Here is a 53,767-nt window from a genome sequence, read left to right on the forward strand (position 1 = left end):
ATCGAACAGGCCAAGCATGTCCTCCCCCACCAATACCTGCCCGTCGCACTGCGCCGAGGCGCCGATGCCGATGGTCGGGCAAGCGACGCGGTTGGTCACTTCGATCGCGATCGGCTCCAGCACGCCCTCGATCACGAGCATGAAGGCGCCTGCCTCCGCGACCGCGACGCCGTCCGCGACGATCTTGGCGGCTTCCGCCTCGCTGCGGCCGCGTGCGCCATAGCCGCCGAGCAGGTTCACCGCCTGGGGCGTGAGGCCGACATGGCCGATCACGGGGATGCCGCGTTCGGTGAGGAAGCGCACGGTCGGCGCCATCGCCTCCCCGCCCTCCAGCTTCACCGCGGCGGCGCCGGTCTCCTTGAGCAGCCGCGCCGCGCTTTCGAACGCCTGGGCGGGGCTCGCCTCATAGCTGCCGAAGGGCATGTCGATCGCGACCAGCGCATGGCCGCTGCCGCGCACGACCGCGGCGCCATGGGCGGCCATCATCTCGAGCGTGACGGGCACCGTCGAGGGTAGGCCGTAGATCACCTGCGCGAGGCTATCGCCGACCAGCAGCACGTCGCAATGCGGATCGAGCAGCTGCGCCATGCGCGCGGTATAGGCGGTGATCATCACCACCGGCTCCGCGGCCGCGCCCTTGCGGGCACGCAGGGCGGGTACGGTCAGGCGCCTGGGCAGCGGCGCGGCGGACTGCGCGCCCTGAGTCTCGATGGTGGAGGTGGTGGACATGGCGGCGGAATAGAGCGTGCCACGCCGCCGCGCCAGTCACCCCTGTCGATCAGCTCCAGTGCTGGGCGTAGCTCTCGGGCTTGAAGCCGACGAGCAGCGTGTCGCCGTCCTCCAGCACCGGCCGGCGGATCGCCGACGGATTGGCCAGCATGATCGCGATGGCGCGTTCCCGGTCGAGGTCGGCCCGCTGCTCCTCCGGCAGCTTGCGGAAAGTGGTGCCGGAGCGGTTGAGCAGCGCTTCCCAGCCCAGCTTGTCGACCCAGCGCTCCAGGGTGGCGCGATCGATGCCGTCGGTCTTGTAGTTGTGGAAGGTGAAGGCTACCCCCTTCTCCCCCAGCCAGGTGCGCGCCTTCTTGATCGTGTCGCAGGCGGGAATTCCATACATCGTCAACGGCATCGGCAGTCCTCAATCTCACGCGAAGCCGCGAGATAGCGTCTGCCGCGCGGGAATGCAGCCGCGCACGTTCAGGGAAGTGCGGCGGCGGCGGCGGCCGCGGCCCCTTCGCTGGCCGCATCGGCGTGGCCGGGACCGGTGCGCGAAGGGTGCACGATCGGCACGATCAGCACCAGGCTCTGGGCGGGCAGCACCTCCCGCCAGTCCTGGATCAGCTGCTTATAGGCCTTGCCGACCGGGCGGATCTTGCGGTCGAGGTCGTAGAGGCCGACCGGGGTGACGCGGCCATTCTTTTCACGAAGGGCCGTGTCCCAGTCCATCTGGTCGGTCAGCGAATACCAGGTGAAACCGACGGTGGGGATGCCGGTGTTGCGCAGCCGCAGGACGTTCGCCCACTCCTTCCACAGCCAGTTGACGCCCTCGTCGCCGTTGGGCCCCTGCGCGACATTGGTCTCGGTATGCATCACCGGCAGGCCGTAGCGGTTATGATACTGGCGGGTGATCTCGCTGTATCCGAACACCTCCCCCGATGCCCAGGTATGGCCGTCCTGATGGACCCGATGCTCGTTGGTCCAATAATAGTCGGTTCCGAGAATACAGTGTTGTTTCAATCGGTTGCCAAGGAAAAAATGATATTCCTCCCGCGACATGCCGTTGTCCATCAGATACTCGTACATGGTGCTGTTGACCCGCCGGCCATAGTTGAGGTCGAGGCTGAGGAAGCGGCGGGCGTTCATCACCTCGGCCGGGCCGATCGCGGCCGGGCTGTCGGCGTGGAAATATTCGGACGACTCGCTCTGGATGAAGATCGCGTCGCGGCGGTGCTTCAGGATCTCCTGCATCGCGCGGACATTGGCGCGGACGATGTGCTTGAGGGCGGTGACAAATGCGCGGTCGCTGGCGAGCTGCTCGTTCCACCAGCCATAGAGCGCGGAGAAGACCGCGCAGATGAACATCTCGTTGATCGGCGTATAGAGCTGCACCCACGGGTAGCGCTGCGCAAAGGCGGCGGCATAGTCGGCGAAGAGCTCGGGAAAATCGGGGTTCTGGAAATTGCCGATGAAGTCGGGAACGCCGAAATGGCAGAGATCGACGATCGGGAGGATGCCGCGCCGCCGGAGATCGCCCAGCGTCAGGTCCGCGAACTCCCAGTCATATTTGCCCGGCCCCAGCAGCGTCTTGTGCAGCGGCGGACCGAAGCGGAGGAAGCGGGTGCCGAGATCTTCGACCAGGTCGAAATCCTCACGCCAGCGCTGGTAATGGCCGCAGGACTCCATCTGGTCGACGCGGGTTCGTCCGTTGTCGATCGTGGGGATACTGTTCTCGATCCCCGTGCAGAACATGAAGTTCGCCATGAACCCTCCCACGCCGGGACCGGATCGTGCCGGATACGGCGGGCCACAGCATGAAAGTCGAACGCAAACTTCTCCGCAAAGGTTGCGGGGGCGCGTCGCGATGCCGTCTCAGCTTTCCTTGGGATCGAGAAAGCGGCCGAGAGTCACGGCGTCCTGCGCGGCCAGGCCCAGACGCTCGTAGAAGGCCAGCGCCTTGGCATTGCCGGTGCGCACCATCAACTGGATCTTGGGGCATCCGCGGGCGCGCAGCCATGCCTCCGCAGCCGCCATCAGCGTGCGGCCGAGGCCCTGGCGCCGGCGATCCGGCGCGACGGCGAGGTAATAGACCCAGCCCCGGTGTCCGTCATAGCCGACCATCACGCTGCCGATCAGAGCCGTGCCGTCGCGTGCGACCAGCACCGCCGAGTCGGCGGCATCCAGCGAGCGCGCGAAGTCGGCGGCCGGATCATTCCACGGCCGCGTCAGCCCGGCCGCCTGCCACAAGGCGATGACCTCGGCGGCGTCGGCGGGCCCGGCCTCCTCCACCGTCACGGGCAGCGGACCCGCGTCGTGGTGACGCCATCGACGGTGACGGCGAGCCGCTCCCCCCGCGGGTTCGCCAGGCGATAGCGCCGGCCGGCGGTGATGCCGTTCACCTCGGACGAGGTATCCACGTCGACCGCGCCACCGGCAGCGGTGGTCACCGCGTCGATGCGCGCGCCGGCGATGCGGTCGGCCGTCACTTCCAGCGGGCGGGAGCAGGCGCCGTCCTCACCCCAGCGGCCCAGCATCGTCGGCGGCATGCTGGTCGCCGTGGGCAGCGGCTGCCGCGACTGGGGCTCTCGCCGGGGCGCCTCGTCCGAGCAACCACCCAGCGCCACCAGCAGCAGACCCGCACCGCGAATCCACCCGTTCCACCCGTTCATGACTTCCCCCTAAGTCCCTGCAGGCCGGTGACATAGCCAAGCGGCCCCGCCGCCGCCAGAGCAGGACGGATCGTATCGCGGTGCGGCTCGTTCCCTGCCGCGGACGGCCGCAGCCGCGCGCCGCGCAACAAGCGAGAATCGATGAAGGCTCAGCTGAAGCCGCTCTCCGAGCAGGTGATCGTCATCACCGGCGCAAGCTCCGGGATCGGCCTGGAGACCGCGCAGCGCGCCGCCGCTGCAGGCGCACGCGTGGTGCTGATCGCCCGAGACGGCGCGACACTGGCGCGGGCGTGCGATGGGATCCGCGCGGCCGGGGGGACTGCCGTCCCATTCGTGGCGGACGTGAGCCGGGAGGAGGAGGTCGAGCGCGCCGCCGCCTTTGCGATCGAACGGTTCGGCGGGTTCGACACCTGGGTCAACAATGCCGGCACCGGCGTCTACGCGCCCCTGCTCGATACGCCGACGGCCGATCACCGGCAGGTGTTCGAAACCAATTATTGGGGGGTGGTGTACGGGTCGCTGGCGGCGCTGCGCCACCTGAGGGACAAGCCGGGCGGGGGCGCGCTGATCAACATGGGGTCCGTCAATTCCGACATGCCGGCGCCCGTGATCTCTTCCTACACAGCGTCCAAACATGCGGTGAAGGGCTTCACCGACTCGCTGCGGCTGGAGATGATCGCCGCCAAGGCGCCGGTGTCGATCACCCTGATCAAGCCGAGCCCGATCGCCACCCCCTTCCCCCAGCACGGCCGCAACCTGACCGGGTACAAGGCGCGGCTGCCACGGCCGCTCTACGCGCCGGCGCTGGTGGCAAAGGCCATCCTGGATGCCGCGCAGCACCCACGCCGATCAGTAACCGTGGGCGGCGTGGGCAAGATCCAGGTGCTGGGGGCGGCGCTAATGCCGCTGCTGTTCGACCGGATCGCGAGCAACATGGGCCCCCTGCTCGCCGACCCCGCGCGGCCGGTACCGGAGATTGCAGGCAACCTCTACGCACCCGACGGCAAGGATGGCCGGATCGAGGGAGAGCAGAAAGGCCGGTCACTCAGCGCCTTTACGGCCGCCCGCACCCATCCGGGCGCGGCGCTGGGCATCGGTGCGGTGCTGGGCGCCGCGGCGGGGTTCCTCGCAATGCGGAGCCGCCGCGGCGCCTGAGGCGAGAGTCCCGCCTTATTCCCACTCGATCGTGCCGGGCGGCTTGCTCGTATAGTCGTAGGTGACGCGGTTGATGCCGCGCACTTCGTTGATGATCCGCGTCGTCACGCGCGACAGGAAGCCGCCCGGGAACTCGAACGCCTGGGCGGTCATGCCGTCGGTGGAGGTGACCGCACGCAGCGCCAGCACGCTGTCATAGGTGCGGCCGTCGCCCATGACGCCCACCGAGCGGACAGGGAGCAGCACCGCGAACGCCTGCCAGATCGCGTCGTAGAGGCCGGCGTTGCGGATCTCCTCGAGGTAGATGGCATCGGCCTTGCGCAGGATGTCGCAGCGCTCCTTGGTGACCTCGCCCGGGATGCGGATCGCAAGGCCGGGCCCCGGGAACGGGTGGCGGCCGACGAAGGCGTCGGGGAGCCCCAGTTCGCGGCCGAGCTCGCGGACTTCGTCCTTGAACAGCTCGCGCAGCGGCTCGACGAGCTTCATGTTCATGCGCTCGGGCAGGCCGCCGACATTATGGTGGCTCTTGATCGTGACCGAAGGACCGCCGGTAAAGCTGACGCTCTCGATCACGTCGGGATAGAGCGTGCCCTGGGCCAGGAACTCGGCACCGCCGATCTTGCGGGCTTCGTCCTCGAACACGTCGATGAAGGTCTTGCCGATGAACTTGCGCTTGGCCTCCGGGTCGGTGACGCCGGCGAGGCCGTTCAGGAACAGGGTCTCCACGTTCACATGGACGAGCGGGATGTTGTAGTGGTTGCGGAACAGCGAGACGACCTGCTCGGCCTCCCCGGTGCGCATCAGGCCGTGGTCGACGAACACGCAGGTGAGCTGCTCGCCGATCGCCTCGTGGATCAGCACTGCGGCCACTGCCGAATCGACGCCGCCCGACAGGCCGCAGATCACCCGGCCCTTGCCGACCTGGGCACGGATGTCGGCGATCTTGGCTTCGCGGAATTCCGCCATCGTCCAGTCGCCGGTGAGGCCGCAGACGTGCCGGGCGAAGTTGCCGATCAGCCGGCCGCCATCGGGGGTGTGCACGACTTCGGGGTGGAACTGGGTGCCGTAGTAGCGGCGGCTGTCGTCGGCGATCACCGCAAAGGGCGCGCCGGGGCTGGTCGCAACCACGCGGAAGCCGGGGGCGAGCTCGGTGACCTTGTCGCCGTGGCTCATCCAGACCTGGTGGCGATCGCCCTCTTCCCACAGCGCGTCGAACAGCCCGCAGCGGTCCTCGACGCCGATATAGGCTTCGCCGAACTCGCCGCTCATGCCCTTTTCGACCGTGCCGCCCAGCTGCTGGGTCATGACCTGCTGGCCGTAGCAGATGCCGAGCACCGGCACGCCCGAGTCGAAGATGACCTGGGGTGCGCGGGGACTCCCCTCCTCCGGGACCGACGCAGGGCCGCCCGACAGGATGACGCCACGCGGGCGCATCCGCTCAAAGGCTTCGGCGGCCGACTGGAAGGGCGCGATCTCGCTGTAGACGCCGGCCTCGCGGACGCGGCGGGCAATCAGCTGCGTGACCTGGCTGCCGAAGTCGACGATCAGGATGGAGTCTGTGGGATGTACGGTCATGGCAGCGCGCGATAGCAGAGGTTCCGCGCGCTGCCAGCCCCCCGATGCGTGTGCACCGGGGGACCGCCGCGGTTATTGAACCGGCTTCACGTCCATGCCGGTCCAGCGGGCGGCGAATGCCCAGAGGTCGGCATATTCCTCGATCACCTTCTCGGTCGGCTTGCCCGAGCCGTGGCCGGCGCGAGTCTCGATGCGGACGAGGTGCGGCTTGTCGCCGATCTTCGCCGCCTGGAGCGCCGCGGTGTATTTGAAGGTGTGGCCCGGGACCACGCGATCGTCGGTGTCGGCGGTGGTGGCGAGGATCGCGGGGTAATCCTTGCCCTTGCGGATGTTGTGATACGGCGAATAGGCGCGCAGCACCTTGAAGTCCGCTTCCTTGGACGGATCGCCATAGTCGTCGACCCAATAGCGGCCGGCGGTGAAGCGATCGAAACGCAGCATGTCCATGACGCCCACCGCCGGCAGCGCGGCAGCGAACAGGTCCGGACGCTGGTTGACGACGGCGCCGACCAGCAGCCCGCCGTTGGAGCCGCCCTGGATGACCAGCTGCTTCTTGGTGGTGTCGCCGTTGGCGATCAGATCCTCGGCCGCAGCGATGAAGTCGTCGAAGACGTTCTGCTTGTTGGCGAGGCGACCGCCGTCGTGCCACGCCTTGCCATACTCACCGCCGCCACGGATGTTGGCGACCGCGAGCACCCCGCCCTGCTCCAGCCACGCCAGGCGGTTGGAGGAGAAGGACGGCAGCACCGACGAGTTGAACCCGCCATAGGCGTAGAGCAGCGTCGGCGCGGGACCGGTCGTGCCCTTCTTGCGGACCAGGAACATCGGCACGCGCGTGCCGTCCTTGGACCCGTAGAAACGCTGGGCGACCTCATACTCGGCGGGGTTGAAGGCGACCTTGGGCGTCTGCCACGGCGTCGCCTGACCCGTGCGGACGTCGTAGCGATAGATCGTCGTCGGGGTGGCGAAGCTGGTGAAGGCGAAGAACGTCTCCGGATCGTCCTGATCACCGCGGAAGCCGCTGGCCGTGCCGATGCCGGGCAACGCCACCTCGCCGTCGCGGGCGCCGTTCAGGGTGTAACGGCGCACTTCGGTCTTCGCGTCGACGAGATAGCGGGCGATCAGCTTGCCGCCGGTGATCTGCGCACCCTGAAGCGTGGCGGAATCCTGCGGCACGACTTCGCGCACGCGGCCGGTCGAGGCGGCAGCGTCGACCACGACGATGCGGCCACGCGGCGCGTCGGAGTCGGTCACGAAGTAGAAGTCGGTCCCGACATTTCCTGCCAGATCCCAGCTGTGCTCGAGCCCGCGCACCAGCGTGCGGGGGCGCATGCTGCTGTCCGTGAGGTCGACCAGCGTGATCTCGTAGCGGTTATCGGTGCCCTCGGACGAGGTGATGACCAGCCACTTGCCGTCGTCGGTGACCTGGGCGACGTGGCTCAGCTTCGGCCGATCCGGCGTCGCATAGACCTTGATGTCGGCCGACTGGGGCGTGCCGATCTTGTGGAAATACAGGGCGTGGTTGAGGTTGAGCGCCTGGAAGGCCGCACCTTCTTCGGGCTCCGGAAAGCGCGAGTAGAAGAAGCCCGAGCCATTGTGCGCCCAGGAGATGGCGGTGAACTTCGCCCACTTCACCTCGTCGGCGAGCGGCTTGCCCGTGGCGACGTCGAGCACCTTGAGCGTGCGCCAGTCGGTGCCGCCGTCCTGGATGCCATAGGCGATGTAGCGGCCGTTCTCCGACGGCACCCATTCCGCCAGGGCGGTGGCGCCGTCCGCTGACCAGCCATTGGGGTCGATCAGCACCCGGCCTTCGCCGCCGAGCGAATCGCGGACGTAGAGCACTGACTGGTTCTGCACGCCGCTGTTGCGTTCGTAGAAATAGCGGCCGCCCTTCTTCACCGGCAGGCCGAAGCGCTCGTAATCGATGAGCGTGCGCAGCCGGTCCTTGAAGATCCCGCGGCCCGGCAGCGTCGCGAGATAGGCATCGGTGACGCGGTTCTGCGCCGCCACCCAGTCGGCGACCTCGCGGTCGCTGCGCACGTCGTTTTCGAGCCAGCGATAGGGATCCTGGATCTTCTCGCCGAACATCTGGTCGACCTGATCGACCCGGCGAGTTTCAGGATAGGACATCGTTACCTCGGCTTTGTGGGACGGCGACTGGGAGAGGCCGGGCATGCCTGCACGGAAGCCCGGGTCGGACTTTCCGCAGCCGGCAAGCGCCAGCGATACCAAAGTCATTGCAGTCGCGCAGACGCGTCGTGACACCAGGGAGATCTCCGGAAAAAAAGAAAGGGCCGGTGCCAAATTGGCCCCGGCCCCCCGTGTTTGCAACCGCTTAGAAGCGGTAGCGACGTCGCTGCTTATGCGGCTTCGTCGAAGTCCTCGTCGGTCATCACCGGACCCGAGTCCTGGCCCTTGGCCGAGACGTCGCGGTCGACGAATTCGATGATCGCCATCGGCGAGGCGTCCGACGCGCGGATGCCGGCCTTGATGATGCGGGTGTAGCCGCCGTTGCGATCGGCATAGCGCGCTGCCAGCACGTCGAACAGCTTCACCAGCTGTGCGTCGTCGAGGAGACGCGAGTGGGCCAGACGACGGTTGGACAGGCCACCCTTCTTCGCCAGCGTCACCAGCTTCTCGACGTAGGGACGCAGTTCCTTCGCCTTGGCGACGGTGGTGGTGATCTGCTCGTGCTTGATCAGCGCTGCCGACATGTTGCGGAACAGGGCCAGACGATGGGCCGAGGTACGCTGAAGCTTACGACCGCCTACGCGATGACGCATGATATTTTCCTTCGTTCGTTAAGGGGCCGTGTCACGGAAACCCCAGACCAGGCAGTGCTCGCGGCCACCGCCCAAGAACCGGAAGGTCGGATTGGGCGAACACCCTCTCCATAAGGCCGACGCGGCAAAGCCGCGTCGTCGGTCGGCACCTTCGGGCCGCCGGCCGGACCTCGCGATCAACCCGGGATTGGCATCGCCAATCCCGGGCGCGAGGCTCAGCCCATGATTTCCTGCTCGAGCTTCTTGGCCATTTCCTCGATGTTCTCGGGCGGCCAGCCCGGGATTTCCATGCCGAGGCGCAGGCCCATGGACGAGAGCACTTCCTTGATCTCGTTCAGGGACTTGCGGCCGAAGTTCGGGGTACGCAGCATCTCTGCCTCGGTCTTCTGAACCAGATCGCCGATGTAGATGATGTTGTCGTTCTTCAGGCAGTTCGCCGAACGCACCGACAGCTCCAGCTCGTCGACCTTCTTGAGAAGGAAGCGGTTGATCTGTGCGGTATCGCCTGCCGCCTCGGCAACCTGTGCCGGAGCCGCAGCGCCCGACGGCGCCTGGCGAGTGATTGAAGAATCGTCGAAGTGCACAAACAGCGACAGCTGGTCCTGAAGGATGCGGGCCGCATAGGCGATCGCGTCCTCGGGGGTCACCGTACCGTCGGTCTCGACGGTCAGCGTCAGCTTGTCATAGTCGAGCTCCTGCCCGACGCGGGTGTTCTCGACCTTGTACGACACCTGCCGAACCGGAGAGAACAGCGCGTCGACCGGGATCAGGCCGATCGGCGCATCCGCCGGACGGTTGCTCGCAGCCGGGACATAGCCCTTCCCGCTCTCGGCGGTCAGTTCCATGTTGAGGGTCGCGCCCTCGTCCAGGTGGCAGAGCACCAGCTCGGGGTTCATCACTTCGATGTCGCCGGAAACCGCGATATCGCCAGCCTTGACTTCGGCAGGGCCGGTCATCGACAGCTGGAGGCGCTTGGAACCCTCGCCCTGCATGCGCAGCGCGATCTGCTTCACGTTGAGGACGATGTCGGTCACGTCCTCGCGCACGCCCGCCAGGCTCGAGAATTCGTGCAGCACGTTCTCGATCTTGATGGAGGTGACCGCAGCGCCCTGCAGGGAGGACAGCAGCACCCGGCGCAGCGAGTTGCCGAGCGTCAGGCCGAAGCCACGCTCCAGCGGCTCGGCAACGAACGTCGCCTTGCGCTTGGAATCGCCACCGGCCTTTTTGTCGAGGCCGCCGGGCTTCTTGAGTTCCTGCCAGTTTTTAGCGTTGACAGACACGGGCTTCCCCTAGTTGTGGGCGCAGGCGAGGGCTGCCCGCACCGAATGACGATCCGGCCGCGCAGCCATCGATGGGCGCCGCGGCCGGACTGGGATCGATCAAACGCGGCGACGCTTGGAGGGGCGAACGCCGTTGTGCGGGATCGAGGTCACGTCGCGGATGGACGTGATCTGAAAGCCAACCGCCTGCAGCGCGCGCAGCGCCGACTCACGGCCCGAACCCGGGCCCTTCACTTCGACTTCCAGGGTACGCACGCCGTGGTCGGCAGCCTTGCGGCCCGCGTCCTCGGCAGCGACCTGGGCCGCATACGGAGTCGACTTACGCGACCCCTTGAAGCCCATCATGCCGGCCGAAGACCAGCTGATCGCGTTGCCCTGCGCGTCGGTGATGGTGATCATGGTGTTGTTGAAGCTGGCGTTCACGTGCGCGACGCCTGCAGTGATGTTCTTGCGTTCGCGCCGCCGAAGGCGCTGTGCTGCCTGTGCCATGGATATTCCTGACCTGAAGTGCGTGATCCGAAGGGCGGGAGGCGATCAGCCCCGCACCACCCCCCGGCGAGAGAAGAAAGCGCGGCGCGCTTACTTCTTCTTGCCTGCGATCGGCTTGGCCTTGCCCTTGCGGGTGCGCGCATTGGTGTGCGTGCGCTGGCCGCGGACCGGCAGGCCCTTGCGGTGACGCAGGCCGCGGTAGCAAGCCAGGTCCATCAGGCGCTTGATGTTCATCGCGGTTTCGCGACGAAGGTCACCTTCCACGGTGTGGCTGGCGTCGATGGTCTCGCGGATCTGCAGAACTTCCTGATCGCTCAGGTCCTGCACGCGACGCTCGGCAGCGATGCCCAGCGTGTCGGTGATCTGCTTGGCCTTCGTCGGGCCGATGCCGTGGATGTACTGAAGCGCAATGACGACGCGCTTGTTGGTCGGGATGTTAACACCCGCGATACGTGCCATGAAATTTATTCTCCCAGCTCCACGGGGCACTGCATGGCTAGCCAAGCACCCCATCTCGTAGCGTTGACCCGAAACGCACGATTGCGGCGGACACGCGTGCGCGCCGCCGGGACCGGTGTGTCGGGGTAAAGCGCAGGTAAGCGCAGCCGGGAAAGCTGTCAACCGCCCTGCGGAACCAAATTTGGGGTGAAGCGTGCCCACTGCAGCGCAGGGGCCCGCCCCCTGCGGCAGCGCAGCGGCATGGTGCAGGCGCGACTCGCGGGAGAGGTCACGCCGCCCCGGCCCCGGGCGAAGCTGGGACCGGGAGGTGTCGGACGCCGGGCGCGGAGCCCAGGGTCAGCGATCTAGGATCGCTGCGATCTCTGCGGCGACGGTGTCCATGTCGGCCATGCCGTCGACTCGCTCGACCAAGCCGCGGGCTTCGTAGCCCGGCAGGATCGGCGCGGTCTTTGCGCGGTACTCAGCCATGCGCGTGCGCACGGTCTCTTCATTGTCGTCGGGGCGACGCTTGAACTCGGTCGAGCCGCAGACGTCGCAGGTGGCATCGACCTTGGGCAGCTTGAACCGGTCGTGATAGCCGGTGCCGCACACCGAACAGGTGAAGCGGCCGACGATGCGCTCGACCAGCGCATCCTCATCCACCACCAGCTCGATCACATAGGCCAGGCGGCGACCGCGATGTTCGAGCAGCAGGTCGAGCGCGTCCGCCTGGGCGGCCGTGCGCGGATAGCCGTCGAAGATCGCGCCCTGCCCTTCCTCGAGCTGGTCGAGGCGCTCGCCGATCAGGGCCGAGACGATGGCGTCGGAGACGAGCTCGCCCGCCTCCATCACGGCCTTCGCCTTCAGTCCGACGGGGGATCCCGCCTTTACGGCCGCGCGCAGCATGTCGCCGGTGGACAGCTGCACCATCCCGCGATCGTGCTCCAGACGGCTCGCCTGCGTACCTTTGCCGGCGCCCGGCGGTCCGAGCAGGATGATGTCCACGGTATAATCCCCCTTCACGTCGATCAGTGGCGCGCGCGGCCGCCCTTGAGCTTGGCCTTCTTGATCAGGTCGCCATACTGGTGCGCCAGCAGGTGCGACTGGATCTGCGTAACCGTGTCCATGGTTACGTTCACCACGATCAGAAGGCTAGTCCCACCAAGATAGAAGGGAATAGCGAGCGCCGAGACGAGGTACTCCGGCAGCAGGCACAGCACGACCAGATAGGCCGCGCCGACGACCGTGATGCGGGTGAGCACATAGTCGAAATAGGCTTCGGTGTTCTTGCCCGGACGGATGCCGGGGATGAAGCCGCCATAGCGCTTGAGGTTGTCCGCGGTCTCTTCCGGATTGAACACCACGGCGGTGTAGAAGAACGAGAAGAAGACGATGCCGGCGCCGTACAGCAGCATGTACACAAGGCTGCCATGCTGCAGATACTGGTTGAGGCTGATCACGAAATCGCCCCACCAGCTCTCGCCCTCGGCGGCCTGGCCGGCAAACTGGGTGATGGTGACCGGCATCAGCAGCAGCGACGAGGCGAAGATCGGCGGGATGACGCCCGCGGTGTTGATCTTGAGCGGAAGGTGGCTGCGGTCGGCCTGAACCCCGCGCGCGGTCTGGCGCTTGGGATACTGGATCAGGATGCGACGCTGGGCGCGCTCCATGAAGCAGATGAACAGCACCAGGCCGATGACGGCGACGGTGATGCCGACGAGCTTGAGCGGATCGAGCGTGCCCGAGCGGCTGCCCTCGAACAGCTGCACAAGCGTGGTCGGCAGGTGGGCGACGATGCCCGCCATGATGATCAGCGAGATGCCGTTGCCGATGCCGCGGCTGGTGATCTGCTCACCCAGCCACATCAGGAACATGGTGCCGCCGATGAGCGAGATGACGGCCGCGATGCGGAAGGTCATGCCCGGCTCGATCACGGCCTGCGCCCCGGCCGAGGCGCCGAACGCCTCAAGCCCGACGGCGATGAAATAGCCCTGGATCGCAGTCAGCGCGACCGTGCCGTAGCGGGTGTACTGGTTGAGCTTCTTGCGGCCCGACTCGCCTTCCTTCTTGATCGCGGCGAGCTGCGGCGACAGCGAGCTGGCGAGCTGCACGACGATCGAGGCGGTGATGTACGGCATGACGCCCAGCGCCACGACCGACATGCGCGTGAGCGCACCGCCCGAGAAGGTGTTGAAGAAGTCGAGCACGCCGCCCTGCGTCTGGTTGGCGAGCAGGCCAAGCTGCGTCGGGTCGATTCCCGGCAGCGGCACATAGCTGAGCATCCGGAAGACGATCAGCGCGCCAAGCGTGAACCACAGGCGCTTCTTGAGCTCGGTCGCCTGGCCGAACTTGGCCAGGTTCAGGTTGGTTGCAAGGCCGTCGGATGCCGCTGCCATGAATGTGTCCCGATGATGCTGGCGGGCGCTGATGCCCCACCCCCGGCGCCCATATAGGGCTTGCGTCCGGGATGTCTAACGGGTCGGCGGCGAAACCCGCGACCCCTTCATGCAATCGGGCCCGCCCACCCCTGCCTGCCGCACCGAAAGGCGCGAAGCAGGGCGGAAGCGGACGGGCCCGACGCGAACGACGTTCAGGCGGCGCCGATTAGGCGCGCGCTGCCTTCTTGGCCGCCAGGGTCTGGCCCTTCTTGGCCTTTGCCTTCTCGGCTGCCGGCACGACCTCTATCACGTTAACGGTGCCGCCAGCCTTCTCGACTGCTTCGCGCGCCGTCTTGGACGCACCAGCAACGGTGAAGGTCAGCTTCGCGGTCAGCTCGCCCTTGGCGAGGAGGCGGACGCCGTCCTTGCCGCCGCGTGCCAGGCCAGCGGCCTTGAGCGCTGCGTGGTCGATGTCGGTCGCGGTCAGCGTGCCTGCATCAACAGCCTTCTGGATCGCGCCGAGGTTCACCTCAGCATAGTCCTTGGCGAAGATGTTGTTGAAGCCACGCTTCGGCAGACGCATGTGGAGCGGCATCTGACCGCCCTCGAAGCCCTTGATCGAGACGCCTTCGCGGCTCTTCTGGCCCTTCTGACCACGACCTGCGGTCTTGCCCTTGCCGGAACCGATGCCGCGGCCGACCCGCATCTTGCGGTGACGGGCGCCCTGGTTGTCGCTGAGTTCGTTGAGCTTCATGAGTTGCACTCGCTTTCGCTTTTTACGCGCTGATGAAATGAGGAAGGGGGCCGCTTAGCCCCCTTCCCCCTATTTGTCACTGGTGGAGTGAGGGCTCAGCCCTCGACCGACACCATGTGCTGCACCTTGCGGATCATGCCGCGCACCTCGGGGGTGTCGGTCAGCTCGACCGTCTTGTGCATCTTGTTGAGGCCCAGGCCGATGAGCGTCGCGCGCTGGTCCTTGGTGCGCCGGATCGGCGAACCGGTCTGCGTGATCTTCACGGTAGCCATGGGTTACTCCACCACCGCCGCGGCGTCAGCCTCGGCCGTCTGCGATCCACCACGGCCCAGAAGGTCGACGACCTTCTTGCCACGGCGCTGCGCCACCGACTTCGGGCTGGTCTGTTCGCCCAGAGCCTCAAAGGTCGCGCGGATCATGTTGTACGGGTTCGACGTGCCGACCGACTTGGTCACGACGTCGGCCACGCCCAGGCTCTCGAAGATGGCGCGCATCGGGCCACCTGCGATGATGCCGGTACCGGCCGGAGCCGAACGCACCGTGACGCGACCGGCACCGAAGTGACCGTTGCCGTCATGGTGCAGCGTGCGGCCGTCCTTGAGCGGAACGCGCATCATTGCCTTCTTCGCAGCGGCGGTCGCCTTGGAAATGGCTTCCGGCACTTCGCGTGCCTTGCCATGACCGAAGCCGACGCGACCCTTGCCATCGCCAACAACGACGAGTGCTGCGAAGCCGAAGCGCTTGCCGCCCTTCACCGTCTTGGAGACGCGGTTGATGTGGACGAGCTTTTCGATCAGCTCCTCACCACCATCCTCGGCGCCACGACGATCGTCGCGACGACCGCGGTTGCCATCACGGCCACCGCGACCACGCTCGCCGCCACGGCCACGGCCGCCACGCGGACCACGGCCCTGCGGGGCACCTGCCTCTGCACCCGTCGCCTCGACGGCAGGGGTTTCGGCCTGGTTGTTCTCGTCGGCCATCTTAGAACTCCAATCCGCTCTCACGCGCGGCTTCCGCCAGCGCCTTGACGCGTCCGTGGAACAGGAACCCGCCACGATCGAACACCACCTGCGTCACGCCGGCAGCCTTCGCGGCCTCCGCGACGCGCTGGCCCACCGCCTTGGCGGCATCGACGTTCGCGCCGCTCTGGCCACGCACGTCCTTTTCCAGCGTCGAAGCCGAAGCGACCGTCCGGCCCTCGGCATCGTCGATGACCTGGGCATAGATGTGCTTGCCCGAACGGTGGATCGACAGGCGCGGACGACCGCCCGAGCGCGCACGAAGCGCGGTACGGTTGCGGCGGCGACGCTTCGCGAACAGCGACATACCCTTGGTAGACATCACTTCTTCTTCCCTTCCTTGCGGAAGATGAACTCGCCGTCGTACTTGATGCCCTTGCCCTTATAGGGCTCCGGCTTCCGCCAACGGCGGATCTCAGCTGCGACCTGGCCGACCTTCTGCTTGTCGATGCCAGAGATCTCGACGGTGGTCTGATCCGGCGTCTTGATCTCGATCCCTTCCGGGATGTCGAAGTTCACGTCGTGCGAATAGCCGAGCTGGAGCTTGAGCACCTTGCCCTGCGACGCTGCACGATAGCCGACGCCGGTGATGAGCAGCTTCTTGGAGAAGCCCTCGGTCACGCCGGTCACCAGGTTCTGGACCAGGGTGCGCTGCATGCCCCAGAAGGCACGGGCGCGCTTGGTGTCGTTGGCCGGCTGCACCGAAATGCCGCCATCCGTGACTTCGTACGCGATGTCGTCCGCGAGCGGCATGGTCAGGGTGCCCTTGGGACCCTTCACGCTCAGCTCACGGCCGGCGATGTTGGCGGTCACGCCGGCCGGAACCGGAACCGCCTTTTTGCCGATGCGGCTCATCAGAACACCTCCGCCAGCACTTCGCCGCCGACGTTCTGCTCACGCGCTTCCGCGTCGGACAGAACACCCTTGGGCGTCGAAACGATCGTGATGCCAAGGCCATTGCGGACCCGCGGCAGCTCCTGGCTGCCCGAGTAGACGCGACGGCCCGGCTTCGAGACGCGCGCGACGTGCTTGATCGCCGGCTGGCCCTCGAAATACTTCAGCTCGATGCGGACGCCGGCCGCGGGGCCCATCTGCTCTTCGCTGTAGCCACGGATATAACCCTCGCGCTGAAGCACGTCGAGGACACGGGTCCGCAGCTTGGACGCCGGCGAGAGGACAGAGTCCTTACGCGCGCGCTGGCCGTTGCGGATGCGGGTGAGCATATCACCCAGGGGATCGGTCAATGCCATCGTAAGGGTCCTTACCAGCTCGACTTGACGACGCCGGGGATCATGCCGCGGTTGGCAAGATCACGAAGCATCACGCGGGCAAGACGGAACTTGCGGTAATAAGCGCGCGGGCGGCCGGTGATCTCGCAACGGTTGCGAACCCGGGTCGGGTTGGCGTTGCGGGGGATTTCGGCCATCTTCAAGCGTGCGATCAGGCGCTCGGTCTCGTCCAGCGACGTGTCCGCTGCCTGCGCCTTGAGCTTCGCATACTTGCCGGCGTACTTCTTCACCAGCAGCTTGCGACGCTCGTTCTTGTTGATCGAACTCAGTTTCGCCATGGACTTAAGCTCTTCCTAGTCGTTGCCCCGGCGGCGTGCCGGGGGCCTTGTTGCGGCAGCGCCCCGGCCGCGAGGCCAGGGCGATACCATCAATTGCTCAGGCCGCCTTCTGCTGCTCGCCGTCCTGCACCTGCGGGAACGGGAAGCCGAACAGACGCAGAAGCTCGCGAGCCTCGTCGTCGGTCTTTGCAGTGGTGGTCACGATCACGTCCATGCCGCGCACCTTGTCGACGCGGTCATAGCTGATTTCGGGGAACACGATCTGCTCCTTGATGCCGCAGGCATAGTTGCCGCGACCGTCGAAGCTCTTCGGGTTCAGCCCACGGAAGTCGCGGACGCGCGGAAGTGCGATCGTGATGAAGCGGTCGAGGAACTCGTACATCCGCTCACGGCGCAGCGTGACCTTGCAGCCGATCGCCATGCCTTCACGCAGCTTGAACTGCGCGATCGACTTTTTCGCCTTGGTGACGACAGGCTTCTGGCCGGCGATCAGCTCCATTTCGGAAGCCGCCTGCTCGACCTTCTTCTTGTCCTGCGTCGCTTCGCCCACGCCCATGTTGAGCACGATCTTTTCGATCCGCGGGACTTCCATCGCGTTCTTGTAGCCGAACTTCTCCGTCATCGCCTTGACGATGCGGTCGTCGTAGATCGACTTCATCCGCGGCGTGTAGTTGTCAGCCATTGATGACATCCCCCGTCTTCACGGCCACGCGGACCTTCTTGCCGTCACGCTCTTCGAAGCGGACGCGGGTCGGCTTGCCGTCCACGACGTGCGCGACCTTCGAGATGTGCAGCGGCGCTTCCGAACGCTCGAGGCCACCCTGCGGGTTGACCTGGGTCGGCTTGCGATGGCGCACGGCGATGTTCACGCCCGAAACGACAACCTTGCTGTCCTTGGGCATCGCGCGGACGACTTCACCGGTCTTGCCCTTGTCCTTGCCGGACAGAACGATGACCTGGTCGCCCTTCTTGATCTTGGCGGCAGCCATTACAGCACCTCCGGCGCGAGCGAGATGATCTTCATGAAGCCGCGCGAGCGCAGCTCGCGAACCACCGGGCCAAAGATACGGGTGCCGATCGGCTCCTCGTTCTTGTTGACCAGGACCGCGGCGTTGCCGTCGAAACGGATCACCGAACCGTCGGTGCGACGGATGTCCTTGGCGGTCCGAACGATGACGGCGCGATGCACGTCACCCTTCTTCACGCGGCCGCGGGGTGCGGCCTCCTTGATGGAGACGACGATGACGTCGCCCACACCTGCCGTGCGGCGCTTGGAGCCGCCCAGCACTTTGATGCACTGCACCCGCTTCGCGCCGCTGTTGTCTGCGACGTCGAGATTGGACTGCATCTGAATCATGATGCGCTTCCTTCTCTATGGGCCCGATTCCGACCGGCGCCCGCCTTCAAAAACGAACCCCCGGCGCGGACAGCCGCGCCAGGGGGAGCGGCCAACTAGCCGTCCCTGGGGAGGAACGCAAGCCCCTGCCCCAATTCCCGTTTCCCCGGCCGAACCGGCCGGGGGGTGGAGGCCGTTAGGCCTCCGCCGCAACCTCGGCCGGGGTCGCGTGCGTGTTCACACGATCCACGACCTTCCAGGTCTTGAGCTTGGAGATCGGCGCAGTCTCTTCGATGCGCACGGTCTCGCCCTCGCGGTACTCGTTGCCCTCGTCATGGGCATGGTACTTCTTCGAACGGCGGATGATCTTGCCGTAGAGCGCGTGCTTGACCTTGCGCTCCACCTTAACCACCACCGTCTTGTCGGTCTTGTCCGAGACGATCGTCCCGGTCAGCACGCGCTTCGGCATGTCTGTCGTCCTTACTTTGCCGCCGAGCGCGTACGCTCGGTCTGCAGCGTCTTGATCCGCGCGATGTCGCGACGGACTTCCTTGACGCGGCTCGGCTTTTCCATCTGGCTCGTTGCCGCCTGGAAGCGGAGGTTGAACGCCTCACGCTTCAGGTTGCCCAGTGCGTCGACCAGTTCGTCGTCGCTCTTGGCGCGAAGATCGGTTGCCTTGGTCATCTCAATCAACCCTCCAGGTGCGACGTGTCGCCGAGACGCGCCACGACCTTGACTGCGATCGGCAGCTTCATGGCTGCACGCTCGAATGCCTCGGCCGCGAGCGGACCGGGAACGCCGTCCAGCTCGAACAGGATCCGGCCCGGCTTGACGCGGGCGACCCAGAACTCCGGCGAACCCTTGCCCGAGCCCATGCGGACTTCGGCAGGCTTCGACGAAACCGGAACGTCCGGGAACACGCGGATCCAGAGACGGCCCTGGCGCTTGATGTGACGCGTGATCGCGCGGCGAGCCGCCTCGATCTGGCGTGCGGTGATCCGCTCCGGCTCCATCGCCTTCAGCCCGTAGGAGCCGAAGTTGAGCGCCGTGCCACCCTTGGCGTCGCCATGGATGCGGCCCTTGAAGGCCTTGCGGAACTTGGTGCGCTTTGGTTGCAGCATTTTCCTAGTCCTTAGCGGCGGTGGTCATCGCGCGCCGGGCGCACGCCGGAGGTCTGGGCCTCCATCATCAGCCGGTCCTGCGCCATGGGATCATGACCCAGGATCTCGCCCTTGAAGATCCACACCTTGACGCCGCAGACGCCATAGGCGGTGTGCGCCTCGGCCTCTGCATAGTCGACGTTCGCACGCAGCGTGTGCAGCGGAACCCGACCCTCGCGGTACCATTCGGTACGTGCGATTTCGGCGCCGCCGAGACGGCCTGCGCAGGTGATCCGGATGCCTTCGGCGCCCAGACGGAGAGCCGACTGCACCGCACGCTTCATGGCGCGACGGAACGCGATACGACGCTCGAGCTGATCCGCGACACCCTGTGCCACCAGCTTGGAGTCGATCTCGGGCTTGCGGATCTCGACGATGTTCAGCGACACGTCGGACGAGGTCATCGCGGACAGCTTCTTGCGAAGCTTCTCGATGTCGGCGCCCTTCTTGCCGATGATCACGCCCGGACGGGCCGCATAGATCGACACGCGGCACAGCTTGGCCGGACGCTCGATCACCACCTTCGAGATGGCTGCCTGCGGCAGCGTCTCGACGATGTACTTGCGGATCTTGAGATCCTCCAGCAGCAGACGACCATAGTCATGGCCTTCCGCGAACCAGCGGCTGTCCCAGGTGCGGTTGATCTGCAGACGCAGACCGATGGGGTTGCTCTTCTGACCCATTACGCTTCCTCCACCTCGGCTACGACGATGCGCACGCGGCTGAACGGCTTCAGGATGCGCGTCGACTTACCACGGCCGCGGGTAGCGAACCGCTTCATGGTGATCGACTTGCCGACCGAAGCTTCCTTCACGACGAGAGCGTCGACGTCGAGGTTGTGGTTGTTCTCCGCATTCGCGATCGCCGAAGCGAGGCACTTGCGGACGTCGACCGCCATCGCCTTCTTGGAGAAGGCGAGGATGTTCATCGCTTCACCGGCAGTGCGGTTGCGGATGAGACCAGCGACGAGGTTCAGCTTCTGGGCCGAACCGCGCACCTGGGTGGCGACGGCCAGAGCTTCCTTGTCGCCCACGCGGCGGGGGGCTGCCTGCTTGCTCATCAGCGCTTACCCTTCTTGTCGGCGGCGTGGCCGGGGAAGAAGCGGGTGGGAGCGAACTCGCCGAGCTTCATGCCCACCATTTCCTCGTTGACCGACACCGGCACAAACTTGCGACCGTTGTACACGTTGAACGTCAGGCCGACGAACTGCGGCAGGATCGTCGAGCGACGCGACCAAGTCTTGATCGGACCAGAGCGCGAACCGGCTTCCTGTGCGGCCTCCGCCTTCTTCAGCAGGCTCAGTTCGACGAACGGGCCCTTCCAAACAGAACGAGCCATTCTATCAGCCCTTCTTCTTCGCGTGACGCGACCGGATGATCATCTTGTCGGTCGACTTATTGTGACGAGTGCGCGCACCCTTCGTCGGCTTGCCCCACGGGGTGACCGGATGACGGCCGCCCGAGGTCCGGCCTTCACCACCGCCATGCGGGTGGTCGACCGGGTTCTTCGCAACACCGCGGGTCAGCGGGCGCTTGCCCATCCAGCGGGTACGACCAGCCTTGCCGAGGTTCTGGTTCTGGTTGTCCGGGTTCGAAACCGCACCGACCGTCGCCATGCACTCTGCACGGATGTAGCGCTGCTCGCCCGAGTTCAGGCGGACGATGACCATGCCCTTGTCGCGGCCCACGACCTGCACATAGGTGCCGGCCGAACGTGCGATCTGACCGCCCTTGCCGGGCTTCATCTCGACGTTGTGGACGATGGTGCCGACGGGCACCTGGCCCAGCTCCATCGCGTTGCCCGGCTTCACGTCGGTCTTGCGAGCGGCGATCACCTTGTCGCCAACGCCGAGGCGCTGCGGTGCGACGATGTAGGCCAGGCTCGGCTTGCCGTCGATCTCGCCATAGTTGACGAGCGCGATGAACGCCGTGCGGTTGGGATCATATTCGATCCGCTCCACGGTGCCCTCGACGTCCCACAGGCGGCGCTTGAAATCGACGATGCGATAGCGCTGCTTGTGACCGCCGGCGATGCCGCGCGAGGTGACGTGACCCTTGTTGTTACGGCCGCCGGTCTTGGTCTTGCCCTCGGTGAGCGCCTTTACCGGGCGCCCCTTGAACAGACCCGAACGGTCGACGAGGACGAGTCCACGACGCGCCGGCGAGGTCGGGTTGTAATGCTTGAGTGCCATTATGCCATGGTCCCCTGCGTTACGTCGATCGACTGGCCTTCGGCCAGGGTGACGATCGCCTTCTTGATGTCGGTGCGCTTGTAGGGCTCGCCCTTCCAACGCTTCGTCTTGCCCTTGACGACGATCGTGTTCACGCCGGTGACCTTTACGTCGAACAGCGCTTCAACGGCCGCCTTGATCTCGGGCTTGGTGGCGTCCTTGGCCACCTTGAACACAACCGCGTTCTGCTCCGACACCAGGGTCGACTTCTCGGTGATGTGGGGCGCGAGCACCACGTCGTAGTGACGGATGTCCACCGCCTTGGTCGGCTGCTTAGCCATGGAAGCGCGCCTCCAGCTTCTCGACAGCGGCGCGGGTGAGCACCAGCGTGTCATGCTTCAGGATGTCGTAGACGTTGGCGCCACCGGCCGGCAGCACGTTCACTGCACGCAGGTTGCGAGCAGCAAGCGCGAAGCTCGTCTCGACGGCGTCGCCGTCGATCACCAGCGCGGTCTTGCCGAAGCCGAGCTTCGACAGGGTGCCGGTCAGTGCCTTGGTCTTGCCGTCCTCAACCGTGAGGCCGTCCACGACGATCAGCGAACCCGCCTTGGCATGGCTCGACAGCGCCATGCGGAGGCCGAGCGCGCGGATCTTCTTGTTCAGCGACGGATTGAAGTCGCGAACACGAGCACCGTGTGCCTTACCGCCGCCGACGAAGATCGGAGCGCGACGATCGCCGTGACGAGCGACGCCGCCGCCCTTCTGGCGACCGAGCTTCTTGCCGGTGCGTGCAACATCGGCACGCTCACGGGTGCCGCGAGCAGTGCCGCGACGCTTTTCCAGCTGCCACGTCACGACGCGGTGCAGGATGTCGGCACGCGGCTCGACGCCGAACACCTCGTCCTTCAGCTCGATGTCGCCGCTCTCGGCGGCGTCGAGGGTCTGTACCTTGACCTTCACGTTCAGCCCTCCTGGCCTTCGGTCGCCTCGGGAGCCGCCTGTGCGGGCGCCTCGGCCGGGGTTTCGTTGCTGTTGGCGACGGCCTTCAGGCCGGCGGGATACGGGGCCTCGGCATGGCGCGCGACCTTCACCGCGTCCTTGACGATCAGCCAGCTGCCCTTGTGCCCGGGAACCGAACCCTTGACGAAGATCAGCCCGCGCTCAGCGTCCGTCGAGACGATCTCGAGGTTCTGCTGGGTGCGATTGCGGTCACCCATGTGGCCGGCCATCTTCTTGTTCTTGAAGACGCGACCCGGATCCTGACGCTGACCGGTCGAACCGAGCGAACGGTGCGACACGGAGACGCCGTGCGTCGCGCGCAGACCGCCGAAGTTCCAGCGCTTCATGCCGCCGGCGAAACCCTTACCCTGGGTCTTGCCCGACACGTCGACCAGCTGGCCAGCGACGAAATGGTCGGCAGAGATCGTAGCGCCGACATCCAGCAGCGCGTCGTCGGCGACGCGGAACTCGCAGAGCTCCAACTTCGGCTCGACTTCGGCCTTGCCGAAATGGCCGCGCTGCGGCTTGGCGACGTTCTTCGCCTTGGCAGCGCCGGCACCGATCTGCACCGCGACATAACCGTCACGATCCATCTCACGGCGGGCGACGACCTGCACGTCTTCCAGTGCCAGAACCGTAACGGGCACGTGGCGCCCGTCGTCCTGGAACAACCGGGTCATTCCCATCTTCTTAGCGATCACGCCAGTGCGCATGACCTACTCCTCCAACAGAGGCTCGCCATCCCGGCGAGCTTGCCAACGAAAAAGGCCCCGGCCGCTTTCACGCTCCGGAGCCCCAGCCCTCACGACAAACGCCCCCGCCAGGGCCGGTCATCGAGGGAAACGACGGTCGAACCGTCCGCTTTTCCTCGATAGCGGGGACGCGGACAACGGCATTGATCAGAAGATCGCCTGCCGTTCGGTATCCCGTAGGCGCTTTCCCAGCCTCTACCGCGACTTAGCCGCGGGAAGCGAAAGCGCGACGCCCGGTGGAATCACCAAGCGTCGCGGTGCCGGCGCATTACGCCAGCTTGATCTCGACGTCAACGCCAGCGGCGAGGTCGAGCTTCATCAGCGCGTCCACGGTCTGGGGGGTCGGCTGCACGATGTCGAGGAGACGCTTGTAGGTGCGGGTCTCGAACTGCTCACGCGACTTCTTGTCGATGTGCGGACCGCGGTTCACGGTGAACTTGTCGATGTGCGTGGGCAGCGGAATCGGACCGCGGATCAGGGCACCCGTACGACGCGCAGTGTCGGCGATGTCGCCGGCTGCCTGGTCGAGCACACGATGGTCGAACGCCTTCAGGCGAATGCGGATGTTGTTGTCCATATCCCTACCGATGCGAAATGGTGACGGCCCCGGCCGTCACCCCAGCCAAAGCTGAGGGCTCGTGCCGCAGGCTCATGCGCCGGCGGGTTGAGATCCCGGTCGAAACCGGGATGGCGGAGAAAGAGCCGAAACTCAAAAAAACTGGAAGGCCGCCCTTACAGAGGCCTCTATAAAAAGGCAACCGCCCGACACCCCTTTTTGGGGTGCCGAGCGGCTGTTTATCGCTGGAAGGCGATTTACTTGTTGATTTCGCTGACCACGCCCGCGCCGACGGTACGACCGCCCTCACGGATGGTGAAGCGCTGACCAACGTCCATCGCGATCGGTGCGATGAGCTTGACGCCCAGTGCAACTTCGTCGCCCGGCATGACCATCTCGGTGCCTTCCGGCAGCTCGATCGTGCCGGTCACGTCCGTGGTGCGGAAGTAGAACTGCGGGCGGTAGTTGGCGAAGAACGGCGTGTGACGGCCACCCTCGTCCTTCGACAGCACGTACACCGACGACTGGAAGTCGGTGTGCGGCTTGATCGAACCCGGCTTGGCCAGAACCTGACCACGCTCAACTTCTTCACGGCCCACGCCGCGGATCAGCGCGCCGATGTTGTCGCCAGCCTGGCCCTGGTCGAGCAGCTTGCGGAACATTTCAACGCCCGTGACGACGGTCTTGCGGACCGACTCCTGGATGCCGACGATCTCGACTTCTTCGCCAACCTTGACGACGCCGGTCTCGACGCGGCCGGTGACGACGGTGCCGCGACCCGAGATCGAGAACACGTCTTCGATCGGCATCATGAACGGCTTGTCGAGCGGACGCTCCGGCTGCGGGATCGACTCGTCGACTGCTGCCATGAGGGCCAGGATCGCGTCCTTGCCGAGCTTGTCGTCCGAGCCCGAGAGAGCTGCGGTCGCCGAGCCACGGATGATCGGAATGTTGTCGCCGTCGAACTCACGCTTGGAGAGCTCTTCACGGATTTCCATTTCGACCAGCTCAAGGATTTCCTCGTCGTCGACGAGGTCGACCTTGTTGAGGAAGACCACCATGGTCGGCACGCCAACCTGGCGAGCGAGCAGGATGTGCTCCTTGGTCTGCGGCATCGGGCCGTCGGTCGCGGCAACCACCAGGATGGCGCCGTCCATCTGCGCCGCACCGGTGATCATGTTCTTCACATAGTCAGCGTGGCCCGGGCAATCGACGTGCGCGTAGTGGCGCTTGTCGGTCTCGTACTCGACGTGTGCGGTCGAGATCGTGATGCCGCGCTCGCGCTCTTCCGGAGCCTTGTCGATGTTGGCGAAGTCGACCGCAGCGTTACCCGCAACGTTCTCAGCCAGGATCTTCGTGATCGCAGCGGTCAGCGACGTCTTGCCGTGGTCGACGTGGCCGATGGTACCGATGTTGAGGTGCGGCTTGTTCCGCTCGAATTTCGCTTTTGCCATTTTCCTACCTTCTGATTCGAATCCGCTGCCGCATCAGGGGCCACGCGAACGCGGCCCCATAGCGGCTGTTTGGAAGTTACGCCAGCTTCGCCTTCACTTCGTCGGCCACGTTCTGCGGCACTTCGTCGTAATGGGAGAACTGCATCGAGTATTGCGCGCGGCCCTGGGTGAACGAGCGGAGCTGGTTCACATAGCCGAACATGTTGGCCAGCGGCACCATCGCCTCGACCACCTGCGCGTTGCCGCGGCTGTCGGTGCCCTGGATCTGGCCACGACGGCTGTTCATGTCGCCGATGACGTCGCCCAGGTAATCCTCCGGCGTAACGACCTCGACCTTCATGACCGGCTCGAGCAGCTTGATGCCGGCCTTCTGGGCCGCTTCACGCATCGCGCCACGCGCGCAGATTTCGAACGCCAGCGCCGACGAGTCGACGTCATGGTACTTACCGTCGACCAGGTGCACTTCGAAGTCGATGATCGGGAAGCCGATCAGCGAACCCGTCTGTGCGGTCTCGCGGAAGCCCTTTTCCACCGACGGGATATACTCGCGCGGAATGTTACCGCCCTTGATCTCGTCGAAGAACTGGAAGCCCGAGCCACGCTCGCCCGGCTTCACCTGGACCTTCACTTCACCGAACTGGCCCGAACCACCCGACTGCTTCTTGTGGGTGTAGGTCAGCTCGACCGGCTTCGCCAGATACTCGCGATACGCAACCTGCGGAGCACCCACGTTCGCGTCGACCTTGAACTCGCGCTTCATGCGATCGACCATGATCTCCAGGTGGAGCTCGCCCATCCCCTTCAGGATGGTCTGGCCAGATTCATGGTCGGTCGAAACGCGGAACGACGGGTCCTCGCGTGCCAGACGATTGAGCGCGACGCCCATCTTCTCCTGGTCCGCCTTGGTCTTCGGCTCCACCGACACCTCGATGACGGGGTCCGGGAACTCCATGCGCTCAAGGATGATCGGTGCGTTCTGGGCGCACAGCGTATCGCCGGTCGTGGTGTCCTTCAGACCCGCCAGAGCGACGATGTCGCCGGCATAGGCCACCTGGATGTCCTCGCGGTCGTTCGCATGCATCAGCAGCATGCGGCCAACCTTTTCCTTCTTGTCCTTCACCGAGTTCAGGACCGAAGACGCCGTCTCCAGCTTGCCCGAGTAGATGCGGGCGAAGGTCAGCGTACCCACGAACGGATCGTTCATGATCTTGAACGCCAGCGCGCTGAACGGCGCTTCGTCGCTTGCTTCGCGCTTGTCCTCAGTCTCGCCGTCGAGCTTCAGGCCGTTGATGGCCGGAACGTCGAGCGGGGACGGGAGATAGTCGATCACGGCGTCGAGCAGGGGCTGAACGCCCTTGTTCTTGAACGCCGAACCGCACAGCACCGGAACGAAGGACGAGCTGAGCGTGCCCTTGCGGATCAGGCCCTTCAGGGTCGCGACGTCGGGCTCATTGCCCTCCAGATACGCTTCCATGACGGCATCGTCCTGCTCGACCGCCATCTCGATCAGCTCGCTGCGTGCAGTGGCTGCGGCGTCGGCGAGCTCGGCCGGGATGTCCTGATACTCGAACTTCGCGCCGAGCGACTCTTCGAGCCACACGATCGCACGGTTCTCGACCAGGTCGACGAGGCCCTTGAAGCCGCTCTCGATGCCGATCGGGAGGTACAGGACGGCCGGGCGGGCGCCCAGGCGGTCCTTGATCATCTCGACGCAACGCTCGAAATTCGCACCGGTGCGGTCCAGCTTGTTGACGAAGCACATCCGCGGGACGTTGTACTTGTCAGCCTGGCGCCACACGGTCTCGGACTGCGGCTCAACGCCGGCAACGCCGTCAAAGCAGGTGATCGCACCATCGAGCACGCGAAGCGAACGCTCGACTTCGATGGTGAAGTCGACGTGCCCGGGGGTGTCGATGATGTTGATGCGGTGGTCGTTCCAGAAGCAGGTCGTCGCGGCCGACGTGATCGTGATGCCGCGCTCCTGCTCCTGCTCCATCCAGTCCATGGTCGCGGTGCCCTCGTGGACCTCGCCGATCTTGTAGGACTTGCCGGTGTAATAAAGAATGCGCTCGGTCGTGGTCGTCTTGCCGGCATCGATGTGGGCCATGATGCCGATGTTGCGATACTTCTCGAGCGGATGGCTGCGGGCCATGATCGATCTTCCTCAAGCGATGTGGGGAGCCGGTTGGCCCGGCTCCCCATCATATAGGTCGTACAGGATGCCAGCGGAAGACCGCCGGACCCGCTGTTACCAGCGGTAGTGCGAGAAGGCGCGGTTCGCTTCCGCCATGCGGTGCGTGTCTTCGCGCTTCTTGACCGCGTTGCCGCGGTTGTTGGCCGCATCCATCAGCTCGCCCGAGAGACGGGCAGCCATGGTATTCTCGCTGCGGTTACGAGCCGAGGCGATCAGCCAGCGGATCGCGAGCGCCTGTGCACGCTCCGGACGGACTTCGACCGGAACCTGGTAGGTCGCACCACCGACGCGGCGGCTGCGGACTTCGATACCCGGCTTCACGTTGCCGAGCGCGTCGTGGAAGACGCCGATCGGGTCACGCTTGGCACGCGCCTCGATGGTCTCGAACGCACCATAGACAATGGCTTCGGCGACGGACTTCTTGCCGTCCAGCATCACCGAATTCATGAACTTCGAAAGAACCTCATCCCCGTATACGGGATCAGGCAGGATTTCCCGCTTTTCGGGACGACGACGACGTGCCATGAATTTCTTCCTTTATGCTTCAGCTGGTCCGGAACCTGTCCGGGGCTTACTCCATCTGTATGGATCCCGGCCGAAGCCGGGATGATCGGACTAACGTCCGATCACTTCGGACGCTTGGCGCCGTACTTCGAGCGGGACTGACGACGGTCCTTGACACCCTGCGTATCGAGCACGCCGCGCAGCACGTGGTAGCGCACGCCCGGAAGATCGCGCACACGGCCGCCGCGGATGAGCACAACCGAGTGCTCCTGCAGGTTGTGGCCCTCACCCGGGATGTACGAAATGACTTCGCGCTGGTTGGTCAGGCGAACCTTGGCCACCTTGCGCAGAGCCGAGTTCGGCTTCTTCGGGGTCGTCGTGTACACGCGGGTGCAGACGCCGCGCTTCTGCGGATTCTGCTCCATCGCAGGGACCTTGGACTTGGTCTTCTGCAGTTCGCGGCCCTTGCGGACCAGCTGGTTGATCGTCGGCATGAAGCCCTTCACCTTTCAAACGGTTACTTTGCCGGAGTCGTGACAGGAAATGCACAAAGGCCACGCGGCGAGACGCCCCGGGGCCTTAGGTCTCCAACAACGTTCAGCTCTGCCCAGCAGGTCGGACCGAAAACCGGAACCATCCCATTGAACGGCCGGCGCTATACGGGTTCGCCTGCCCCCGGTCAATGCCGTGCCCGGGGGCATCGGGGGCGATCGCCGCCCCCTCCTATCGCGCTGCGGCGCCGGCCTCCGCAACCAGTCGCCCGCCCTTGATGACGGCGGCCGGACGCTCCAGCAAAGTGATGTCGCGGGTCGGATCGCCGTCGACGGCGACGAGGTCGCCATAGCGACCGACCGAGATCGCGCCGACGTCCCCTTCCCGGCCGAGCGCCTGCGCGGCGTTCCAGGTAGCGGTACGGATCGCGTCCAGCGGCGTCATGCCGAAGCGGACCATCACGGCGAACTGCCGGGCATTGTCGCCATGCGGATAGATGCCTGCGTCGGTGGAAAAGATCATCCGCGCGCCCGCCTTTGCCGCCTTCGCGAAATTCTGGCGCTGAAGCGTGCCGATGCGGCGCTCCTTGGCGATATTCTCCTCCAGGACACCGTTCGCCGCCCCTTCGGCCAGGGTATATTCGGTGTTGTAGACGTCGAAGCCCAGCCAGGTGCCGCGCTCCTTCGCCAGGCGAATGCCCTCGTCGTCGATCAGGCTGACATGCTCGATCGTGTCGATGCCCGCACGGATCGCCGCCTTAATCCCCTCGGCCCCATGCGCGTGGGCGGCCGCCTTGAGCTTCCAGAAATGGGCTTCGTCGGCGATCGCCTTCAGTTCGTCGTCGTGGAGCTGCTGCACGCCGGGCTCGGTATTGCGGGAGAAGACGCCGCCGGTGGCGCAGACCTTGATCACCTCCGCGCCGTATTTGCGCTGCTCGCGTACCCGCTTCTTCAGCTCCTCAGGGCTGTCGCCCATCGCGGGCGAGCGCCGCTGGAACGACGGCGGCAGGAAGGTCTCGTCACAATGGCCCCCGGTCGCACCCAGCGCATAGGCGGCAGGGACGATGCGCGGCCCGGCGATCCAGCCTTCCTCGATCGCCTGCTTGAGCCCGACGTCGGCGTAATTGTCGGAACCAACATTGCGGACCGTGGTGAAGCCCGCGCGCAGCGTCTTTTCGGCATTGCCCGCGGCCTGGGCCACCCAGAAGCTGTCGGTGAACTGGAGGCCGGTGTAGCCGCCGTATTTGGGATTGCTGGTCAGGTGGACGTGCATATCGATCAGCCCCGGCACGATCGTCTTGCCCGGAAGGTCGATGCGAGTCGCGCCCGCCGGAATTGCCGGTCGCGCGCTTCCGGATGCCACCGCGACGATTCGCCCGTTCGTGATCACCACCACCGGCTGATCCAGCAGCCGCCCGGTCTCGACATCGAGCATGTGGTCGGCGGTGACGACGACGCTCTTCGGCTTCGGCCTGGGCGCGCTGGTCTGGCTGAATGCAGGCGAGCCTAAGGCCGCCAAGGCGACTGCAGTCGCCACCCCGAAGTTCCGCATTGCCGCCCCCCCCTGTTCATGCTCGGCCCTCTTGGTCGGGCCAGCGGCGGGTGCGGTCAATCCGTCCGGGAGAAAAGATGGGGCAACAGGATGCAGGGGGCGCGAGCCAGATGCCCGCGCCCCCCACCGGCGATTACATCGCCTGGATTTCCTTCAGATGGCCCTCGACCACCTTGGCCGTGTCGGCTGCAAAGGTCTTGAGCGAGGCGGCCTCGCCGTTCGCTGCATAGCCCTGGAGCGTCGCGAGTGCCTGCTGGTGCGCGGCGACCTGCTGCTGCTTGTAGGCGGCATCGAACTCGGCGCCGGTGGCCGTGCGCAGCGCTGCCAGGTTCGCGTTCTGCTCGGCAGTGAGCGCCGGGGCGGGCGTCACATTGGCGGCGGCAGCGGCGGTCTTGAGCTTGGCGGTGGAGGCGGTGTGATCCTTCACCATCTGCGCGGCGAAGCTCTTGAGGGCCGGCGTGGTCGCCTTGTCCTGCGCGAGCTTGCCCGATTCGATTTCGAACTGGTCGCTTGCTGCCATAGTGTTGGCAAAGACCTGCGCCGTCATCCCTGCCGCATCCGCAACATTGGCATCGGTGGCCATGGTATCGTTGGCCAGCGTCTCATCGCCGAGCACCATGTCGTTGGTGGTGCCGTCAGCAATCACGGTGTCGCTGTTGTTCGTGGTCGTCCGGTCTCCGCACGCGGCGAGACCGATCAGCGCCGGCATCACCGCGCCCATCAGCAGAATCTTCTTCATGCACTCTCTCCTTCGGGGAATTGCAACGCCGTGCGACCGCGCCCGTTCCATTGCGTGGCAACGGCTCGGCGCAGGAAATGGGTGAGATCAGGGATTTTGCGCAGCGCCATCGGCCGGCGGGGTAGTCATATTCCCCGCGGACATGGTGCCGCTGGAGTCCATGCTGTTCCCGGCCATGACGTGGCCGTTCATGTCGTGCCCGTCCATGGCATGGTCGCCGGTCATGGTGCCATCGGTCGTCCCGCCGCTGCCCGCTGCGTTCGCCGGATCCTCGCCGTCGTTCGAGAACGCCATGTTGTCGTAACTGTCGTTGAGCACGACGTCGCCGTCGTTGGTGACCGGAACTTCGTCGGCACATGCCCCCGCCAACAGGAGGAGGGGCAACATCAGCATCGGAACAGACTTGTTCATGACAGGTCTCCTTCGCGGGGCAAGAACGTGCCTTGTGCGAAAGCCGTTCCCCGGCCGACCTGAGGAATTGGGCGGGCGGCCCCATGACCGCCCGCCCGAACCATCAAATGTGCAGCGCGCGACCATAGGCGGCGAGCACGCTCTCGTGCATCGCCTCGGAAATGGTCGGGTGCGGGAAGACGGTTTCCATCAACTCGGCCTCGGTGGTCTCGAGCGTCTTGCCGATGGTGTAGCCCTGGATCATCTCGGTCACTTCGGCACCGACCATATGGGCGCCGAGCAGCTCGCCGGTCTTGGCATCGAACACCGTCTTGATGAAGCCTTCGGCCTCGCCCAGCGCGATCGCCTTGCCGTTGCCGATGAAGGGGAAGCTGCCGACCTTCACTTCGTAGCCGGCTTCCTTGGCTTTCGCCTCGGTAAGGCCGACGCTGGCGATCTGCGGGTGGCAATAGGTGCAGCCCGGGATGTTGCGCACGTCCATCGCGTGCGGGTGCTTGCCCGCAATCGCCTCTACCGCGATCACGCCCTCGTGGCTGGCCTTGTGGGCGAGCCAGGGCGGCGCGGTGATGTCGCCGATCGCCCAGATCCCGTCGACGTTGGTCTTGCAGGTGGCGTCCGTCTCCAGGAAGCCGCGGTCGTTCATCGCGACGCCCAGTTCCTTGAGGCCGATGTCCGCGGTGTTCGGAACGATGCCGATCGCGACGATGACATGGCTGTACTCGCCGTCGAACGCCTTGCCGTCCCTGCCGGTGATGGTCGCCTTCACCCTGTTCGCATCGGCCGAGATCTTGTCGATCTTGGCACCGGTCAGGATCTTCATGCCCTGCTTGGTGAGCGACTTCTCGAGGAAGGCGGACACGTCGGCATCCTCGACCGGCACGATGCGGTCGATCATCTCGACCACGGTAACTTCGCAGCCCATGTCGTTGTAGAAGCTCGCGAATTCGATGCCGATCGCGCCCGATCCGATGACCAGCAGCTTCTTGGGCATCTCGGACGGCGTCATCGCGTGGCGATAGGTCCACACGCGCTTGCCGTCGGCGGGCAGGTTCGGGAGGTCGCGGGCGCGGGCGCCGGTCGCAACGATGATGTTCTTGGCCGAGAGCTCGGTCGCCTTGCCGTCCTTGTCGGTGACGGTCAGCTTGCCCTTCCCGGTCAGCTTGCCGGTGCCCATGTGGACGGCGATCTTGTTCTTCTTCATCAGGTGCGTGACGCCCTGATTGAGCTGCTTGGCGACGCCGCGCGAGCGCTTCACCACCGCATCCAGGTCCGCGCTGATCTTGTCGGCAGCGAGGCCATAGTCCTTGGCATGCTGCATATAGTGAAAGATCTCGGCCGAGCGCAGCAGCGCCTTGGTCGGGATACAGCCCCAGTTGAGGCAGATGCCGCCCAACAGCTCGCGCTCGACGATCGCGGTCTTGAGGCCGAGCTGGGCCGCACGAATCGCAGCGACATAGCCACCCGGCCCCGAGCCGAGAACGATGAGGTCGTAGGTTTCAGCCATGACTTGGTGCTTCCGTTCTGCGATTCTTATGGTTGTACGGTGTTGATCGGGCGCGGGCGCCGCTCCTCGTCGATCGCGACGAAGACGAAGCGCGCCTGGGTCACCCGGCATTGTTGCTCGACGTGGCGTCCGCGACGCCAGGCCTCGACCTCGATCGTCATCGAGGTGCGACCGGTCTTCACCAGTTCGGCATAGACCGACACCTCGTCGCCAACCGCGACGGGGGCGTGGAATTTCATCCCCTCGACCGCGATGGTGACGGCACGACCGCGGGCGTGGCGCGCCGCGACCAGCCCAGCCGCCATGTCCATCTGGCTCATCAGCCAGCCGCCGAAGATGTCCCCGTAGGGATTGGCGTCGGCGGGCATGGCGGTGACGCGCAGCGCGAGATGGCTGGCGGGCGGCATGTCAGTCATGTGCCGGACCCCCTGCATCCGCACGATATTCCGCGACCGCGCGCTGCATCTGGCGGATGCCGAGCACGAGGACCACGACCAGCGCGCCGATGGTGACCAGCTCGATGTCATCGCGCGCCGGACGGTAGGACCAGGCGGAGAGCATGCCCACGCCCACGACCGCGGCCGCACTGAGCAGGATCTGCGCCACCTCGATCGCCATTCGCATCTTCATCGACGCGCTCCGCCCAGTTCCGTCCGGCTGCGCCGGGACATCAAGCAAGCAGGCCCATCGGCTGTTCGACGAGCTGCTTGAACAGCTTGAGCATTTCGGCGCCGTCGGCCCCGTCGATCGCCCGGTGATCGAAGCTGCCGGTCGCCGTCATCACGGTTGCGACGCCGAGCGCATCGTCGACGATGTACGGGCGCTTCTCGCCCGCGCCGATCGCCAGGATCATGCCCTGCGGCGGATTGATGACCGCTTCGAACTGCTTGATCCCGAACATGCCCATGTTCGACAGGCTGGCGGTGCCGCCCTGATATTCCTCGGGCTTGAGCTTGTTGTCCTTCGCACGCGAAGCGAGGTCCTTCATCTCGGTCGAGATGCGGGCCAGGCCCTTCGACGCGGCGTCGCGGATGATCGGCGTGATCAGGCCGCTGGGCGTGGAGACCGCGACCGACACGTCGGCGCGGCTGTAGCTGACCAGCTGGTCGCCCAGGAAGGTGACGTTGCACTTCGGGCTCTGCTCGAGCGCGACGCCGAGCGCCTTGATGAGCAGGTCGTTGACCGACAGCTTCACGCCGCGCGCCTCGAGGCTCTTGTTGAGCTCGCCGCGCAGCTTGAGCAGCGCGTCGAGACGGACGTCGACGGTCAGATAGATGTGCGGGACCGTCTGCTTCGACTCGGTGAGGCGGCGCGCGATGGTCTTGCGGATGTTCGAGAGCTTCGAAACCTCGTGCGGGATCGATTCGTCGTACCAAACCGCCTTGGTCTCCTGGCTTGGCGTAGCACCACCGGCGGGGGCGCTCGCCGCGGGAGCCGCGGTGCCGGCCGCAGAGGCTGCCGGTGCGGCCTGGCCGGGCTTCGCGCTCTCGACGTCGGCCTTCACGATGCGGCCGTTCGGGCCGGAGCCCGCAAGCGCTGCGAGGTCGATACCCTTTTCGGCGGCGAGGCGACGGGCGAGCGGGCTTGCCTTCACGCGGCTGCCGCTGCTGGCCGGGGCTGCCGGTGCGGCAGCGGGCTTGGCTTCGGCCTTTGCCTCGGCAGGGGCCGGAGCCGCCGCCGGAGCGGGTGCTGCCGCCGGCGCAGGCGCTGCCGCTGCCGGTGCCTCCACCGAGCTGGGGTCCTCACCCTCAGCCGCGAGGATCGCGATGGCCGTGCCGACCTTCACATTGTCCGAGCCCTCGGGCACCAGGATCTTGGCGATGACACCTTCGTCGACCGCCTCGAACTCCATCGTGGCCTTGTCGGTTTCGATCTCCGCCATCAGGTCGCCAGAACGAACGGTGTCGCCCTCTTTCACCAGCCACTTGGCGAGGGTTCCCTCCTCCATGGTGGGGGAAAGCGCGGGCATCTTGATTTCGATCGACATGGGTACAGCTGGATCCTCTCGGGGCTCTGCCCTTCCTTTGCCGTCACAGCCGCACCGGTCAACCCCGTGGACTTGCGCGAACGCTGCCGTGCCGTCACGCTTGAAACCAAAGGGGAGCGTTTTCGATGCGTACATATCTGGTCGTAATCGACGAAAGTCCGGAATCGCAGATCGCGCTGCGCTTTGCCGCGCGTCGTGCGGTGAAGACCGGCGGTTCCGTTGAAATCCTGGCGCTGATCGAGCGGCCGGAGTTCGTCCAGTGGGGTGGCGTCATGGCGACCATGGAACAGGAAACGCAGCAGCGCGCCCAGGGGCTGGTCGCGGCCGCAGCCGGTACGTTGCTGGAGGAATCGGGCCTCAAACCCGCCCTCACCGTGCGCGAAGGCGACGGCCCCGCGATCGTGCGCGAGATGATCGCGAGCAACCCCGACATCGCCGCACTGGTGCTGGGGGCAGCGGCCAGCGGCGCGCCGGGGCCGCTGGTCAGCCACTTTTCGGGCACCGACGCGGGGACGCTGCCGGTTCCCGTGATGATCATCCCGGGCAGCCTGGACCGGGACGCGATCGATCGGCTGAGCTGAAACACCGCGCTTGAGCCGCCGCGCAATCGCGGCCACACCCTGCGCCATGCGAACCCTTTTCCTGCTGCCGCTGCTGGCGCTCTCCCTCCCTGCCGCCGCGCGGGAGGCCCCGAGGCCCGAACGCCTGAAGGCCGATGTCGAGAAACTGGTGTCGTTCGGGACCCGCCACACCCTGTCCTCCCCGGACGATCCGGTACGCGGCATCGGCGCGGCGCGGCGCTGGTTCGCCAACGAGATGGACCGCATCGGCCAGGCGTGCGGCGGCTGCATCACGGTCGCCAACATCGCCCGCAACTTCACCGGCCCGCGCGCACCGAACGGCGTGCAGGTGGTCGACGTGCTCGGGTTCCAGCAGGGCCGCGACCCCAAGCGCGTCGTGATCGTGATGGGCCATATCGACAGCCGCGTGACGGACGTCATGGACATCACCAGCGATGCTCCGGGCGCCAATGACGACGCATCGGGCGTAGCGCTGGTGCTGGAGGCGGCGCGCATCCTGTCCAAGGAAAAGTTCGACGCGACCATCATCTATGCAGCGCTCTCCGGCGAGGAGCAGGGGCTGTGGGGCGGCGAGTTGCTGGCGGATACGGCGCGGGAACGCGGCTGGACGGTCAGCGCAGTGCTCAACAACGACATCGTCGGCAACACCGTGGGGGTCGACGGCCGCCGAGTGGCGGATCGCGTGCGCGTTTTTTCCGAAGGGATCCGCAGCTCCGAATCACTCGAGCAGCAGATAGCGCGCCGCGCCGCCGGTGGCGAGGATGACGGCCCCAGCCGGTCGCTCGCCAAGGCGATCGACGGGCTTGCCGGGACCGTGCCGGGCGGCGTCGATGCCGTGCTGGAGCGGCGGCCCGATCGCTTCGGCCGCGGCGGCGACCACGAGCCCTTCCTGAAGCTGGGCTATCCGGCGGTGCGCTTCTCAGTCGGAGTCGAGAATTACGACGCGCAGCACCAGAACCTGCGGACCGAACAGGGTCGCGTCTATGGCGACACCGTGGACCGGATGGACTTCCCCTATCTGGCGAAGGTGACGGCGCTGAACGTCGCCACGCTCGCCCGGCTGGCGGCGGCGCCCGCCGCGCCCGAAGGCGTATCGATCGCGGGCGCGCTCAGCACCGATACCAATGTGCGGTGGCAGCCGGTTGCCGGGGCGGCGGGCTATCGCGTCCGCTGGCGTCGCAACGACGCGCAGGACTGGTCCGACGCCGTCGATGTGCAGGGCACGAGCCATGTGCTGAAAGGCGTGATCGTCGACGACAATTTCGTCGGGGTGTCGGCGCTGGCGAAGGATGGCAGCGAGAGCCTGGTGAGCTTTGCCGGGCGAGCGCCACGCGGCTGAGGCAGCGTACCCGGCAAAGAACGGGCCGCTAAAAGCGGCCCGAGGCACCATGTTGTTTAGGGAAACATGCGCCGGAAACCGGCGCCCTGGGGTATGAACGGGCCAGTATAAACCCAGGCTTAACGGCTGCGGCCCGACCGGCAACTTCCGACCCGGCGGACGGTAAATTCGTCCTGGAACGGCAGGCCCGACGCGATCCCCTGGGTCTCCACGGTGATCGAATGGGAGGTATCCACCGTGATCGTCGTGCGACCATGCCCGGCACCCGGGCAGGTATAGTGCACCGTTGCCCGATTGGGCTGGTCATCGATGACGAAGCGGGAGCATTGCGCGCCCGCATGCTTCAGCTGAACCAGAGCCGACACGTCCCGCAGGCAGAGGTTCTGCCCGCCGGTCTTTTCGCCGCGTTCCCGTACCAGCCACTGTCCGGATTCAATCGACTGGGTTGCCTTCAACCCAGGACCCGGCGCCAACGCTACGGCCGACACAGAGCAAAGCCCCGCCGCCAATGCGAACGCCATGGCGCGACCTGCGCCCCCACCCCTCATACGCCACCTTCTGTTTACCGCCGCAGCGGCAGCGCCCCCGCGGCGGATGTGGGGAGCGACTGCCGCTGTTGCAACATTGTCAGGAAGCGATCGCCTCGAACGACACCGGGAATTTGGTGGCGCAAAAGGCACAGTCGACCGTGATCAGGCCATTTTCATCCGCCATCTCGCGACGCTCCTCTTCCGGGAAGCGGGCCAGCACCTCCTGGATATAGGTGACGTCGCAGCGACAGCCGCGCGACAACTTGAGGTCACTGAGCACGCGCACTTCGCGCTCTTCGTTGAACAGCCGCCAGATCAGCGTTTCCAGCGGAAGCGCGGTGTCGGTCAGTTCATCGGCACCCATGGTCGCGCCCAGCGCCTCGACATGCTGCCACTGCGGATGATCGAGCCGGGTGTGGAGGCGATCGCGCCCCTCCTCCCCATCGGGCAGGTGCTGCAGGAACAGGCCGCCGGCAATGCACCGGCCCTCGGCATCGTGGCCGACGGCCAGCCGCACGAGGCTGGGGATCTGTTCCGACTGCAGGAAGTAGCTTTCGGCGGCAGCGCCCAGCGATTCGCCGTCGAGCGGAACGATGCCCTGATAGCGCTCGCCGGTGACCGCCTGGTCGAAGGTGATCGCCAGATAGCCCTTGCCGAACAGCGCGAACAGCGTGGGCTCCTCGGGCAGTGCGGCGAGCCGCTCTGCGTCATAGTCCACATAGCCGCGCAGCTCGCCGCCCTTGAAGTCGCAGACCATCAGCCGGATCACGCCGCTTTCGGTCTGTGCCTGGAGCGTGAGCTGGCCGTCCTCCCCCTTCAGCGTGGAGCCGAGCAGCGCCGTCAGCGCAAGCGCCTCGGCCAGCAGCTTTTCGATCGCGGGCGGGTAGGCATGGGCCGAGAGAATCGAATTGAGCACCGGACCCAGCCGAGTCAGCCGGCCGCGGGCGTCCTGGTCGGGAATGGTGAAGCCGATCGCGCGGTCGAAATCGGGGACGGTGGGTTCCTGCATGTCGTTTACCGTTCGGGCTGAGCTGTGCGAGCCCTGCCCTTCCCCTTCCGCCCGCATGGGAGAAGAAGAGCGGCCCCGGTGGCGGGGCGAAACGGCGCTCGTGGATACTGCGCTAAGATAGGAAGCGCGGCGCGTTCGGCAATGTTCGCCGCGCCGCCGCGCCCTTGCGCCTCAGCCGATCTGGCCGAAGCACCAGCGCAGCACCGACTTCTGCGCGTGCAGGCGGTTCTCCGCCTCCGGCCAGATCAGCGACTGCGGCCCGTCGATCACGGCCGGCACCACTTCCTCGCCGCGGTGCGCGGGCAGGCAATGGAGGAACTTGGCGTCGGGCTTGGCCGCCGCCATCAGCGCCTCGGTAACCTGGAAGGGCGCCATTGCCGCGAGCTTCGCCTCGGCATGGGCCTGTCCCATCGAGATCCAGGTGTCGGTGACGATCACGTCGGCGCCGGTCACTGCCTCGATGGGATCGCGGGAGATCCGCGCGCGGGCGCCGGCTGCCTCCAGCACCTCGGGCGCGGGATCGAAGCCCTCGGGACATGCAGCCACCACGTCGAAGTGCATCAGCGCGCCTGCCTCGATGATCGAGTGGAGCACGTTGTTGCCATCGCCCAGCCATGCCCATTTACTGCCGGGCAGCGCCTGTCCGGCCTCGATCACCGTCAGCAGGTCGGCCATGATCTGGCAGGGGTGCGAATTGTCGGTGAGGCCGTTGATGACGGGCACGCTCGCATAGGCCGCCATTTCCGCCAGCTTGGCGTGATCGTCGGTGCGCACCATGATGGCGTCGCAATAGCCCGAGAGCACGCGCGCGGTGTCGGCCACCGTCTCGCCACGGCCGAGCTGAGTCGTCGCGCTGTCGAGGATCACCGCGGTCCCGCCGAGCTGGCGCATGGCCATGTCGAACGAGACGCGCGTGCGGGTCGAGGACTTCTCGAACACCATCGCCAGCGTGTAGCCGGCAAGCGGCGCGTCGGCGTCGGCGCGCCCCTTGGGAAAGCCGGCGCGGGCCTGCTTGCGGTCCAGCGCGTCGGCAAGCATCGCGGCGATGCCGTCGGCACCGGCGGAGGAGAGGTCGAGGAAGTGACGGGTCTGGGTCATGGCAAAGGCCCCTGGATGTCGCGCCCGCGGCCCGCTCCGTCGGAGGAGCGCGCCGTCGGGCCGGACGGATCGATGGTCAGGCGGTACGGATCAATCGTCGGCGAGCGGCACGAAGGTGCGCGCACCGGCAGAGAGCTTTTCCACCGCCTCTGCGATGTGGCTCTCGTCGATCACGAGCGGCGGCAGCACGCGGACGACGTTGCCACCCGCCGATACGGTCAGCAGCTGGTGATGGTCGCGCAGATGCGCCACGAACTCGCGAGCATCGGCCTTGAGCTTGATGCCGAGCATCAGCCCCTTGCCGCGAACTTCCTCGAACAGATGGTCGTGGTTGGGGATCATCTGCTCGAGCGCCGAGCGGAGGCGCTCACCCATCTGCTTCACATGATCGAGGAAGCCCGGCTCCAGCATCACGTCGAGCACGGCCTGGCCCGCCGCCATCGCCAGCGGGTTACCGCCATAGGTCGAGCCGTGGGTGCCAAAGACCATGCCCTTGGCCGCTTCCTCGGTCGCGAGGCAGGCGCCCAGCGGAAAGCCGCCGCCAATACCCTTCGCCACCGACATGATGTCGGGCGTGACGCCATATTGCTCGTGCGCGAAGAAGGTGCCGGTCCGGCCATAGCCGCACTGCACTTCGTCCAGCACCAGCAGCAGGCCGTGTTCGTCGCAGGCCTTGCGCAGGCCCTGGAGGAACTCCGGCGTCGCGGCCATCAGCCCGCCCTCGCCCTGGATCGTCTCGACCAGGAAGCCGGCGGTCTCGTCGTCGATCTTGGCGAGCGCGCCTTCCAGGTCGTTGAACGGCACATAGTCGAAGCCCGGCAAGAGCGGCTCGAACCCGTCGCGCATCTTGGGCTGGTCGGTCGCCGAGATCGCGCCGAGCGTGCGCCCGTGGAAGGCGTTCTGGAAGGTGATGAGCTTGTGCCGCTGCGGATTGCCGTTGGCAAAGTGATAGCGGCGCGCCGCCTTGATCGCGCACTCGACCGCCTCGGCACCCGAGTTGGTGAAGAACACGGTGTCGGCAAAGCTGTTGTCGACGATGCGCTGCGCCAGCGCCTCACCCTGCGGGCTGCCATAAAGGTTAGACACGTGCATCAGCGTGGCGGCCTGATCGGCGATCGCCTTTACGAGATGCGGGTGACCGTGCCCGAGCGCGTTGACGGCGATGCCGGCGGCGAAATCGAGATAGCGGGTGCCGTCTTCGGAGAAGAGATAGCTGCCCTCGCCTCGCACCGGGCGCACACCGCACCGTGGGTAGACGGGCATGAGCGCGGTGATCGACATCGAACGGCCTCCTTCAGACTGAGCAAAAAGCTCCAGAAACGCGAAAGGGCGGCCCAGCCAGGCCGCCCTTGCATTGCTCTACGCGCGACCGGCGATGCCGGTCAACACCATCGGTCTGCGGGCAGGCTCAGCTCTTGGTCTTCCACCCGATCGCAAGCAGCCGATAGGCGATGACGGCGAGCACCACGTCCGCGGCCAGGATGAACAGGCTGCCGACCAGGACGGGCGAATCGGCGGTGCCGATGAAGCCGTAGCGGAAGCCCGAGATGATGTAGAAAAAGGGGTTGGCGTGGCTGATCGCCTGGAAGGTCGGCGACAGACGGTCGACCGAATAGAAGGTGCCCGACAACAGGGTCAGCGGCCCGACCACGAAATTCTGGACCGCGGCCGCGTGATCGAACTTCTCCGCCCAGATCGACGTCAGCACGCCGATCAGCGCGAGGAAGATCGAGCCCAGCAGGCCAAACCACAGGATCGCCCACAGATGCTGCGGCGTCACGTGCACGCCCGGCCAGAACGCCATCGCGAGCCACACCGCACCCCCGACCAGGAATGCACGCGTGACCGCGCCGGCGGTCAGCGCCGCGAGCAGCTCCCCCGTCGACAGCGGCGGCATCAGGTAATCGACGATCGTGCCCTGCATCTTGCCCACCAGCAGCGAAAAGCTGGCGTTGGCATAGGCGTTGGTGAGCATGCCCATCACGATCAGGCCCGGCGCCAGGAAATCGGCAAAGGCGACGGTCCCGTCCCCTACCGGGACAGCTCCGCGAGCGCCCAATGCGGTGGTGAACACCACCAGATACAGGAGGGTCTGGATGGCCGGCGCCCAGATCGTCTGGAGCTGCACCTTGAAGAAACGGCGCACCTCCTTGATATAGAGGGCACGCAAGCCGCCCCAGTTGACGTTCCGGATGACTGGAACACCAGGGTCGGACATCCTGTTTTCGGGTGCGGGGGGCTGATCGGCCATAGGCGCCGCCTAGTCGCTGGCGCTGCGGCCCGCAACCCGCGCCTGAACACGAGTGGGGAATGACGACGAATGAGTTGGACCGACGAACGCATCGCCAAGCTGAGCAAGATGTGGGAGGCCGGGCAGACGGCGAGCCAGATCGCCGAGGAACTGGGCGGCATCAGCCGTAACGCGGTGATCGGCAAGGCCCATCGCCTGGGTCTCCAGTCGCGCCCCTCGCCGGTCCGCGCCCATGATCCCGAGGCGAAGAAGGCGGCCGCAGCCGCGGCGGCACCCGCTGCCGCACCGGCGCCAGAGGCACCGGTGGTCGAGCAGGTCGAGGCGGCTCCCGCCCCTGCGCCGGAGCCGGTCAAGGCAGCGCCTGTCGCCAAGCCTGAGCCCGTGCGCGCCGCCCCCGCCGAGATCGAGGCAGAGGATGCCGTCGAGGAAGACGACGATGCAGCGCCCGCACCGGCGCCGTCGCGCCCCGAAGTCACGATGCGCTCGGTCGGCCCCGGCGGGTTCCTCCGCCAGAACCCGGGCGAGAACAGCGCCCCGATCACGCCCGCGCCGCCGCGCCGGCTGGTGCCCGCGCGGCCCAGCGACGCGATCGCCGGCAAGACGACGCTGCTCGACCTCAACGACCGCATCTGCAAGTGGCCGATCGGGCATCCGGGTGAGCCGGACTTTCACTTCTGCGGCGACAAGGTGAACCCCGGTTTCCCCTATTGCGTCGCGCATTGCGGCCACGCCTATCAGGCGCAGCTGCCGCGCCGCGACCGCCGTCCGCCGCCGCCGCTGCCCTATGGCGGCCCGCGGGTGCGCTGATCGAAGGTTGAGACATGGATCGCCCCGGAAGCTGCTTCCGGGGCGATCTCGTTTGGGTCGGCGACAGGGGAGCGGGGGATGCGGCGATTCGGTTGGATGATGACGCTGGCGCTGCTGGGCGCGCCGCTGGCCCCGCCGGCACTGGCCGCGGGACCGGACATCGGCGCCGACCTGGAGCACTTCGACTATCCCTATCCGGTCCGCTGGTTCGAAACGCGCGCGCAGGGTGCGCCGGTGCGGATGGCGTATCTCGACGTGGCGCCGATAGCGGCATCGAACGGCACCACCGTGGTGCTGCTCCACGGCAAGAACTTCTGTGCGGCGACGTGGGGCGAGACCATCCGCGATCTTGCCGCACGCGGCTATCGCGTGATCGCCCCCGACCAGATCGGCTTTTGCAAATCCTCGAAGCCCGAGGGTTTTCAGTATAGCTTCCATGCGCTCGCCAACCTGACGGCGGCGCTGCTCGACCGTGCGGGCACCGGGCGGGTGGTGATGGTCGGCCATTCCACCGGCGGCGTGCTGGCGACCCGCTTTGCCCTGCTCTACCCCAGCCGCGTGTCGCAGCTGGTGCTGGTAAACCCTTTGGGCCTCAACGACACGCTTGCGGAAGGGGTGCCCTACACGCCGCTGGACGGCCTGCGCGCGGAGGAGGCGAAGACCAGCGCGGGCTCGATCAAGGCCTATCAGCTGCGCAACTATTACAACGGCCGGTGGCGCCCCGCCTATGACCGGTGGGTGGCGATGCTGGCCGGGCAATATGCGAGCGCCGACGGCGCCAGGGTGCGCGAGGCGCAGGCCCGGCTTTCCGACATGATCGAGACCCAGCCCGTGGCGGCCGAACTGCCGCGCGTCGGCGTTCCGGTCACGCTCATCATTGGCCAGCTCGACAAGACCGCGTTCCGCGCGAACACGGCGCCGGAAGCGCTGCGGGCGAAGGTTCGCACGGTGCCCCAGGCGGCGGAATCCGCGGTGAAGGCGTTTCCCAGCGCACGGCTGGTGCGGCTGCCCACCCTGGGCCACGCGCCGATGGTGGAGGACCCCGCGACCTTCCACCGCGCGCTCGCCCACGCGATTCGGAACTGATCATGGCCGGCTTGCTTTGCGCGCGCCCGTTCCGCGTACTATAGCTGTTCCATGGCAGAAGACCTGTTCGCTTCCCCCTCCACGACCACCCCCAACAACAGCTACGACGCCTCGTCGATCGAGGTGCTCGAGGGCCTGGAGCCGGTTCGCCGCCGGCCCGGCATGTACATCGGCGGCACCGACGAGCGCGCGCTGCACCATCTCGCGGCCGAAGTGCTCGACAATGCGATGGACGAGGCGGTGGCGGGACATGCCACCCGGATCGAAGTCACGCTGGAGGAAGGCAATCGCCTGACCATCGTCGACAATGGTCGCGGCATTCCGGTCGATCCGCACCCGCGCTTTCCGGACAAGTCCGCGCTGGAGGTGATCCTCTCCACCCTGCACTCGGGCGGCAAGTTCGCGGGTAAGGCCTATGCGACGTCGGGCGGTCTGCACGGCGTTGGCATCAGCGTCGTCAACGCGCTGTCGTCTGACACGGTGGTAGAGGTCGCGCGCGACCGGCAGCTTTATCGCCAGCGGTTCGCCCGCGGGCAGACGCTGGGGCCGCTCGAGCAGGTCGGCGCCGCCCCCAACCGGCGCGGTACGTCAGTGACGTTCACGCCGGACACCGAAATCTTTGGCGACATGCTGTTCAAGCCCGCGCGGCTGTACAAGCTCGCCCGGTCCAAGGCCTATCTGTTCGCCGGCGTCGAGATCCGCTGGCACTGCGCCCCCTCGCTGATCACCGACGACACACCGGCGGAGGCAGTGTTCCAGTTCCCGGGCGGCCTCGCCGACCATTTGCGCGAGCAGGTCGCCGGCCGCGAATGCGCGACGTCCGACTTCTTCGCGGGTGCGCAGGAATTCCCGGATTCGCAGGGTCGCGTCGAGTGGGCGGTCGCCTGGCCGCTGTGGTCGGACGGCAGCTACAGCTGGTACTGCAACACCATCCCGACGCCCGATGGCGGCACCCATGAGCAGGGCCTGCGCCAGGCGCTCGTGCGGGGCTTGCGCGGCTTTGGCGAGCTGGTCGGGCAGAAGAAGGCGAAGGACCTTACCGCCGACGACGTGCTGACGGGCTCGGAGCTGATGCTGTCGGTGTTCGTGCGCGATCCGCAGTTCCAGAGCCAGACCAAGGACCGGCTGACCTCCCCCGACGCCACGGCGCTGGTTGAAAAGGCGGTGCGCGACCATTTCGACCATTATCTCTCCGACAACATGGAGCGCGGCAAGGCGCTGCTCGGCTATGTGCTGGAGCGCATGGACGAGCGCCTGCGCCGCAAGCAGGAGCGCGAGGTCAAGCGCAAGACGGCGACCTCCGCACGCAAGCTGCGCCTGCCGGGCAAGCTCACCGACTGCGCCGCCGACGATCCCAAGGGGACCGAGCTGTTCATCGTCGAGGGCGACTCGGCCGGCGGCAGCGCGAAGCAGGCCCGCGACCGCAAGACCCAGGCGATCCTGCCGATCCGCGGCAAGATCCTGAACGTGGCCAGCGCCACCAGCGCGAAGATCCTGGCAAACCAGGAGATCGCAGACCTGATCCAGGCGCTGGGCTGCGGCACGCGCAAGGACTGCGACCCCAGCCACCTGCGCTACGAACGCATCGTGATCATGACCGATGCGGACGTCGACGGGGCGCATATCGCCACGCTCTTGATGACGTTCTTCTTCCAGGAGATGCCGGAGCTGGTGCGGCAGGGGCATTTGTTCCTGGCCCAGCCGCCGCTCTATCGCCTGACGGTGGGGGCCAAGAGCCTCTACGCCCGCGACGACGCGCACCGCGCCGAGCTGGAGCGCACGGTGTTCAAGGGCAAGAAGGTCGAGGTCGCTCGCTTCAAGGGCCTGGGCGAGATGAACCCCATGCAGCTGCGCGAGACCACCATGGACCCCAAGACGCGCTCAATGATCCGCATCACCCTGCCCCAGGAATATGAGGAGCGCGCAGGCGTAAAGGATCTGGTCGACCGCCTGATGGGCAACAATCCCGCCCACCGCTTCGCCTTTATCCAGGAGAATGCGGCACGGCTGGACGAAGAAGTCATCGACGCCTGAAATGCAGGTGACAGCAAGGCCATAGACTTGATAGCCTCAACATCTGGACTCCCCACGGCGAGGTCTTGCGATGTTGCGAACTGCATGTGACGACGGGACTAAGCCTGCCTTCGCCTTACTTGATGTGAGTTGAGCGGTTGCGGATCGATCGCTGGCGCCATGGCGCGACCCTTGCCCTCGCACTGGTTCTCGGAGCGCCCGTCGTGGCCCAGACTCCGCCCGGCCCCGCCCCGGCGCCAAACCGCGTGACCGCGTCTCCGGAACTGCAGGAACGGGCTCAATCGTTGGCCGCCGCGATTATGGGGACGATTGCCTATGATCGTTATTTCGCGCCGCTGTTCCGGTCCGAGATCCCGGAATCCGCGTTCGCGCAGGTTCGCGACCAGCTGGTTGGGGCACTTGGAAAGCCGACACGGCTGGAGTCGCTGACTCCCCTTAGCGCGCATGTCGCGGACTTTCGGCTCGGCTTCGAGCGGGGGAGTGCGGTGGGTCAGATCGTGGTCGATCCCGCCGCGCCGCATCAGGTGACAGGACTGCGGATCACCAGCACCGAGTTGCGGGAGGCGCCGGAGGCGAGCATCCAGGCGGTGGTGGATGCGCTGAAGGCGCTGCCGGGGGGGACCGGCTTTGCCCTGGCGCGGCTGGACAACGGCGGGCCGGTCCGGCTGGCGGCGCATGCCCCGGCGACACCTTTTGCGATCGGATCGACGTTCAAGCTGCTGATCCTGGCCGAACTGGTCCGCGCGACCAACGCGGGGGAGCGCGACTGGGACGATATGGTGACGCTCGACGGCAGTGCTCTGCCGGCAGGCGGCTATACCGCCAAGCCCGCGGGAACGCGCGTCTCGCTGCGCGAGCTCGCGACCCAGATGATCTCCGTCAGCGACAACTCCGCGACCGATATCCTGCTGCACGCGCTGGGCCGAGAGAAGGTCGAGGCGATGCTGCCGGTGGTCGGCATCCGCGATGCCGAGGGACGCAACCTGCCCTTCCTGGGCACGCTGGAGATCTTCAAGCTGAAAGGCGTAGAGGGCGGCACGCTAGGACGGCGGTGGGAGACAGCGGACGTGTCCGCGCGCCGTGCGCTGCTCGCGGGGCCCGTTGCCCAGGCGCCGGCGTCGGCGATCCCGGCCGCGCTGTTCCAGGATCGCAAGCCCATCCGCATCGCGACCATCGAATGGTTCGCCTCCCCCGACGACCTGCTGCGGGTGATGGACTGGCTGCGGCGCAATACCGAGGGGGAGGATGGCGAGGCCGCACGCGCCGTCCTGTCAAAGAACCCGGGCCTCGGCCCGGGCAGCGCCGCGCGCTGGGACTGGATTGGCTACAAGGGCGGGTCCGAGCCGGGGGTGATCAACATGACGCTGCTGATGCGCGCCAAGTCCGGCGAATGGTACGCGATGGCGGGGAGCTGGAACAATCCCGAGGCGGCGGTGGACGAAGCGCGCTTCGTCGCGCTGATCAACAAGGCGGCAGCGCTCGCAACCCCGTGAGGACGCGGGCGGCGGAGCAAATCGAGCCTAACCGATCCGCCGGGCCTCTGCGCTGGAGCGGCTGAGGCCCGGCTGATTTTCGTCGGCGGAGGCGCAGCTCAGGCCTTGGCCTCGTCCCCGTCCTCTTCCGGCGCGTTTCGGGCGCGCTTGCGCTCGGTGAACCAGATGCCGATCAGCGCCACTTCGTAGAGCAACACCAGCGGGATCGCGAGCAGCAGCTGAGATCCCACATCGGGTGGGGTCAGCACCGCTGAGACGACAAAAGCTCCGACGATCGCGTAACGGCGGGCGGAGATCAACTGCGCACGCGTAACGATACCGGCGAGTTCCAGCAGCATCAACAACACCGGCAGCAGGAACGCCAACCCGAACGCGAACAGGAACTGCATCACGAACGAGAGGTAGTTGGCGACGGAAGGCAGTGCCTCCTGCTCCACCCCGCCCATATTGCCCTGGTAGCCGAGCAGGAAATGCAGCGCGACGGGGATCGTCACGTAATATGCGAGCGCCGCCCCCAACAGGAACAAGACCGGCGTCGCGAGCAGGAAGGGGAACAGCGCCTTCTTCTCGGAACGGTACAGCCCAGGCGCCACGAACTGCCACAGCTGGTTCGCGATGACAGGGAACGACAGCATCATGGCCGCGAAGAAGGCCACCTTCACCTGAACGAAGAAGCCTTCGAAAATCTGGGTAAAGATGATCCGCTTCTGCCCGGCGGCCAGCAACGGCTGGACCAGGAAGGCGAAGATCTGCTCGGCGAAATAGAAGCTGACCGCGAACGCGAGCCCGATCGCGAGCAGCGAATAGATCAGGCGTCGACGCAGTTCGATCAAATGGTCGAGCAGCGGCGCCTGGCTGTCGTCGATATCCCTCACGAAGCCGCCTTTCCATCCAGTGCGGGCGACTGCGCGGGACGATCATCCTCGCCCGCCGGTTCGACGTGCGGCTTTTCCACCATCACGGGTGCGTCCTGTGCGTCGACGGCCGGCTCCGGTGTATCGACGGCCGGGTCCGGCGTCGCAGGCGAAACAGTGGTGCCCTCGGGTGCAGCAAGGCTGTCCGCGGTGCTCTCGATGGCCGGATGCTCCCGCAGGATGCGGGCGTTTTCTTCCGCCCACTTCTTTTCCATCTCGGCCAGTTCCGCCTCACGCACCATCGCATCGAAGCCGGAACGGAACTGGCGTGCGACACCGCGCGCCTTGCCGACCCATTGGCCGACGAAGCGCATCGCCTTGGGTAAGTCCTTCGGGCCGATCACCAGCAACGCCACCACGGCCACCAGCATCAGCTCGGTCGGAGCGATATCGAACATTCAGCGCCCGTTCGCGTCGAGGGGCGCGCCGGGCGCGCCCGTCAGGGTCAGGATCAGCGGTCGTCGCGCGTGCGGTCGGCGTCGCGGACCGGATCGACGATCGGGTCGCGCACCGGGTCACGCGGGGTCACCACGTCGGCATCGACGGCGCGGTTGACGTCGCTGCGCTGTTCCAGCCGGGTCTGACGTGCCGGCGGCACATCATCATCGTCCTCGGCCATGCCCTTTTTGAAGCTCTTCAGGCCCTTGGCCACGTCGCCCATCATGTCGGAAAAGCGGCCCTTGCCGAACAACAGAAGCACGATGATCCCGACGATCAGCCAATGCCAGATGCTAAGACCACCCATTGTCACTCTCCATTACGCACGTTGGCGCTCATTTAGTCGCTCTCGTCGCCGCTTTCCAGTTCGCCCGCAAGGGCTACGTCGATCGGGTCGAGCAGACCCGCGGCACGAAGGTCGTCCATGCCGGGCAGATCGCGGCGACTGCGCAGGCCGAAATGGCTAAGAAATTCGGGGGTTGTCGCATAGGTGAGCGGCCGCCCCGGCACTTCGCGCCGACCCGCGGGCCGTACCCAGCCGGCCTCCATCAGCACGTCGATGGTGCCCTTTGCGACCTGAACCCCGCGAATTGCCTCGATCTCGGCGCGGGTCACCGGCTCATGATAGGCGATGATCGCGAGCGTCTCGATGCCGGCGCGGGAGAGGCGGCGGGGCTCCTCCCGGTCTCGACGGAGGAAGCGGGCGAGGTCGGGCGCGGTCTCGAAATGCCAGCGGTCGCCCCGGCGAACGGGAGCGATGCCGCGACCGGCATAATCCTCGACCAGCTGTTCCAGGGCGCGGGGCACGTCCGCCCCCTCCCCCACATAGGCGCGGATGGCGGCGACGCTCATGGGGCTTTCGGCCGCGAACAGCACCGCCTCCACCGCGCGTACGAGTTCGTCGGGGGCAGCGCTCATCGGATCGCCCGGATTCGCAGGGGTGCGAAGGGGGCGCTCTGGTCGAGCTCCACCCTGCCCTGGCGCGCGAGCTCGAGCGCGGCGACGAAGCTGGATGCGAGCGCGGAGCGCCGGAAAGCGGCGTCCGCGTCCTCGGGAAGGAAGCGTTCGAGGACCGTCCAGTCGAGGTGGCTGCCGAGCATCGCGGAGACCCGCTCGATCGCGGTTTCCAGCGTCATCACCGGGCGATGCTGGACGATGTGGAGGACCGGCCGGGTGCGTGCGCTCACCCGGCCATAGGCCGCGACCAGATCGTAGATTTCCGCCTGCCACAAGGTCTGGCGCAGCACCCGCAGCCCCTCCGGCGCGCCGCGCGGAAAGACGTCGCGGCCGATGCGGTCGCGGGCGAGCAGTCGGGCGCCCGCTTCCCGCATCGCGTTCAACCGCTCCAGGCGAAGCTGCAGGCGCAGCGCCAGTTCCTCGGGATCCGGCTGCGCCTCCGGATCGCGGGGCAGCAGCAGTGCGGATTTGAGGAAGGCGAGCCACGCCGCCATCACCAGATAGTCGGCAGCGAGTTCGAGCTTCAGCGCGCGCGCCTGCTCGACATAGGTGAGATATTGTTCGACCAGCTTGAGGATCGAGATTTCGCGCAGGTCGACTTTCTGGGTGCGGGCGAGCGCGAGCAGCAGGTCGAGCGGGCCTTCCCAGCCCTCCACCTCCACCGTCAGCGTGTCGTCCGTTTCCATCGCGCTGTTAGACAGGCTCTGCCGTCCGATTGCCAGAGGCAGCGGGAACGGCGCCTCAGCCGAGTGCGAGCAGGGCGTCGCGCTTCGCGAGGAGCGCGGCGACATCTCCGATGGCTTGCGAGCGGACGACGCCCGCCATCGCCCGGTCCAGCCGCGCCCGGCTTTCGGGTGCGATTTCCCCCAGGCGACCGGCAATCTCGACCATCTCGTCCATGCGGGCCCAGCAATCGAGCACCAGGTCGCACCCGGCCGCGATCGCGGCGGATGCCTTCTCCCCGGCGGTGCCGGAGAGCGCCTTCATGTCGATGTCGTCGGTCATCAGCAGCCCGTCGAAGCCGATGCGGCCGCGGATCACGTCGGCGATGACCGTTGGGGACAGGGTGGCGGGGCGCGCCGCATCCCAGGCGCGGTAGACGACATGCGCGGTCATCCCCATCGGCGCGTTTGCGAGGGTGCGGAACGGCGCGATGTCCTGTTCCAGCGCGGCGTCATCGACGTCGACGACCGGCAGTTCCAGGTGGCTGTCGACCACGGCGCGGCCGTGGCCCGGCATGTGCTTGACGATGCCGACCACCCCGGCGCGGGCCAACCCGTCGAGTACCGCGCGACCGATCGCGGCAACCTGCATCGGTTCGGCGCCATAGGTGCGCGCGGCGACCGCGGCGGTGGTGTCGGGCTGGCGCACGTCGAGCAGGGGCAAACAGTCGACGGTGATGCCGACCTCCGCCAGCGTGTGCCCCATCGCCTCTGCATTGGCGCGGGCGGCCTCGATCGCGGATGCCGGTGCCACGTCCCAAAGCCTGGCAAAGGCGGCGCCGGCGGGAAAGGCCGGCCATTCCGGCGGCTTCATGCGGGAAACCGCCCCGCCCTCCTGGTCGATCAGGATCGGGAGGGCGTCGCGGCCCGTGAGCGCGCGCAGCGAGTCCGTCAGCGCGCGCAGCTGCGGCCGGTCGACGACGTTGCGGCCGAACAGGATGAAGCCGGCCGGTTCCGCATCGCGGAAAAAGGCGGCTTCGTCGTCGGTAAGGGCGGGGCCGGACAGGCCGAAGATCACGGGCTTCATGCCCGCTGCCTAGCCCCTAACCCCGGCCCTGAGAACCCGGGCCTGAGAAGCCCGCTATATCAGCGGGCGATGTAGCAGCCCTCGCCCGCCAGCTTGAGCTTTCCGCACAGTTCGCCCGCCTTGCCGGCATCGCCTGCGTCGACGCGCAGCCGATAGACGGTCTTGCCGTTCACCTCGGCCTGTTCGATCGAGGGATTGAGCGGCGCGAGATAGCCGAAGCGTTTGGTGAGGCGCTGCCAGCTGCTGTTGGCAACGCTCGCCTGCGGGAAGGAGCCGAGCTGCACCACCGAGCCCGACGCGGTGGCGACCGGGGCGGCGGCAACCTGGCGCGCGGGGGCGCGGGCCTGGAGATCGCCGGCAGAGGCGGGCACGGCGGCGACTACCTTGGCGGCGCCGGGCGACGGTGCGGCGACGGGCGCCTGCACGGGCGTGGGCTGGCCCACCAACGGCGCCTCGGGCACCTTGCTCAGGTCGACGCGTGCCGCACCGGCATCACGCCCCTCGCTGGTGGCAAAGACCGTGTCGCCGGTTCCTTCGACTTCCATGCCGCCGGGCGCGTCGGGCTTCACCTTATAGGGGCCCTTTTCGGCCGCGATGATCGCGCCGTTGCCGCCACCGCCGCGGGTGACGCTCGCACCGAAGTTCAGCGCGGCCCAGACGACACCGCACAGCACCGCGACACCAACGAGCACGAGCAGCAGCACCCGCCACATCGACGCCGTCGCCTCTGGCGGGGCGTCGACGCTCTCCAGCCACGGCAGACGATCCTCGTCGTGCGCATGCAGTCCCGTGGCGAGCCGTTCGGCCATCAATGCAACTCCTCGACGGCCTCGACGCCCATGATGGCGAGGCCGTTGCGGATGATCTGCCCGATTGCGTCGGCGAGGAAAAGCCGCGCGCAGGTGAGCGCAGGATCGTCCGGCTGGAGATAGCGGCGCGACGGATCGTCGTTGCCGACGTTCCAGGCTGCGTGGAATTCCGCCGCCAGATCATAGAGATAGAAGGCGATGCGATGGGGCTCACGTGCCGTTGCCGCAGCTTTCGCCACGCGCGGGAACTGGCCCGCGCGCTTCACGAGCCGCAGCTCGTCCGTATCAAGCCGGGACAGGTCGACCGCGTCGCAGGTGATCCCTGCCTCGCGCGCGCGGCGGTGGAGCGACGCGACTCGGGCATGGGCGTACTGGACGTAGAAGACCGGGTTGTCCTTCGACGCCTCCACCACCTTGGCGAAGTCGAAGTCCATCTGGGCATCGGCCTTGCGGGTGAGCATGGTGAAGCGGACGACGTCCTTGCCGACTTCCTGCACCACGTCGGCCAGCGTCACGAAGTTGCCGGCGCGCTTGGACATCTTCACCGGCTCGCCAGCGCGCAGCAGGCGCACCATCTGGACGAGCTTCACGTCGAACCGCACCTTGCCCTCGGTCAGCGCCTGGACGGCGGCGACGATGCGCTTGACGGTGCCGGCATGGTCGGCGCCCCAGATGTCGATCAGCTGGTCGGCGGTCTGCGCCTTTTGGAAATGATAGGCGAGGTCGGCGCCGAAATAGGTCCACTGGCCGTTCGATTTCTTGATCGGGCGGTCCTGATCGTCGCCAAACTGGGTCGAGCGGAACAGCGGCAGCTCGACCGGCTCCCAATCCTCGGGCGTCTCGCCCTTGGGCGCTTCGAGCACGCCGTCATAGACGAGGCCGCGCTCGCGCAGCCACGCCTCGGCCTGCTCGGGCTTGCCGGCGGCCTGAAGCTCCGCCTCCGACGAGAAGAGGTCGTGGTGGATGCCGAGCAGCGCCAGATCCTGCTTGATCATGACGAGCATGGCGGCGACCGCTTCCTTGCGGAACGTCTCCAGCCACGCGCTCTCGGGCGCGTCGACATAGCGATCGCCATATTCGGCCGCGAGCTTCTCACCGACCGGCTTCAGATAATCGCCGGGGTAGAGACCCTCGGGGATCTCGATCGTCTCGCCCAGCGCCTCGCGGTAGCGCAGGTGCGCGGACCGGGCGAGGACGTCGACCTGGCCGCCGGCGTCGTTGACATAATATTCCCGGATCACCTTGTGCCCGACGAATTCGAGCAGGCTGGCGAGTGCGTCGCCGACCACCGCGCCACGGCAATGGCCCATGTGCATCGGACCGGTCGGGTTGGCCGAGACATATTCGATGTTGACGGTCGTGCCCTCACCCATCGTCGAGCGGCCGTAGTTGCCGCCCGCCTGGATGATGCCGCGCAACTCGTCGCGCCAGCTGTCCTCGGTCAGGGTGAGATTGATGAAGCCGGGGCCCGCCACCGAGACGCTGGCGACGGTGTCGATCTTCTCAAGCTCGGGCACCAGCTTTTCGGCGAGCGCGCGCGGATTGCTGCGCGCGGGCTTTGCCAGCACCATCGCCGCGTTGGTCGACAGGTCGCCGTGGCTGGGGTCGCGCGGCGGCTCTACCGTCACGGCGCGTCGGTCCAGCCCCTCGGGCAGGTCGCCCGCAGCGACCAGCGCGTCGAGGGCAGCGTCGAGATGGGCGGCAAAGCGTGCGTAAAGCGTCATGGGGTTTCCGGTGATGAAGATCAGCCGGCCTCTAGACCAACCCCGCCCCTCACGCAAAAGCCGCGTGCGGCCAGCTCAGAAGCCTTCCGGCAGGGACACCTCGCCCACCAGTTCGCGGTAGCGCGCAATCGCGTAGCGATCGGTCATGCCGGCGATAAAATCGGCGACATGGCGGCTGCGTCCCGGCTCGTCCTCAGGCAGATCCGCGCCCCAGTCGGCGGGCATCCGCGCCGGGTCGTCGCGATAGGCGGCGAACAGCCCCGTCACCACCGTCCGCGCGGCATCCGCCGCCGCGAGCTGGGAGGGGTGGTGGTA

Annotated in this window: 66 protein-coding genes (2 of these 66 only partly in view); 7 read left to right on the top strand and 59 right to left on the bottom strand. The window is 66.5% G+C overall.

Annotated features, from left to right (window positions below; all coding sequences use genetic code 11):
• The 5 genes from panB to QP045_RS09420 all read right to left on the bottom strand — a co-directional run.
• Window positions 1-729, bottom strand: the 5' portion of a protein-coding gene (gene panB, locus QP045_RS09400; RefSeq protein WP_422514725.1) for a 3-methyl-2-oxobutanoate hydroxymethyltransferase. The gene continues 132 nt to the left of window position 1, outside the view; only the first 729 of its 861 coding nucleotides appear in the window; its start codon is at window positions 727-729; its stop codon lies off the left edge, out of view.
• A 49-nt stretch (window positions 730-778) separates the two neighbouring features.
• The gene (locus QP045_RS09405) at window positions 779-1,126 is read right to left on the bottom strand and encodes an ArsC family reductase (protein ID WP_422514726.1); all 348 of its coding nucleotides are present in this window, start codon (window positions 1,124-1,126) and stop codon (window positions 779-781) included.
• Between the two features lie 68 nt (window positions 1,127-1,194).
• The gene (locus tag QP045_RS09410; protein WP_422514727.1) at window positions 1,195-2,478 is read right to left on the bottom strand and encodes a family 1 glycosylhydrolase; all 1,284 of its coding nucleotides are present in this window, start codon (window positions 2,476-2,478) and stop codon (window positions 1,195-1,197) included.
• Window positions 2,479-2,586: 108 nt separating this feature from the next.
• Window positions 2,587-3,009, bottom strand: a complete 423-nt coding sequence (locus tag QP045_RS09415) for a GNAT family acetyltransferase (RefSeq protein WP_422514728.1) — start codon at window positions 3,007-3,009, stop codon at window positions 2,587-2,589.
• Entirely contained in the window at window positions 3,006-3,383 is a 378-nt protein-coding gene (locus tag QP045_RS09420; protein ID WP_422514729.1) for a hypothetical protein, read from the bottom strand. The genes QP045_RS09415 and QP045_RS09420 overlap by 4 nt, the downstream gene beginning before the upstream one ends.
• A 141-nt stretch (window positions 3,384-3,524) precedes the next feature.
• On the opposite strand from QP045_RS09420, the gene QP045_RS09425 reads away from it, so the two are divergent.
• Entirely contained in the window at window positions 3,525-4,538 is a 1,014-nt protein-coding gene (locus QP045_RS09425; protein ID WP_422514730.1) for an SDR family oxidoreductase, read from the top strand.
• A 15-nt stretch (window positions 4,539-4,553) separates the two neighbouring features.
• Here QP045_RS09425 and guaA read toward each other — a convergent pair whose 3' ends face one another.
• The 40 genes from guaA to QP045_RS09625 all read right to left on the bottom strand — a co-directional run bounded on the left by guaA (window position 4,554) and on the right by QP045_RS09625 (window position 34,633).
• Window positions 4,554-6,113, bottom strand: coding sequence for a glutamine-hydrolyzing GMP synthase (gene guaA / locus QP045_RS09430; RefSeq protein ID WP_422514731.1), 1,560 nt, complete (start codon window positions 6,111-6,113; stop codon window positions 4,554-4,556).
• Between the two features lie 72 nt (window positions 6,114-6,185).
• On the bottom strand, window positions 6,186-8,288 hold the full coding sequence (locus QP045_RS09435) for a prolyl oligopeptidase family serine peptidase (RefSeq protein WP_422514785.1): 2,103 nt from the start codon (window positions 8,286-8,288) through the stop codon (window positions 6,186-6,188).
• A 185-nt stretch (window positions 8,289-8,473) separates the two neighbouring features.
• Complete coding sequence (gene rplQ / locus QP045_RS09440; RefSeq protein ID WP_422514732.1) at window positions 8,474-8,896, bottom strand: 50S ribosomal protein L17; 423 nt, start codon at window positions 8,894-8,896, stop codon at window positions 8,474-8,476.
• Between the two features lie 215 nt (window positions 8,897-9,111).
• Window positions 9,112-10,176 (bottom strand): DNA-directed RNA polymerase subunit alpha, encoded by a 1,065-nt coding sequence (locus tag QP045_RS09445; protein ID WP_422514733.1) that lies wholly within the window; start codon window positions 10,174-10,176, stop codon window positions 9,112-9,114.
• Window positions 10,177-10,275: 99 nt separating this feature from the next.
• Window positions 10,276-10,665, bottom strand: a complete 390-nt coding sequence (rpsK, locus tag QP045_RS09450) for a 30S ribosomal protein S11 (RefSeq protein ID WP_125961390.1) — start codon at window positions 10,663-10,665, stop codon at window positions 10,276-10,278.
• Between the two features lie 90 nt (window positions 10,666-10,755).
• The gene (rpsM, locus tag QP045_RS09455; protein ID WP_422514734.1) at window positions 10,756-11,124 is read right to left on the bottom strand and encodes a 30S ribosomal protein S13; all 369 of its coding nucleotides are present in this window, start codon (window positions 11,122-11,124) and stop codon (window positions 10,756-10,758) included.
• A 336-nt stretch (window positions 11,125-11,460) separates the two neighbouring features.
• Window positions 11,461-12,108 (bottom strand): adenylate kinase, encoded by a 648-nt coding sequence (locus QP045_RS09460; RefSeq protein WP_422514735.1) that lies wholly within the window; start codon window positions 12,106-12,108, stop codon window positions 11,461-11,463.
• Window positions 12,109-12,131: 23 nt separating this feature from the next.
• Entirely contained in the window at window positions 12,132-13,499 is a 1,368-nt protein-coding gene (gene secY, locus QP045_RS09465; RefSeq protein ID WP_422514736.1) for a preprotein translocase subunit SecY, read from the bottom strand.
• Between the two features lie 208 nt (window positions 13,500-13,707).
• On the bottom strand, window positions 13,708-14,235 hold the full coding sequence (gene rplO, locus QP045_RS09470) for a 50S ribosomal protein L15 (RefSeq protein WP_422514737.1): 528 nt from the start codon (window positions 14,233-14,235) through the stop codon (window positions 13,708-13,710).
• A 95-nt stretch (window positions 14,236-14,330) separates the two neighbouring features.
• Window positions 14,331-14,507 (bottom strand): 50S ribosomal protein L30, encoded by a 177-nt coding sequence (rpmD, locus tag QP045_RS09475; RefSeq protein ID WP_055790366.1) that lies wholly within the window; start codon window positions 14,505-14,507, stop codon window positions 14,331-14,333.
• Window positions 14,508-14,510: 3 nt separating this feature from the next.
• Window positions 14,511-15,218 carry a 30S ribosomal protein S5 gene (gene rpsE / locus QP045_RS09480; protein ID WP_422514738.1) on the bottom strand — a complete coding sequence of 236 codons (708 nt, stop codon included), beginning with the start codon at window positions 15,216-15,218 and terminating at the stop codon, window positions 14,511-14,513.
• A gap of 1 nt (window position 15,219) precedes the next feature.
• Window positions 15,220-15,579: a 50S ribosomal protein L18 gene (gene rplR, locus QP045_RS09485; RefSeq protein ID WP_422514739.1), complete on the bottom strand. Its 360-nt coding sequence runs from the start codon at window positions 15,577-15,579 to the stop codon at window positions 15,220-15,222.
• The gene (gene rplF, locus QP045_RS09490) at window positions 15,579-16,112 is read right to left on the bottom strand and encodes a 50S ribosomal protein L6 (protein ID WP_422514740.1); all 534 of its coding nucleotides are present in this window, start codon (window positions 16,110-16,112) and stop codon (window positions 15,579-15,581) included. Before rplF ends, rplR begins: the two co-directional genes overlap by 1 nt.
• Window positions 16,112-16,507 (bottom strand): 30S ribosomal protein S8, encoded by a 396-nt coding sequence (rpsH, locus tag QP045_RS09495; RefSeq protein WP_422514741.1) that lies wholly within the window; start codon window positions 16,505-16,507, stop codon window positions 16,112-16,114. Before rpsH ends, rplF begins: the two co-directional genes overlap by 1 nt.
• An 11-nt stretch (window positions 16,508-16,518) precedes the next feature.
• Window positions 16,519-16,824, bottom strand: a complete 306-nt coding sequence (gene rpsN, locus QP045_RS09500; protein ID WP_422514742.1) for a 30S ribosomal protein S14 — start codon at window positions 16,822-16,824, stop codon at window positions 16,519-16,521.
• A 97-nt stretch (window positions 16,825-16,921) separates the two neighbouring features.
• Window positions 16,922-17,506, bottom strand: coding sequence for a 50S ribosomal protein L5 (gene rplE / locus QP045_RS09505; RefSeq protein WP_422514743.1), 585 nt, complete (start codon window positions 17,504-17,506; stop codon window positions 16,922-16,924).
• Window positions 17,499-17,813, bottom strand: a complete 315-nt coding sequence (gene rplX / locus QP045_RS09510; RefSeq protein ID WP_422514744.1) for a 50S ribosomal protein L24 — start codon at window positions 17,811-17,813, stop codon at window positions 17,499-17,501. The genes rplE and rplX overlap by 8 nt, the downstream gene beginning before the upstream one ends.
• Complete coding sequence (gene rplN, locus QP045_RS09515; RefSeq protein ID WP_125961403.1) at window positions 17,813-18,181, bottom strand: 50S ribosomal protein L14; 369 nt, start codon at window positions 18,179-18,181, stop codon at window positions 17,813-17,815. Before rplN ends, rplX begins: the two co-directional genes overlap by 1 nt.
• A gap of 175 nt (window positions 18,182-18,356) precedes the next feature.
• On the bottom strand, window positions 18,357-18,629 hold the full coding sequence (rpsQ, locus tag QP045_RS09520; RefSeq protein ID WP_422514745.1) for a 30S ribosomal protein S17: 273 nt from the start codon (window positions 18,627-18,629) through the stop codon (window positions 18,357-18,359).
• An 11-nt stretch (window positions 18,630-18,640) separates the two neighbouring features.
• Window positions 18,641-18,844: a 50S ribosomal protein L29 gene (gene rpmC / locus QP045_RS09525; RefSeq protein ID WP_422514746.1), complete on the bottom strand. Its 204-nt coding sequence runs from the start codon at window positions 18,842-18,844 to the stop codon at window positions 18,641-18,643.
• A 5-nt stretch (window positions 18,845-18,849) separates the two neighbouring features.
• Complete coding sequence (rplP, locus tag QP045_RS09530; RefSeq protein ID WP_125961406.1) at window positions 18,850-19,281, bottom strand: 50S ribosomal protein L16; 432 nt, start codon at window positions 19,279-19,281, stop codon at window positions 18,850-18,852.
• An 11-nt stretch (window positions 19,282-19,292) separates the two neighbouring features.
• Window positions 19,293-20,003: a 30S ribosomal protein S3 gene (gene rpsC / locus QP045_RS09535; RefSeq protein WP_422514747.1), complete on the bottom strand. Its 711-nt coding sequence runs from the start codon at window positions 20,001-20,003 to the stop codon at window positions 19,293-19,295.
• The gene (rplV, locus tag QP045_RS09540) at window positions 20,003-20,380 is read right to left on the bottom strand and encodes a 50S ribosomal protein L22 (RefSeq protein ID WP_422514748.1); all 378 of its coding nucleotides are present in this window, start codon (window positions 20,378-20,380) and stop codon (window positions 20,003-20,005) included. Before rplV ends, rpsC begins: the two co-directional genes overlap by 1 nt.
• On the bottom strand, window positions 20,380-20,658 hold the full coding sequence (rpsS, locus tag QP045_RS09545) for a 30S ribosomal protein S19 (RefSeq protein WP_422514749.1): 279 nt from the start codon (window positions 20,656-20,658) through the stop codon (window positions 20,380-20,382). Before rpsS ends, rplV begins: the two co-directional genes overlap by 1 nt.
• Window positions 20,659-20,662: 4 nt before the next feature.
• On the bottom strand, window positions 20,663-21,511 hold the full coding sequence (gene rplB / locus QP045_RS09550; protein ID WP_422514750.1) for a 50S ribosomal protein L2: 849 nt from the start codon (window positions 21,509-21,511) through the stop codon (window positions 20,663-20,665).
• Entirely contained in the window at window positions 21,511-21,831 is a 321-nt protein-coding gene (locus QP045_RS09555; protein ID WP_422514751.1) for a 50S ribosomal protein L23, read from the bottom strand. Before QP045_RS09555 ends, rplB begins: the two co-directional genes overlap by 1 nt.
• Complete coding sequence (gene rplD / locus QP045_RS09560; RefSeq protein ID WP_422514752.1) at window positions 21,824-22,450, bottom strand: 50S ribosomal protein L4; 627 nt, start codon at window positions 22,448-22,450, stop codon at window positions 21,824-21,826. Before rplD ends, QP045_RS09555 begins: the two co-directional genes overlap by 8 nt.
• A 2-nt stretch (window positions 22,451-22,452) precedes the next feature.
• Entirely contained in the window at window positions 22,453-23,202 is a 750-nt protein-coding gene (gene rplC / locus QP045_RS09565) for a 50S ribosomal protein L3 (RefSeq protein WP_422514753.1), read from the bottom strand.
• A gap of 307 nt (window positions 23,203-23,509) precedes the next feature.
• Window positions 23,510-23,818 (bottom strand): 30S ribosomal protein S10, encoded by a 309-nt coding sequence (rpsJ, locus tag QP045_RS09570; protein ID WP_033921125.1) that lies wholly within the window; start codon window positions 23,816-23,818, stop codon window positions 23,510-23,512.
• 236 nt (window positions 23,819-24,054) lie between these two features.
• The gene (tuf, locus tag QP045_RS09575; protein WP_422514754.1) at window positions 24,055-25,251 is read right to left on the bottom strand and encodes an elongation factor Tu; all 1,197 of its coding nucleotides are present in this window, start codon (window positions 25,249-25,251) and stop codon (window positions 24,055-24,057) included.
• Between the two features lie 76 nt (window positions 25,252-25,327).
• Complete coding sequence (fusA, locus tag QP045_RS09580) at window positions 25,328-27,403, bottom strand: elongation factor G (protein WP_422514755.1); 2,076 nt, start codon at window positions 27,401-27,403, stop codon at window positions 25,328-25,330.
• Between the two features lie 96 nt (window positions 27,404-27,499).
• Window positions 27,500-27,970 (bottom strand): 30S ribosomal protein S7, encoded by a 471-nt coding sequence (rpsG, locus tag QP045_RS09585; RefSeq protein WP_422514756.1) that lies wholly within the window; start codon window positions 27,968-27,970, stop codon window positions 27,500-27,502.
• A 101-nt stretch (window positions 27,971-28,071) separates the two neighbouring features.
• Window positions 28,072-28,443 carry a 30S ribosomal protein S12 gene (rpsL, locus tag QP045_RS09590; protein ID WP_086129340.1) on the bottom strand — a complete coding sequence of 124 codons (372 nt, stop codon included), beginning with the start codon at window positions 28,441-28,443 and terminating at the stop codon, window positions 28,072-28,074.
• A 229-nt stretch (window positions 28,444-28,672) separates the two neighbouring features.
• The gene (locus QP045_RS09595; protein ID WP_422514757.1) at window positions 28,673-29,992 is read right to left on the bottom strand and encodes an amidohydrolase family protein; all 1,320 of its coding nucleotides are present in this window, start codon (window positions 29,990-29,992) and stop codon (window positions 28,673-28,675) included.
• 133 nt (window positions 29,993-30,125) lie between these two features.
• Window positions 30,126-30,731 carry a DUF4142 domain-containing protein gene (locus tag QP045_RS09600; protein WP_422514758.1) on the bottom strand — a complete coding sequence of 202 codons (606 nt, stop codon included), beginning with the start codon at window positions 30,729-30,731 and terminating at the stop codon, window positions 30,126-30,128.
• Between the two features lie 87 nt (window positions 30,732-30,818).
• The gene (locus tag QP045_RS09605) at window positions 30,819-31,142 is read right to left on the bottom strand and encodes a hypothetical protein (protein ID WP_422514759.1); all 324 of its coding nucleotides are present in this window, start codon (window positions 31,140-31,142) and stop codon (window positions 30,819-30,821) included.
• A gap of 103 nt (window positions 31,143-31,245) precedes the next feature.
• Window positions 31,246-32,646, bottom strand: a complete 1,401-nt coding sequence (gene lpdA / locus QP045_RS09610) for a dihydrolipoyl dehydrogenase (protein WP_422514760.1) — start codon at window positions 32,644-32,646, stop codon at window positions 31,246-31,248.
• A 26-nt stretch (window positions 32,647-32,672) separates the two neighbouring features.
• Window positions 32,673-33,062, bottom strand: a complete 390-nt coding sequence (locus tag QP045_RS09615) for an acyl-CoA thioesterase (RefSeq protein WP_422514761.1) — start codon at window positions 33,060-33,062, stop codon at window positions 32,673-32,675.
• Window positions 33,055-33,276, bottom strand: a complete 222-nt coding sequence (locus QP045_RS09620; protein ID WP_422514762.1) for a hypothetical protein — start codon at window positions 33,274-33,276, stop codon at window positions 33,055-33,057. Before QP045_RS09620 ends, QP045_RS09615 begins: the two co-directional genes overlap by 8 nt.
• A 40-nt stretch (window positions 33,277-33,316) precedes the next feature.
• Window positions 33,317-34,633 carry a pyruvate dehydrogenase complex dihydrolipoamide acetyltransferase gene (locus tag QP045_RS09625; RefSeq protein WP_422514763.1) on the bottom strand — a complete coding sequence of 439 codons (1,317 nt, stop codon included), beginning with the start codon at window positions 34,631-34,633 and terminating at the stop codon, window positions 33,317-33,319.
• Window positions 34,634-34,758: 125 nt separating this feature from the next.
• Between QP045_RS09625 and QP045_RS09630 the strand changes: the two genes are divergently transcribed.
• Together QP045_RS09630 and QP045_RS09635 are read left to right on the top strand one after the other, a co-directional pair.
• Window positions 34,759-35,214, top strand: coding sequence for a universal stress protein (locus QP045_RS09630; protein WP_422514764.1), 456 nt, complete (start codon window positions 34,759-34,761; stop codon window positions 35,212-35,214).
• Window positions 35,215-35,260: 46 nt separating this feature from the next.
• Window positions 35,261-36,553 (top strand): M28 family peptidase, encoded by a 1,293-nt coding sequence (locus QP045_RS09635; protein WP_422514765.1) that lies wholly within the window; start codon window positions 35,261-35,263, stop codon window positions 36,551-36,553.
• 119 nt (window positions 36,554-36,672) lie between these two features.
• Here QP045_RS09635 and QP045_RS09640 read toward each other — a convergent pair whose 3' ends face one another.
• The 5 genes from QP045_RS09640 to QP045_RS09660 form a co-directional block, all read right to left on the bottom strand.
• Window positions 36,673-37,026 (bottom strand): DUF3617 domain-containing protein, encoded by a 354-nt coding sequence (locus QP045_RS09640; RefSeq protein ID WP_422514766.1) that lies wholly within the window; start codon window positions 37,024-37,026, stop codon window positions 36,673-36,675.
• A 154-nt stretch (window positions 37,027-37,180) separates the two neighbouring features.
• On the bottom strand, window positions 37,181-38,092 hold the full coding sequence (locus tag QP045_RS09645; protein ID WP_422514767.1) for an Hsp33 family molecular chaperone HslO: 912 nt from the start codon (window positions 38,090-38,092) through the stop codon (window positions 37,181-37,183).
• 171 nt (window positions 38,093-38,263) lie between these two features.
• Window positions 38,264-39,190 carry an ornithine carbamoyltransferase gene (gene argF / locus QP045_RS09650; RefSeq protein WP_422514768.1) on the bottom strand — a complete coding sequence of 309 codons (927 nt, stop codon included), beginning with the start codon at window positions 39,188-39,190 and terminating at the stop codon, window positions 38,264-38,266.
• Window positions 39,191-39,280: 90 nt separating this feature from the next.
• Window positions 39,281-40,471 carry an aspartate aminotransferase family protein gene (locus QP045_RS09655; RefSeq protein WP_422514769.1) on the bottom strand — a complete coding sequence of 397 codons (1,191 nt, stop codon included), beginning with the start codon at window positions 40,469-40,471 and terminating at the stop codon, window positions 39,281-39,283.
• A gap of 127 nt (window positions 40,472-40,598) precedes the next feature.
• Window positions 40,599-41,441 (bottom strand): ABC transporter permease, encoded by an 843-nt coding sequence (locus QP045_RS09660; protein ID WP_422514770.1) that lies wholly within the window; start codon window positions 41,439-41,441, stop codon window positions 40,599-40,601.
• A 69-nt stretch (window positions 41,442-41,510) separates the two neighbouring features.
• Here QP045_RS09660 and QP045_RS09665 point away from each other — a divergent pair, with 69 nt between their 5' ends.
• From QP045_RS09665 to QP045_RS09680, 4 genes are all read left to right on the top strand, one after another.
• Window positions 41,511-42,248 (top strand): GcrA family cell cycle regulator, encoded by a 738-nt coding sequence (locus QP045_RS09665; protein WP_422514771.1) that lies wholly within the window; start codon window positions 41,511-41,513, stop codon window positions 42,246-42,248.
• Between the two features lie 78 nt (window positions 42,249-42,326).
• Window positions 42,327-43,334, top strand: coding sequence for an alpha/beta fold hydrolase (locus QP045_RS09670; protein WP_422514772.1), 1,008 nt, complete (start codon window positions 42,327-42,329; stop codon window positions 43,332-43,334).
• 51 nt (window positions 43,335-43,385) lie between these two features.
• Window positions 43,386-45,368, top strand: a complete 1,983-nt coding sequence (parE, locus tag QP045_RS09675) for a DNA topoisomerase IV subunit B (RefSeq protein ID WP_422514773.1) — start codon at window positions 43,386-43,388, stop codon at window positions 45,366-45,368.
• A gap of 299 nt (window positions 45,369-45,667) precedes the next feature.
• A complete protein-coding gene (locus tag QP045_RS09680) occupies window positions 45,668-46,861 on the top strand; it encodes a serine hydrolase (RefSeq protein WP_422514774.1) in 1,194 nt (397 codons plus the stop codon).
• A gap of 98 nt (window positions 46,862-46,959) precedes the next feature.
• Here the strand turns inward: QP045_RS09680 and tatC are convergent, their stop codons facing one another.
• The 9 genes from tatC to QP045_RS09725 form a co-directional block, all read right to left on the bottom strand.
• Window positions 46,960-47,736, bottom strand: coding sequence for a twin-arginine translocase subunit TatC (gene tatC / locus QP045_RS09685; RefSeq protein ID WP_422514775.1), 777 nt, complete (start codon window positions 47,734-47,736; stop codon window positions 46,960-46,962).
• Window positions 47,733-48,173: a Sec-independent protein translocase protein TatB gene (tatB, locus tag QP045_RS09690; protein ID WP_422514776.1), complete on the bottom strand. Its 441-nt coding sequence runs from the start codon at window positions 48,171-48,173 to the stop codon at window positions 47,733-47,735. The genes tatC and tatB overlap by 4 nt, the downstream gene beginning before the upstream one ends.
• A 53-nt stretch (window positions 48,174-48,226) precedes the next feature.
• Window positions 48,227-48,520 (bottom strand): twin-arginine translocase TatA/TatE family subunit, encoded by a 294-nt coding sequence (locus QP045_RS09695; protein WP_422514777.1) that lies wholly within the window; start codon window positions 48,518-48,520, stop codon window positions 48,227-48,229.
• Window positions 48,521-48,552: 32 nt separating this feature from the next.
• The gene (gene scpB / locus QP045_RS09700; protein WP_422514778.1) at window positions 48,553-49,131 is read right to left on the bottom strand and encodes an SMC-Scp complex subunit ScpB; all 579 of its coding nucleotides are present in this window, start codon (window positions 49,129-49,131) and stop codon (window positions 48,553-48,555) included.
• Window positions 49,128-49,856: a segregation and condensation protein A gene (locus QP045_RS09705; protein ID WP_422514779.1), complete on the bottom strand. Its 729-nt coding sequence runs from the start codon at window positions 49,854-49,856 to the stop codon at window positions 49,128-49,130. The genes scpB and QP045_RS09705 overlap by 4 nt, the downstream gene beginning before the upstream one ends.
• A 55-nt stretch (window positions 49,857-49,911) precedes the next feature.
• Window positions 49,912-50,919 (bottom strand): beta-N-acetylhexosaminidase, encoded by a 1,008-nt coding sequence (nagZ, locus tag QP045_RS09710; RefSeq protein ID WP_422514780.1) that lies wholly within the window; start codon window positions 50,917-50,919, stop codon window positions 49,912-49,914.
• Window positions 50,920-50,978: 59 nt separating this feature from the next.
• Window positions 50,979-51,728: an SPOR domain-containing protein gene (locus tag QP045_RS09715; protein WP_422514781.1), complete on the bottom strand. Its 750-nt coding sequence runs from the start codon at window positions 51,726-51,728 to the stop codon at window positions 50,979-50,981.
• The gene (gene argS / locus QP045_RS09720; protein WP_422514782.1) at window positions 51,728-53,452 is read right to left on the bottom strand and encodes an arginine--tRNA ligase; all 1,725 of its coding nucleotides are present in this window, start codon (window positions 53,450-53,452) and stop codon (window positions 51,728-51,730) included. Before argS ends, QP045_RS09715 begins: the two co-directional genes overlap by 1 nt.
• Before the next feature lie 75 nt (window positions 53,453-53,527).
• A protein-coding gene (locus QP045_RS09725) for a deoxyguanosinetriphosphate triphosphohydrolase (RefSeq protein ID WP_422514783.1) crosses the window boundary here: on the bottom strand, window positions 53,528-53,767 show its final stretch. 930 nt of this gene lie beyond the right edge of the window; the window shows 240 of its 1,170 coding nt (coding positions 931-1,170); its start codon lies off the right edge, out of view; its stop codon occupies window positions 53,528-53,530.

The organism is Sphingomonas sp. 3-13AW (genome assembly GCF_049311085.1).
GTDB lineage: Bacteria > Pseudomonadota > Alphaproteobacteria > Sphingomonadales > Sphingomonadaceae > Sphingomonas.

Bases quoted from the DNA above. Each gene is read 5' to 3' on its own strand.
- rplR (WP_422514739.1), bottom strand. From the start codon at position 15,579: ATGTCTACCAAGGGTATGTCGCTGTTCGCGAAGCGTCGCCGCCGCAAC.
- QP045_RS09615 (WP_422514761.1), bottom strand. From the start codon at position 33,062: ATGACTGACATGCCGCCCGCCAGCCATCTCGCGCTGCGCGTCACCGCC.
- rplF (WP_422514740.1), bottom strand. From the start codon at position 16,112: ATGAGCCGCATCGGCAAAAAGGCGGTTCCGGTTCCGGCCGGCGTGACC.
- rplQ (WP_422514732.1), bottom strand. From the start codon at position 8,896: ATGCGTCATCGCGTAGGCGGTCGTAAGCTTCAGCGTACCTCGGCCCAT.
- QP045_RS09625 (WP_422514763.1), bottom strand. From the start codon at position 34,633: ATGTCGATCGAAATCAAGATGCCCGCGCTTTCCCCCACCATGGAGGAG.
- secY (WP_422514736.1), bottom strand. From the start codon at position 13,499: ATGGCAGCGGCATCCGACGGCCTTGCAACCAACCTGAACCTGGCCAAG.
- rpsC (WP_422514747.1), bottom strand. From the start codon at position 20,003: ATGGGTCAGAAGAGCAACCCCATCGGTCTGCGTCTGCAGATCAACCGC.
- rpmD (WP_055790366.1), bottom strand. From the start codon at position 14,507: ATGGCTACCGTGAAGATCACGCAGACCGGTTCGCCGATCCGGCGCACC.
- rpmC (WP_422514746.1), bottom strand. From the start codon at position 18,844: ATGACCAAGGCAACCGATCTTCGCGCCAAGAGCGACGACGAACTGGTC.
- rplC (WP_422514753.1), bottom strand. From the start codon at position 23,202: ATGCGCACTGGCGTGATCGCTAAGAAGATGGGAATGACCCGGTTGTTC.
- QP045_RS09405 (WP_422514726.1), bottom strand. From the start codon at position 1,126: ATGCCGTTGACGATGTATGGAATTCCCGCCTGCGACACGATCAAGAAG.
- QP045_RS09660 (WP_422514770.1), bottom strand. From the start codon at position 41,441: ATGGCCGATCAGCCCCCCGCACCCGAAAACAGGATGTCCGACCCTGGT.
- guaA (WP_422514731.1), bottom strand. From the start codon at position 6,113: ATGACCGTACATCCCACAGACTCCATCCTGATCGTCGACTTCGGCAGC.
- rplE (WP_422514743.1), bottom strand. From the start codon at position 17,506: ATGGCTGACAACTACACGCCGCGGATGAAGTCGATCTACGACGACCGC.
- rpsG (WP_422514756.1), bottom strand. From the start codon at position 27,970: ATGGCACGTCGTCGTCGTCCCGAAAAGCGGGAAATCCTGCCTGATCCC.
- QP045_RS09595 (WP_422514757.1), bottom strand. From the start codon at position 29,992: ATGCGGAACTTCGGGGTGGCGACTGCAGTCGCCTTGGCGGCCTTAGGC.
- QP045_RS09670 (WP_422514772.1), top strand. From the start codon at position 42,327: ATGCGGCGATTCGGTTGGATGATGACGCTGGCGCTGCTGGGCGCGCCG.
- rplB (WP_422514750.1), bottom strand. From the start codon at position 21,511: ATGGCACTCAAGCATTACAACCCGACCTCGCCGGCGCGTCGTGGACTC.
- rpsQ (WP_422514745.1), bottom strand. From the start codon at position 18,629: ATGCCGAAGCGCGTGCTGACCGGGACGATCGTCTCGGACAAGACCGAC.
- rpsH (WP_422514741.1), bottom strand. From the start codon at position 16,507: ATGGCATTGACCGATCCCCTGGGTGATATGCTCACCCGCATCCGCAAC.
- QP045_RS09715 (WP_422514781.1), bottom strand. From the start codon at position 51,728: ATGGCCGAACGGCTCGCCACGGGACTGCATGCGCACGACGAGGATCGT.
- rpsE (WP_422514738.1), bottom strand. From the start codon at position 15,218: ATGGCCGACGAGAACAACCAGGCCGAAACCCCTGCCGTCGAGGCGACG.
- QP045_RS09410 (WP_422514727.1), bottom strand. From the start codon at position 2,478: ATGGCGAACTTCATGTTCTGCACGGGGATCGAGAACAGTATCCCCACG.
- rplV (WP_422514748.1), bottom strand. From the start codon at position 20,380: ATGAGCAAGCAGGCAGCCCCCCGCCGCGTGGGCGACAAGGAAGCTCTG.
- rpsK (WP_125961390.1), bottom strand. From the start codon at position 10,665: ATGGCACAGGCAGCACAGCGCCTTCGGCGGCGCGAACGCAAGAACATC.
- QP045_RS09705 (WP_422514779.1), bottom strand. From the start codon at position 49,856: ATGGAAACGGACGACACGCTGACGGTGGAGGTGGAGGGCTGGGAAGGC.
- rplX (WP_422514744.1), bottom strand. From the start codon at position 17,813: ATGGCTGCCGCCAAGATCAAGAAGGGCGACCAGGTCATCGTTCTGTCC.
- QP045_RS09420 (WP_422514729.1), bottom strand. From the start codon at position 3,383: ATGAACGGGTGGAACGGGTGGATTCGCGGTGCGGGTCTGCTGCTGGTG.
- rplO (WP_422514737.1), bottom strand. From the start codon at position 14,235: ATGAAGCTCAACGAACTCAGCGACAACCAGGGCGCCCGTCACCGCAAG.
- QP045_RS09605 (WP_422514759.1), bottom strand. From the start codon at position 31,142: ATGAACAAGTCTGTTCCGATGCTGATGTTGCCCCTCCTCCTGTTGGCG.
- rpsL (WP_086129340.1), bottom strand. From the start codon at position 28,443: ATGCCGACGATCAACCAGCTGGTCCGCAAGGGCCGCGAACTGCAGAAG.
- scpB (WP_422514778.1), bottom strand. From the start codon at position 49,131: ATGAGCGCTGCCCCCGACGAACTCGTACGCGCGGTGGAGGCGGTGCTG.
- tuf (WP_422514754.1), bottom strand. From the start codon at position 25,251: ATGGCAAAAGCGAAATTCGAGCGGAACAAGCCGCACCTCAACATCGGT.
- argS (WP_422514782.1), bottom strand. From the start codon at position 53,452: ATGACGCTTTACGCACGCTTTGCCGCCCATCTCGACGCTGCCCTCGAC.
- QP045_RS09655 (WP_422514769.1), bottom strand. From the start codon at position 40,471: ATGTCGATCACCGCGCTCATGCCCGTCTACCCACGGTGCGGTGTGCGC.
- QP045_RS09645 (WP_422514767.1), bottom strand. From the start codon at position 38,092: ATGCAGGAACCCACCGTCCCCGATTTCGACCGCGCGATCGGCTTCACC.
- nagZ (WP_422514780.1), bottom strand. From the start codon at position 50,919: ATGAAGCCCGTGATCTTCGGCCTGTCCGGCCCCGCCCTTACCGACGAC.
- QP045_RS09630 (WP_422514764.1), top strand. From the start codon at position 34,759: ATGCGTACATATCTGGTCGTAATCGACGAAAGTCCGGAATCGCAGATC.
- QP045_RS09425 (WP_422514730.1), top strand. From the start codon at position 3,525: ATGAAGGCTCAGCTGAAGCCGCTCTCCGAGCAGGTGATCGTCATCACC.
- rpsS (WP_422514749.1), bottom strand. From the start codon at position 20,658: ATGGCTCGTTCTGTTTGGAAGGGCCCGTTCGTCGAACTGAGCCTGCTG.
- lpdA (WP_422514760.1), bottom strand. From the start codon at position 32,646: ATGGCTGAAACCTACGACCTCATCGTTCTCGGCTCGGGGCCGGGTGGC.
- parE (WP_422514773.1), top strand. From the start codon at position 43,386: ATGGCAGAAGACCTGTTCGCTTCCCCCTCCACGACCACCCCCAACAAC.
- tatB (WP_422514776.1), bottom strand. From the start codon at position 48,173: ATGTTCGATATCGCTCCGACCGAGCTGATGCTGGTGGCCGTGGTGGCG.
- fusA (WP_422514755.1), bottom strand. From the start codon at position 27,403: ATGGCCCGCAGCCATCCGCTCGAGAAGTATCGCAACATCGGCATCATG.
- QP045_RS09620 (WP_422514762.1), bottom strand. From the start codon at position 33,276: ATGAAGATGCGAATGGCGATCGAGGTGGCGCAGATCCTGCTCAGTGCG.
- QP045_RS09435 (WP_422514785.1), bottom strand. From the start codon at position 8,288: ATGCCCGGCCTCTCCCAGTCGCCGTCCCACAAAGCCGAGGTAACGATG.
- rpsJ (WP_033921125.1), bottom strand. From the start codon at position 23,818: ATGGACAACAACATCCGCATTCGCCTGAAGGCGTTCGACCATCGTGTG.
- QP045_RS09680 (WP_422514774.1), top strand. From the start codon at position 45,668: ATGGGGACGATTGCCTATGATCGTTATTTCGCGCCGCTGTTCCGGTCC.
- QP045_RS09600 (WP_422514758.1), bottom strand. From the start codon at position 30,731: ATGAAGAAGATTCTGCTGATGGGCGCGGTGATGCCGGCGCTGATCGGT.
- QP045_RS09635 (WP_422514765.1), top strand. From the start codon at position 35,261: ATGCGAACCCTTTTCCTGCTGCCGCTGCTGGCGCTCTCCCTCCCTGCC.
- argF (WP_422514768.1), bottom strand. From the start codon at position 39,190: ATGACCCAGACCCGTCACTTCCTCGACCTCTCCTCCGCCGGTGCCGAC.
- QP045_RS09695 (WP_422514777.1), bottom strand. From the start codon at position 48,520: ATGGGTGGTCTTAGCATCTGGCATTGGCTGATCGTCGGGATCATCGTG.
- QP045_RS09665 (WP_422514771.1), top strand. From the start codon at position 41,511: ATGAGTTGGACCGACGAACGCATCGCCAAGCTGAGCAAGATGTGGGAG.
- QP045_RS09555 (WP_422514751.1), bottom strand. From the start codon at position 21,831: ATGGCTAAGCAGCCGACCAAGGCGGTGGACATCCGTCACTACGACGTG.
- rplP (WP_125961406.1), bottom strand. From the start codon at position 19,281: ATGCTGCAACCAAAGCGCACCAAGTTCCGCAAGGCCTTCAAGGGCCGC.
- rpsM (WP_422514734.1), bottom strand. From the start codon at position 11,124: ATGGCACGTATCGCGGGTGTTAACATCCCGACCAACAAGCGCGTCGTC.
- rplN (WP_125961403.1), bottom strand. From the start codon at position 18,181: ATGATTCAGATGCAGTCCAATCTCGACGTCGCAGACAACAGCGGCGCG.
- rpsN (WP_422514742.1), bottom strand. From the start codon at position 16,824: ATGGCGAAACTGAGTTCGATCAACAAGAACGAGCGTCGCAAGCTGCTG.